This window comes from Anaerobacillus sp. ABA4_114 (assembly GCF_056159065.1).
Genome location: NZ_JBSWUM010000001.1, coordinates 3,678,737 through 3,735,440 on the forward strand (window position 1 = coordinate 3,678,737; position 56,704 = coordinate 3,735,440).

Here is a 56,704-nt window from a genome sequence, read left to right on the forward strand (position 1 = left end):
GGGACGACGATTTTATATCCGCCCCTTAATACTTCTTCATTAGAAAGGTTATATTTCGTTTTCGCCTCATCTAGTGTCATATCTACATAAGTTAAAAACGAGGGATCTTTCGTGACCTCTGCGATGTCTAACGCCACCGTTTTCCCTTGTAAGCGAACAGCTTTTTCAGCGGTTAAATAGTCTTGCTTCTCCATAAGGGATAGAATCAAGTCTCTTCTTTCTTTACTCTTCTCCGGACGATCGATCGGGGAATAGTTAGAAGGCGCCTTAGGAAGCCCTGCCAATAGCGCGCCTTCCTCTATGCTGAGTTCAGTCGTCTTCTTATTGAAATAGAGTTTAGAAGCGGACTGTATTCCATATGCACCGTGTCCAAAATAAATCTGATTCAAATACATCTCTAAGATTTTCTCTTTGCTGTAGTTGCGTTCAAGATTGATCGCAATCACGGCTTCTTTTGTTTTCCTTAACCAAGACTTATCGTTTGTTAAGAAGACGTTTTTTGCAAGCTGTTGCGTGATCGTACTACCGCCTTCAACTTTCTCACCTGCCAAGATATCTCGATATAATGCACGACCGATCGCTTTTATATCAAGTCCATGATGATCATAAAAGCGACTATCTTCCGTCGCAATAAAAGCTTCTTGTACGTGCTTTGGTATATCTTCGATCGATACAGGATCTCTATTTTCAATATATAGCTTTGTAATAAGCTCGTCTTTAGGTGTTACAAGCTTAGTCGCTGAATTCATCACAAGCTTTTTCTCATCGATCGCATAATTACCTGCAAGTAGAATGCCTAGATACCCTAGCAATCCTACTAGAAAAACAGCAATCGTCGCAATTAAGCCTATCCCTAGCTTTTTCATTATGTACGGCACCCTCCTTACAAGTCGAATAAAATTAAGCTTACATCACCGACTATGTTTTTTGTACATCATAATTTGACAGTTCTGTTTAGTTTTCGCCAAAAATGGGTAAAGTATCAGGCGTTTCCTATCTTATTGTAGAAAGGGTGTATAGCATGAAGGTTTATGTTACATACGGTACATACGATTACTTATTAAAAATAAAAGAAGAGAATAACGAAGAGATGTTTTTATTAGTTGATGATGACGGTGCAGCACTCTATCACCAAACCGCATCACAACCCGTTTTTAACAGTGGGAAAGAGTATGACATACTCGACCAAAAAGGGAATGTTACTGAACCTAGATTTGTCGTCTTAAACCATATACCAGTGGAAGAAAGCGAACGCCCAACCTTTGAAGATCGATTTAAAAACAGGGCAGGAAAAGTTGAAAACGAACCCGGCTGTGAAGGCATCAGAATTTTACGCCCCGTTGATCCTAATGACCCCTACATCGTCGCCACCTTCTGGCGTAGTGAGGACGACTTCAAAAACTGGCAATCCTCCGAAGCTTACAACACCGCTCATAAACACCGTAATACAGATAAAGGATTACCGAAAACAGTCTTCAGAGGCAAACCCTATGTTAAAACGTACCATGTCGATTCCCCAAGCGTTTAACTAGAACGACTCAAGGGTATTTTCATTACAGCAGAAATAATTATACAGGAGTGTTAGCACATGCTTGTAAGTGAAAATGAAGTTTATAAATACAATATCGATACAAGCGACGGAGAAAAAGGTGCGCTGAAAGAACTCTATTTTGATGACGAGCATTGGACAGTAAGGTACCTAGTTGTCGACACGCATAAATGGCTGCCTGGAAAAAAGGTGTTAATATCACCATACTCAATCGAAAAGCTTACTCATGATGAAGAAACAGTTTCCGTTTCACTTTCAACGGAGGAGCTGAAAAACAGCCCCTCGATCGATACGGATCAACCGATATCTAGAAAGCATGAAATGTCTATGAACAAGCATTACGGCTGGCCTTACTATTGGGTAGGCACAGGCGCATGGGGGAGCGGAATGCACCCTAACCCTCACATGGACGTTCAAGAACTTGAAGTCTCTTATAAGGAAACTAGCGATGAAGATAACCATCTTCGCAGTACGAAAGAAGTTTCGAATTATCATATACAAGCAATCGATGGCGAAATCGGCCATGTTGATGATTTTATCTTTGACGATGAAACATGGAAGCTTAGATATTTTGTTGTAGATACGAAAAACTTTTTAGGTGGAAAGAAAGTATTGTTATCTACCGAATGGATTGAAGAAATCCATTGGAATGACCGTAGTGTAGTCGTAAATGTAACGAAAGACAAAATAGAAAATGCCCCAGAGTATCTATTGAACGAGCGCCTTACCCGACGATTTGAAGAAGATCTCTATACTCATTACGGGAAAACAGGATACTGGAAATTTTAAATAAAGGGCGAGGTGGATACCATCTCGCTTTTTTCCCTACCCTTACTATTCTTCATGACCCCACAAGCGGTCTTAGTGAATACTAGCCAAAAAAAGTTTTTTTCAATGAACTGCATTTACGTTTGCAGTAATCGATTACGTTAGGAGACTTGTTATGGCAAATGAAGATAAATCGAAACGGCAGGAAGGAAAAGCAGCATATCCTGAAAGACAATTTTATTTTCCTGCTCAAATCGTTGAAACCTTTATCGTTAAGGGCGAGTCTCATAGTGCAAGACCACTCAACAGGCAGTTTATCTTATCGATATTAGCAGGAGCTTTCGTTACCTTTGGTTCGATCTTATCTGTCCTCATCGCTTTAGGGGTGGAAACGAAAGGCATACATAATCTTCTTGCAGGAGCAGGTTTTGTAACAGGCTATGCTATCGTGTTCATCTCAGGAGCGATTTTGTTCACAGAAGTAAACGTCTTGTTACCAAGCTATATACTGCAAAGAAAGTTCTGGATTCCAAAACAGCTCATGAAGTTTTGGGTAGTTTGCTATATTGGTAATTTAATTGGAGCACTTTTAGTTGGAGGTTTAGTGGTACTATCAGGTTCACTATCACCTGAATTCTATACAGAGTTAAACGTTTATATCGAACATAAGATGAAGTTCTTATCTGAAGGAACGAAAGGATGGTTTCAGATTCTGCTATCTGGGGTCATCGCAAACTGGCTGATCGGGATGGCAGCATTCCTTGCAACTGCAGCCAGAGACTTAACAGGAAAAGTACTCGCTACGGCGCTTCCAGTCATCATATTCGTCGCAGGGAATTTCCAACATAGTGTAGCCAACATGGGTTATTTCGGTACGGCTATTTTTAATAAGGCAGAATATACGTGGGTGGAGTTTCTATTCTTCAACCTGGTCCCTGCTAGTATAGGTAACCTTATAGGCGGAGGAGTATTAGTAGCACTTACGTTCACTTATGCTTATAAACAAGAAATCAATGAAGAGCATTTTCCTCGAGAAGAAGCTTAAGTTATTTAGGGAATACTAATCCAAAAACCATATGAAAGGAGAGCTTCCACTTTGGCGCATGCAGCCCTGATTCTAAATCCTAATGCTGGTAATCAAAAAATGATAAAGCAAATCGATACGATTAAAACGAGGCTCGATGACCACTATCAGCAATTTACGTTTTATGAAACAGAATATCCAGGACATGGAGCTGAGATTGTCGACGAGATTAATGAAGAAGTGGATATCATTATCGGAGCCGGTGGAGATGGAACGATCTATGAATTAGCAAATGCACTCTGCAGCAAGCAGACCCGCCCAACCTTTGGAATCATCCCCGGTGGAACGTGTAATGATTTCTCAAGAGCGATAGGAATCAATCAGAATCCGATTCTGGCCGTTGAACAAATTATCCAGAACAACACGAAAACCATCGACGTCGGACGTTCAGATAAAGAGTACTTCCTAAACTTTTGGGGCATCGGGATGATCACACAGGCTTCTGAAAATATCGATCCGAATACAAAAGAACTGTTCGGAAGGCTGTCGTATTATATCAGCTCTGCTCAGACGATCAAGAACCCTTCTCCATTCCATCTTAAAGTGGAGGCAGAAGAGCACCAATTTGAGGGCGAAGCAGTGATGATGCTTGTAGGAAACGGACCATTTACAGGAGGCATACCGGCTTTCTTCCCTGAGAACAATCTTACGGATGGTAAATTCGACGTGTTGATCATTAAAGAATCGTCTCTTCCTACATTTTGGTCATTCTTTCAATCTAAGTTCACAAAGGAACCTGCTTTGCATGAAGATATCATCCATTACCAAACGAGAGAATTGCGTATTTCCGCAGATCCAGAACAGAAAATTGATTGTGACGGAGAGCGCAACTACACGACCCCTTCCACATTAGAACTACTTCCGGAACACTTGACCGTCCTCGCAGGAGAAGTATAGGTGACAGGCACCTGTCGAATCTTCGCATAAAGAAAAGCCGCTGAAAACTCAGCGGCTTTTGTTATCTTCGTTTAATACCATTCTTACAAGAAGATGAGCTAAAGCATGACGGTGCTCTTTTTCACCTACGAGCCATAGTTCTTGAAGAAGCTTTTCTTCTCTGTTCTTAGGCTCTTCTTTGTGAGCTAAGTAATCAGCCACTTTCTCTGCAGCTTGAGCTAACCTTTCTTCACTCAGCCCAAGCTTTTCACCCACTTCTACTTTATCAGCAAGGTACCCTTTGAAATGTTCAAAATTACTTAAAATATCATCGATTCGATCCTCACTAATACGATCCATCGTGTCGTCCACTTTTTTTAGATCTAATTCACTGTTTTTGTTTACAAGGTGATTTTTCTCACTCATACCTATACACTCCTTAGCTGTCCATTATAGACAGTGACTTTTCAATAAATGCAGGGATATCATCTGGGTTTCTACTGCTGACTAATGTTCCACCACAAACGACAACTTCTTCATCGAAAACATTCGCTCCAGCATACTTTAAATCTGTTTGGATCGACTTGAACCCTGTAATGTTACGACCATGTAGCGCTTCTGCAGTAATTAGCAGTTGTGGACCATGGCAAATCACAAGTGTTTTCTTATTCAGATACATCATCTTTTTTGTAAAGTTTACAAAGCGATCGTCGGCTCGTAGTTCATCGGGAGAGAATCCTCCTGGAATGAACAACACATCAAAATCCTCTGCATTTACATCGTCGATTCCTTTGTCTGATGTAACCGTAGCGTCTTGTTGCTTCCCAGTTAACGATTCACCTGCTTTATGACTGATGACAGTAAGTTCATGACCAGCATTGCTGAATTGCTCAGCCGGTTTTGTATACTCCACATCTTCAAACATGTTTGTCATAAGTACCGCTATTTTACTCAAGGTAAGTCCTCCTTCTGTTTAACCATCTAGTTGGACTATTACCCCTTCAACACCGATGCAAACATGAGAGTATGTAGCACCAATTATTCTTTCCATGTTTTATTAAATTCATGAATGGGTAAAAATAAGGTGGAACGAATTTTGTATAGAAAGGGTGTTTTGAATGGAAGACAAGAAACAGGAGCTAATCGAAGGGTTAAATGAAGACCTAGCGAACGAATATGCTGCCAGTATCATGTATACGTACAATGCGGCAGTTGTATCCGGCTTGTACCGTCAAACGTTGAAACCTTTCTTTGAAGGTGAAATAGCTGATGAGCAGGGCCACGCACTGTATCTTGCAGAAAAAATCAAGGTGCTCGGTGGTACACCTACAACGAAACCAGCGGAAGTTAAACAACTAAGTGATGTTAAGGAAATGCTCTTAGAAGCAAGAAGAGCTGAAAAAGATACGATCGACCGCTATGAAAAGCGAAAAGTCCAAGCTGAAGAGCTAGGGTACACGGAGCTTGTTGTAAAGCTGGACGATATGATCTCTGACGAAACGCATCACATGGAAGAGATGGATCGCATCCTTAGCGACGCTCGCTTTGAATAATGTGAAAAGAGCCGGCCATTTTGGCCGGCTCTTTTGCAATTTATGAGGAAGCGAGCATTCTGTAGCGATAGGCATTCATAGCAGTTTCACCTAGCCAATCGATAAAGTGGAAATTAACGAACGCTCCAACGATCGCACCAAAACCTGGAATCATTTGAAGTAGCTTCGGTAGATCAATATAATCCCTGTATTCAAGCTGAAACGACTTCCAGTTGTGCTCCTCGTTAAAGAAATCCTTCTCTTTATAAAGATGGCTCGTCTCTTCCCAACTCCTTAGTCGTTTGAAAATTTCTTTACGGGTTTTATCTGAAGAAAAAGCAAGTTGAAAGATGGTAAGGATGAACACTCTCTCCTCAAATCGCCTTGCATCGTATCCATAAATACTAGCAAGGTCAAACAAAAACTTCATCTTGATAGACAATAGTAATGGAAAATCCGCTAGACCTAACAGTATGCCTCCTGCTCCAGTTCCTGCTCCTTCAACAGCGGCAACTCGTTTGAAAGTAGCCGTTGCTTCCTTCGCCAATCTGTCCCTCTCTTTTAGTGAAAGATTCTGTAATGGCTCTTTCACTGCGTACGTATTGCCAGCAAGAACGCCTTCCACCATCGTTCGAATACTATTCGTGACAACAGTGTGGACACGCTCAGGTATCGCATCGTTCACTTTGTTTTGAAGTTTTTTAGTAGCTCTAGAGTATAACGGAGCTTTACGCGTCATCTTTTTTTCCCAAATAAAAAGTTCATCTCTCAATTCTTCTTCATAGCTGTTCATTGCAATCTTCCTTTACGGATCAGATTGGTGGTGCTTTTTGTTTCTTCGTAGTAGCGAATAGGACGGTTAGAATTCCAACCAAACATATTACAAGAAACGTGATTACGTCTCGTTCTAAAATAAGTGTGATCAACGCAAACAAGGCAGCTTGAATTCCTAGTAAGCGTCTTAACATTTTGTTGAATGCACGATCTTTTTGGTCCTCCGGAAGGGGATAAAGCTTTATCATCACGTGTGCTGAATAGTGAGGATATAATGTGCGCAGCTGTGTAGCCGTCAAATAGATAAATAGCCCTGCCCCAATTACCTTACCTATCGTCCCTGGAACGAAGACCACGACCAACAGACCTATGATCGCCAGGCGCAGATAGATTCCAAGGTATTCATTGCTTCGTACAAACGCTTTTTGATAAAGCTTTTCGTAAACCGTATCATTCGGAAGGAGTTTTTCAGCGATCGAACTGATCATTCTTCTTCCTTTAACAGACTGTTTTAGTTTCGGAACGTCTGTAAATAGATTTGCTGTACGATAAAATTTCATACTTTGCTTCTCATCTAAAGCAAGAAGTTTCTCCCATTTAACCGAATACTTTCGATTAAGGGGATAAAACACAAACCATAAGAGACTAACGAGCGCTATAGCATTCAGAGCAACAACGATCAAAGATGCTTGAACGAGAACGAAGTACGTAAACAGTAACGTAGCCACTGTGCGTAACCCTACGAATCCAGCGACAGATCGATGTGCAGGTAAATGTAATTCCATCCATTTCATGAAGATGTTTAGTGCTTTCAGTAATAACATGATCGCGATCACGAAAACGTAATATGCGGTCCCCGCTGCCATTTCATGCTGATACAACGGGGCAAGGATCACCATCGTAACAATCGTGATGAACGCCTGAAGCATAAAGCTATAGAGTAGTGATCGGTTAAAATAGTCTTTTAGCTTTCTTTCTGCAGGTAATAAGAATACAAGATCAGCTTCTGATAGAAAGAACCTTAGAGGGGACCTTACGATTACAAAAGAAGCGATGATCGTGATAACAGCAATGCCTGGAAACGCTTCGGGCAGTACCTTGAGTAATTCACTATAATAATATGCGCCAAAGATAAGGGTCAGGACGAGCGTAAATAGAAAGCTGCTATTACCGATTAACCGGAAGTAACGAAGCGCAATCTTCCAAAAGGCACCCGCTCTTTCCTTCCACAGGGTCTCGAACTGCATCATTTCCCGCTCCTGGTCGCTTCGATATAGATGTCATCCAATGTAGCGTCCGTACGCCCGATTTGTTTCTGAAGCTCCGCCATTGTTCCTGACATAACAATGACACCATCATGGAGAATGATGAAGCGATCACAGTATCGTTCAGCCGTAGAAAGAATATGAGTAGACATTAAAACACCTGCACCCTTCTCTTTCACTTGGACCATCATATCCAAGAAAGACTGGATGCCGATCGGATCGAGTCCGACAAACGGTTCATCGACAATATAGAGAGAAGGTTGAACAAGGAAAGCACACATGATCATAACCTTCTGCCTCATCCCTTTTGAAAAGTGACCCGGAAACCAGCTTTTCATGTTCGTCATTCGAAACTCTTTCAAAAGACCATCTGCCCTTTGTTCCCAACCCTCTTCCAAATCGTACGCAAGAGCCGTCAATTGTAAATGCTCCCATAGCGTCAATTCATCGTACAATAATGGTGTTTCAGGTATGTAGGAAAATTGTTTTCGGTACTTATCTTTGTTTTCACTGAACGTACTACCTGCAACACGAATGTTTCCTTTCATAGGATCAAGCAGACCAAGAACATGCTTAATAGTGGTACTTTTCCCTGCTCCGTTCAAACCGATCAATCCTACGATTTCATTCGCATTCACATTTAACGAAAGATCATGCAAAACAGGTTTATTTGCCTGGTATCCACCAGTTAAATTGTTCACTTCTAAGATCGAATTCGACATAATGACCCTCTCATTTCTGTATTTGACTCCATTTTAACAAACTTTGATTACCCCAGTGAAACGACTACGCTTCTGGTAGCGGCATCGGAGTGGGTTTGCCATAACCAACCTTATACGTCTCATCGATGAACGCTCGAATGTCTGTAACCGACTTTCCATTTTCTTTCATCTCAATAGCTTTCACAGCGATGTCAAGACAAACGCCGCACTTCGTACCATGGTCATCCCAAGTAGTACGTTCTGCTGTTTTGTCATGTACAAAGCAGTCGTAATTATTCATGTGACCTGCCGTGTCTCCACAACCGCAATAACATGGTATGTGTTGTAATAAATCTTCCTCCGACTCTACTTTTGAATAGATTGCCTGTACCGTATCGTGTTTATCTTCAAGGAATGTAGGGAGTTCGTTAGATGCTGTTGTTTCACGTATATCTCCATTACTTAAATGTTCTTGGTGATGATTTTCATTATTATTGCACCCCGTCATAACAGATACGATAAGGATTCCTACTATTGCTAGAAAACGAAACTTCATTTGTCTCTCCTCCATTTTATAAATCTGTACACATCATATCTTGATTAAACGAAGGAATCCAGATTTTCATAAGAATATTCGAAAAACAGTTGAATAGTTTGTTCTATTTCCGAGCAACCTAGTATGGAGTGTGACGTCTTCCCTGAAACTAGTTACGCTCATGGCTCTGCACCCCCGGCAGAGCCTTATTTGATTTTTCAATAAACATGAAAAATATGGTACGATAAACAAAAATGATGAAAGGAAGATCGTAATGAGTCATTCTCCTGACTGTATTTTTTGTAAAATCATTAATGGCGATATTCCATCAGCTAAAGTTTATGAATCAGAAGATGTTTTAGCTTTTCTAGACCTCACCCAGGTAACCGAGGGGCACACACTAGTCATTCCAAAGAAACATAAGCAAAACATTTATGAGTTAGATTCTGATACAGCATCAAAGCTCTTTGAAGCTGTTCCTGAAATTGCAAATGCATTAAAAGCAAATTTTGCACCTGAAGGTATGAATATCTTAAATAACAATGAAGCGATTGCTGGACAATCTGTGTTTCACTATCACCTTCACCTTATTCCACGCTATGGGAAAGGCGATGGATTCGGCGCTGTCTGGAAAACACACGAAAGTGAATACGATGCCGAGAAGCTACAGAAGCTTGCAGAAGGAATTCGCTCACAATTTAAGTAATACAAAAAAGGAGGCAAACGCCTCCTTTTTTATTTACATGACCTTTTCATTTCCTTCAGCGTGTGAAACCCTGTTGGCTCTACCCAATCTGAATGGTCGAACTTCTCCTCCATGCCAGCCAGGAGTGTAGATACTTTTGACTGAAGGATCGAGTTCCAACGAAGTTCATGTATGAACTCCTCCCTATGCCCCTCATATCCCATCAGTCCTTTCAGTTCATTCAACAAGTCAGCCTGCCACATGGATGGCAAAGGCGATTGCCCCGGGATATCCATAAACCGTACCATTGAACCCTCTCTTAACAATGCATGAGGATAATAGTAAGCATATACCCGTTCAAATCGCTCACCTGTCGTTAGCATAAGCTTTTCGCCTTGGTGCTCCCTAAGAACATAGCTGCCTTCTGTACGGTTCAATAGCTCGAGTTGTTCACGCTCAACAAAGGTAACCCAAACCTCTGTTTTAGCACCTGTAACCGGGGCGATTACTGCCGGAAGTGCTCCATATGGTGCTAGAAACGATCCTGCAACGACATCGGTATCTACGATGTTTGCACGGAAAAACAAGATAAAGTCGTTTAAATCTGGATTAAGGCTGAATTTATATTTTAATTGCGCCAAACAAACGTTAGAACCATATGCCAGTAAAGGAATCCGATCTTCAATGGAAGTAAGCCCTTCACTCTTCAGCAATTCATTAACTGTCAACTTTGTTGGTGAGGAAAAAGATAGTGTTCCCGTTACTTCTTCCCCCATAGAGTATTGAACAACTTGTTCTTCGATTGGGACATTTTGCTGTTCATCAATTCTATGAGCTTTTCCGTTATGATAAACGAACGAAGAAGATGGCCTGGGTCCTGGATAAATATCTGGATGGTCGTATGGTCCGATATGAATTGGTTTATTTTCTCGGTACATGTTATGGTTCACTCCTTTTTCATTCGTTCCTATTAGGATAGCAAAACAATGCAAGTTATCAAAAAGTTAAAGCGAAATCTTTTATAAGATTCAGAAAAAATATAGCGATAAGGTTTCGATAATGATAGGATAATTACAAACAAAATAGGTTATCGCATTACTACATTAAAGGAGTGTCTTCTGTTGAATAGACGTTTTAATTTTAATGCCGGTCCTTCTGCATTACCTCTTGAAGTACTAGACCAAGCGCAATCTGAACTGATCAGCTATCAACAATTTGGTATGTCAGTCATGGAATTCAGTCATCGTAGCAAGGAATACAAAGCGATACATGAAGGAGCAGTTAACCTATTGCGTGAGCTTCTCAATATTCCAGACGATTATGAAGTTCTCTTCCTACAAGGTGGAGCTAGCTTGCAGTTCTCAATGGTCCCTATGAACTTTCTACAAGAAGGACAACAGGGAAATTATTTTCTTACAGGAAGCTGGTCACAAAAAGCCTTGAAAGAAGCACAAAAAGTAGGTGATACGTTCATAGGAGCAAATGGAGAACAAACAAATTTCAGCCGTATCCCCACTCCTGACGAATTAACCTACAGCGATAATGATGCATACGTACACCTAACATCCAACAATACGATACATGGTACTCAGTGGAAAGAATTCCCTAACGAACCAAACAAGACATTTATTGCAGATATGTCTAGTGACATCTTGAGCCGTGCTATTCCGATCGAACAATTTGGATTGATCTATGCTGGCGCACAAAAGAACCTTGGACCCGCTGGCGTTACGGTAGTTATTTTGAAGAAGGATCTACTAAAAAACGCACCTAAGAACTTACCTACAATGCTAGATTACAGAACTCATGTTGAAAAGAGTTCACTCTACAACACACCTCCGTCATTTTCCATTTACATGCTATCACTCGTTTTAAAATGGACAAAGAAATATGGAGGCATTGAAGCGATCGAAAAATGGAATAAAGAAAAAGCAAGTCTTCTCTATAAAACGATCGATGAGAGCAACGGATTTTATAATGGCATCGCAGATAAACAAAGCCGCTCTAGCATGAACGTCACCTTTACATTACGTGAGAAAGAACTAGAAGAATTATTCCTTAAAGAAGCAGAAGACGAAGGTTTTGTAGGACTGAAGGGGCACCGTTCGATCGGAGGGTGTCGCGCTTCCATCTATAATGCAGTTCCACTCGAATCTGTCAAAGCACTATGCGACTTCATGAACACGTTCCATCAAAAGCATAATATTTAATACTTTTCAAGAGACAAATCGTTTGTTACTATTAAACTAGTTCTTTCGCAGGAGGCAACGAGTGCACTTCTGGAGAGAGCCACCGTCTAAGAGACGGAAATGAGATGAGAAGAGGAGAGTTTCTTTATGAAAACAAAAAATTTGGTATTGATGGCTTTACTACTTGGAATTGGGACGATTCTACATGCAGTAATTCCAGGACTTATTTCTGGAATGAAGAACGATATGCTGCTCACGATGATGTTCCTTGGAATCCTGTTATTCCCAGACCGTAGAAGCGTTCTAGTGCTCGGTTTGGCCACTGGCGTAATTTCAGCAGCAACAACGACATTCCCTGGTGGACAACTAGCCAACGTAATTGATAAACCGATCACAGCATTTGTATTCTTCGGACTCTACTTGCTAGTCCGACGATTCAACTCACTCGTTACAGCTGGTGCATTAACTGCAATCGGAACGATGATTAGTGGAGCGATCTTCTTAGGTGCAGCACTTGTCTTCGCTGGACTTCCTGGGGGCGCAGCTTTTACAGGACTATTCCTAACAGTTGTCATCCCAACGGCTGTCGTGAATACGATCGCTATGGTATTCATATACCCAGTCGTACAATCCATTTTAAAACGTACAACATTTGCCTTTTAGATAGATCGAACGGCAGGCTGTCGAGAGCTTTCTCGACAGCCTATTTTTTTTGCCTTTCTAACACACTCCTCCCTTCTATGTGCACCAATTTACTATTAAATTGTTTCTAATTCGGGTAAATAGGCTATGTTAACCATTATACGTTTAAAGAATCAGGTGAAAAAATTGAAGTTCAACTCTCTATATCGCATCGTTGTCATCGTCTTTATGTCCGTTAAATTCTTCATTCAACTCGAGACGTTTCGTAGAAGAAGCAAACATTCCTGGAATCAGGAACGCTGGCAAAAGCTCTTAAAAAAGCAGGCAAAAGAATATAAGAAAAAAGCAATTCGACTCGAGGGATTGCTCGTAAAGCTCGGTCAGTTCCTTTCTACTAGAGCTGATATTTTACCTAAGGTTTTTCTTGAAGAAATTGAAGACCTTGTGGATCGCGTACCTTCTTTTTCATGGAACAAAGCAAAGCGTATTTTAGAAGAAGAGTGGTCTTCTACTTACGAAGATGTCATAAAGGACATATCTGAACGGCCAGTCGCTTCAGCTTCTATCGGACAAGTGTATCGTGCAAACTTAATAAGCGGTGAAGAAGTTGCTATCAAAATCAGAAGACCCAATATACGTAAGATTATTAGAGCGGACTTCAAAGCACTACGAATCGTCTTCTGGATGATCGATACCTTTACGTCATACAGTAAACAGCTCGATCTTCCTAAGCTGTATGATGAGATTCGAAACGTGATCGAAGATGAGCTCGACTTTAACAAGGAATTAAAGAATGGTCTTAATTTTCAGGAGCGATATAAAGAAAGCCTAGATTATCGCATCCCTCACTACATCTCAGAATGGTCAACAAAAAAAGTGCTCGTGATGGAATGGATGGAAGGCGCTCGGGTCACGAACATCTCTTATATAGAAGAGCAAGGCATCGATCGAAAGGAGTTAGCTAGAAAACTTCTAAAGGGATTTCTCGAGCAGTTATTACAAGAAGGTCAGTTTCATGCTGATCCTCACTCCGGTAATATCCTTATTCAGCAGGACGGCACTATCGTATTTATCGATTTTGGTATGGTTGGATTTATTGAATCACACGATGCCCTTAGCATTCGAAAATTGATTACCGGCGTAGTTCTGAGTCAATATGACGACGTAACCGAAGCGCTTGATGAGCTACGCTTTCTCCTTCCTGACTCTGACAAGAAACAAATTGAGAAAGCGATCAAAACCCTCGTGACCTTATTTATTGAACAAGATTTAACGATGATCGATGAGGATACTGCAGAACAAGTCTTACGAGAAGTCCAGACTCTTGTGAACAAGCAGCCCATCCAACTTCCTAGTGAATTTGCTTTCCTTGGTCGCGCCATCTCAACGATCGTTGGCATCCTGTATACACTCGACCCCAAGATCGATCTTATCGAAGAAGGAAAGCCTATCGTTCAAGAGTGGATCAACCGAGAAGAAGCTTCTGATGAACGATACGACCCTTCGAGAATGATTCGAAAGCTATACGGAAAACTAACCTCGATAGAGAATCCTCTCGATCGACTTTCTGAAGAGTTAAATCAGCACCGGACATGGGAAGAATCAGTTAAACGAAGAGAATTTCAATCTAAAAGTATGCTTTGGAACAAGCATTATAGCTTTATCGCTTTGCTCATCTCTTTGATCGCCCTATTAGTAAGTTTTTCACTTGAACTTGATAATCTACAGCTTGCAAGCTCAATCACCGGTGGGATGAGTTTATTTCTTATCATCATAACGAGTACATTAGAGAAACGTGTCTGGTTAATAAAGGAGGGTCCTAAATGAGCGACGTTATGAAAGAAACGACTGAAAAAGTTGGGGATTCAGAAGTAAAAATAGAAGGCCTCTCTAACGGATATCGCATTACTGTTAGAGGGGATGAAGAAAAATTAAAACAGAATAGACGCATAGGTGGCGCGTTCATCAATCTTTTAAGACAATTAGAAAAAGCCGGATACCGCCTCCCCTTCCCATTCTCCTGGATATTGCGTTTTTGGAATCGCTATTCGAGACCATAAGAAAAGAGGGGACGATCCGTCTCCCTCTCCATCTATTCATTAAATTTTCACTCCCGTTTCCCATTCACGAAACTTCTCTAGTTCTTGTCTCAGTTGACTAGCTACAAACCCAATGACTGCTACATCATCTAAAAGGCCTACCCCTGCAAGCAAATCCGGGACAGCGTCGATTGGACTTATGAAATACAATAGCCCACCTACGATCATGACCACGGATTTTCGAGAAATATCTTTATACTCCCCTTTCCTCACTTCTTGTACCAACCTTGAGAAAGTTTTAACATCGACCCACATATCGCTCATGCCCTTTCTTCCTTTATAAAGAGCACCTTTCTTTAGAGATTCGAGGGAAACTTCATTTAAACGATCTTTGTCCTTCACAACACTAACTGCTTTTTTTGTCATCCTCTTAAATACACTTTTCACCATTCTATTCATCATACACACGCTCCTTTGCGTCCTTCTATCTATAGGATACCTCAAATGAGCGTATTTCTAACCTATCCCAATGGGTTTGTCAATCACGTTATATGGGAAAAATAAAGAAGGGCCTACTATAAAACTAAAAATGCCATCGAAACACCTAGTAGGAGAAAAAAGATTGCGAACGTCCCAAACAGAAATGCGTTTCGTTTCTTTTGTATAATTTGTTCCGTATAAAACGAATATTTTCGAACCATCAACAAGCGATTCACAGTTGCCAATAATAGTAGACATCCTACTGTAATAAGAGCAAAGATAAACCCAGCCATACTTATGCCTCCTATCTACCCTTCGTGTCTTACTAAAAGATATATGTACACTTGAATCATTTGATGACCGTGATGAGAGTGATAAAAAAAGAAGGAATTCAAGAGTGTTTGGAGAACTACAGTCATAGAAGCAGAGGATTGTCAGGAAAGGATGAAAGCATCATGGGAAAAACAAAAGCGCTAGCGACAGGATTTTTATTAGGTGGAGTGATTTCCGCCGCTTCAGTTCTATTGACGACCCCGAAGTCAGGGAAGGAAATGATTACTGACGCTAAGAATAAAAGTGATGAGATAAAGGAAAGCTTTACAAGATTGAAGGAAGATTTGAATGAACTAACAACCCAAGTCAAGCAGCTTTCTTCTGAAGGGAAACAAATCATAATGGAAGTTACTTCAGACTTAAAACGCTCGATCTCTTCATTCCAAGAAGATATTGAACCGAACCTTACTCGTCTAAAGGAAGACATTGAAGAAATGCAGCAGTCTATCGAAACAGTTAAAAGTGAAGTTAACAAACCGGCTCCAAAATAGCCGGTTTTTTTACAACGTGAGAACAGTATTCTAATATAGATTTCCCAATAAGGTTGGGAATTGTTAAGGAGGCAAATATGAAAGATAGTCAGGGTATATCTATCCAAGAAGCTATGATTTTCAGCCACCGAATCGGTCAATTAAGCAAGGCGCTTTGGAAATCGGTTGAACGAGATTGGCAGGAATGGTTAAAACCCTTTGATTTAAATATTAATGAGCACCATATCTTATCGATCGCATATCACCTTGATGGCTCTTCAATTTCCGATATCGCCAAGTTCGGTGTCATGCATGTCTCAACAGCTTTTAACTTCTCGAAAAAGCTTGAATCACGTTCCCTTCTTACCTTCTCCAAAAAAGAGAACGACAAACGGAATACATATGTACAGCTAACAGATGAAGGAGAGAGACTCCTGAAACAAACTTGGAAACATTACTCTCCGAACAGAGATAGTGTTCTAAAAGCATCGATGCCACTAAGAGATCTGTATGGTAAGTTTCCCGAATTCAATGAAATGATGAGCGTAATAAAAGGCCTCTATGGTGAGGACTTCTTGGAGATATTCCAGAAATCATTTACGAAGTTAGAAGAAGAATTCTCCGAAGAAGAGAAATTCGTAAATGAAGAAAAGATTTATTGATAGTTTGGAGACGCTGAGAGAAGTTCAGTCATTAAGTTTTCATACTTCTCTTCTTGAGTCTGTATCGCTTTTATCGTAGGGATCGGTTTTAATTTCATATCTAACATTCCGACAAAATGTGTGAGCAACGAAGTTCGGCTAAGAAGCCCCTCTTCCATCTGCTCATGCATTTTTTGTTGGATTTCTTCACAAAGCGAAAAAACGCCTTTCACTTCTTCTTCCGTAAGGCCATGCTCGATTACAAGAGTATAGAAAGGATACTTTCCATCCTCTTCGTACATCCTAGCAAGTAAACGATTATGATACTCTATTTTGTCTAGTCGTGCTTCAATAGATTCCATTCAAAAATAACTCCTCACTCTGCGATCAATTGTACTTATATTTTAACGGACTGGGGTAGGAATGAAAACGTCTTTTCCAATTCAAACCAATGCGAAAAAACGAGTATTTTGTCTAAAATTTTTTGACATATTTCAATTCTAAAAAACGTATTGATTTCTTCAGAAAATCGCTGTACAGTATACGAGTATTCAACATAATTAACATCTTAGACGGAAGCAGGTGATCCTTATGAATTGCTGGAAATCAATCTATTTAAATCGCGAATTCGGAGTACACCGACTTACGATTTTCTCTACTCTATTAACACTACTCTACTTCATTGCTTTTTACCTTACGTTCAGTATGTTCTATCCTAATACAGAACACGCGATTGTGCCGATTCTTCCTTTTCTAGGGTCGTTGGCAATTCTTTTCCCTATTCATAAGCTTCTACACTGGCTTCCTTTAACATTTGCTGGGATGAAGGCGACGATGCGATTAGAAAAGGGGTTAGCAATCGTTCCGAAGATGCATTGCGAAACATGTAATCCGATTTCTCGTAATCTTTATTTGATCGCTTCTTTAAGCCCAGCCGTTATTATCACAGCTGGTGCGACTGCATGTTCGATCGCGATGCCTCAATATGTATCGTTTTTCTCAATACTTGCTGCTATCAATCTCGGTTTTAGCTTTAGCGATTTTCTCTACGCTTCACAAGTAATAAAAGCTCCAAGACATGCTTTTGTAGAAGATCGAAGCGAAGGGTTTCACATTTTGATCAAGAGAGCATCTTGATTCTCATATTAGAAATTAAACAGAGCGCTCTCGTTAAGCGCTCTGTTCTTTTACATCTAGCAAAAAGCCGGCAGTATTGAATTCTTATAAGACTTCCTTCATAATAACAATAGAGCAGAGATCTAGTTAATTGGATAGTAAGCATCAAAGATAATTTGATCATTCGGTAGATCAAATGATTGAGCTCTTAATTTCATACCATTCTTTAACTCTAGATCGCTAACAGCCATATAGATTGTTCCTTCGTCGGCATCAATCGTAATTTCAGGCGGTAACGATGCCTGTTTTTTTATAAACGAAAGTACTTTGTCACTCGGCAGCTCAAGAATTCCAATTTGAAAAGCCTTTTCTTTTAATAAGAGATCGCCATTTGGTTGGACTTGAGGTTCAAATTTAAGAAAGAAATCGACTTTCCGATCAAAAATCGTAAGATAGCCTTGAAAAGTTGCAAGCTCATTTAGGTTCACACTGTACCCAAGATTTTCTTGCTTTTCACTATACTTTTCTAGCTCGTTATTGATGATTTCATTTAGTTGGTCTTTCTTCATCTGAATAGAAAAAGTCGTTTCAAAGGACTCTTCTTCTGAAGTCTGATCTGGGATTCTAGCAAACTCGCTTTCAGGGAAATAATAGTGATAGGACCCAATTAAAACCACTATTACGATCAATACTACAGAAGCAAGTGCAATAAAAGCGGTCCGCCATTTGTTCTTTAACATTCTAACCATCTCCTTGTGGGACGAATCTTTTTCATCATACTACGAATAGACAGCTTAAGGAAATACTGTTATACATTTCTTCGCATTATCGAATTGGACTCTGGGAGGTTTTCAAATGACAATTATAGGGTTGATTTTCATCCTGTTCGCTACAATGATCTTGCTTGCATTTAACTCAATGACAAATGCATTGTGCACGAAGAAGAATATTCCAGAGGAAAAGCAGCCTAACGTCTTTCGAACGATCAATGTTTTGATCACTATTCTGCTTATTTCATCCTATGTTGAAATTCTCTTCACATAATAAAGCAAATTTGATGGGGCTTATGCCCTATCTTTTTTATTATACTGAATGATTTCGCTTTCATTGTAATATGTAAATTCTCTCATATTTCTCACGCAATTTAACTTCATCGTACAATTTGTGCTATAGTATTAATTGTGACACAAAAATGTTAAATTTAACTAACGCTTAGGAGTGTATGCTTGATGAAAAAAACGTTCATTATACTCACTGCTTTCATCACAATGCTTGCTATATCAGCATGCAGCAATGATTCAGGTGATGATTCAGAAGTAGTAGTAGAAACAAATGCCGGTAACATAACGAAAGAAGAATTTTATCAGGCTATGAAAGATCAGGCTGGTGAAACTGTACTTAGCGACCTTGTTCAAACAAAAATCCTTGAAGATAAATATGATGTTTCAGATAAAGAAGTTCAAGCTGAGCTTGATAAGATTAAGGAAAATTTCGAATCCGATGAGCAGTTAGAGCAAGCACTACAAGCTAATGGCTATAAGGATTTAGATCAGTTTAAAGTTGATGTACGTAAACAACTTCTTGCTCAAAAAGCAGCTACTGAAGGCGTAGATGTATCTGATGAGAAGCTTAAAACGTTCTATGAAGAAAATCAAAATCTATTCACAGAGCTAGAAGCAAGTCATATTCTAGTTGACGATGAAGAAACAGCAAAAGAAGTGAAAGAAAAGTTAAATGACGGTGGAGACTTCGCAGAACTTGCGAAAGAGTATTCTAAAGATGGATCTGCCCAAAATGGCGGTGATCTTGGAATCTTTAAGAAGGGTGACATGGTTGCAGAATTCGAAGAAGCTGCATTCGCTCTTAAAGAAGGAGAAGTCAGTGACATCGTTCAATCACAGTTTGGCTATCACATCATCAAGCTAAAAAGCAAAACAGTCAAACCTTTTGAAGAGTCTAAAGATGAAGTTAAAGAGCAATATCTACAGCAGAACGCAAAAGACGTTCCAACTGTAATCGACGAACTGATTAAAGAATCTGATATCAAAGTTAAAGACGATCAGTTTAAAGATCTTTTTAAAGAAAAAGAGCAAGAGCCAGAAGCAAATGAAGAAAGTGCTGAATAGCATAAAAGCCGAGAGGGAACGCTCCCTCTCGGCTTTATTTGTTCATTGTCCGCTCACACGAGCTTTTTTTCTTCTCTCCCTCTCATCTTCCATCCGCTTCACATATACCTTTCCTTCCTCTTCAATGTGGATCTGGTCGACTTTTCGATCTTCGACAGTTAATGTCATTGATTTATACCCGCTGTAGATGATCCCTGCTAAAACGAAATAAACCCACCAAGGTAAACCTGAAGCAAACGCTGTAACCGCAGAAAAGATCTCTGTAAGCTGTAGAATACTAATAATAAATAAGACACCAAGTATGACAAGAATTCCTTTTCTCACCTTTTGCCCCTCCTCTTCATTCACTTCTAAGTACAAGCTCTTCAGATTACTACACTTTATGAATGAATAGAAAGGAATATACCATTGTTTCATCATAGAACGCTTTGATGGACCACTTCTTCCTTTGCCTCTCTTAATCGAAACATCACGTAATACAATAGTGCTGCGATAATAGCTAATAAACCGATGATAGAGAATGTCCACGTAAACCCTACTAGAGCAGTTAATGGGATGGCTAGTGGGGCAATCGTTCTACCGATCGTAAACCGGAGACTAGCTGCTGCAAAGTATTGCCCTCTCATATGTTCTGGCGCTAACCTTGAAACAAACCCTTCCTGAATGCCGACAACCATAAGCTCCGCCATCGTAAACAGGAACATCGCAAAAACAAGCACCCATACGTGGGTGGTAAATCCAAACACAAGCATACTAAACGTATAAATAAAGCAAGAAGCAATGAACACCGTTTTCTCTTTGAAGTGATTCATTCTTGTAGTCATATAGACAGTTAATAGCGCAACTAGTAAGCCGTTTTCAGCAATGAGCCATCCGAAGATTTGCTTCCCATCTGCTTGAATATTGAAGAGTACAGATTGTTCTGGTACAGACTCACTAAGGTAGACCGCGATCAAAAGATCAAGTTGCATAAATGTCTGCGCAACAAAAATTCCAGCGAGAATGAAGAGTAGGAACACTTTATCTTGAGCGATGACCTTATAGTCCTGCAACTGGTCTTTCACAAATCCATACCATTTGATTGATGAATCCTTAACAAGCTTTTTATCCATCTGCTCTGGAGCCGTTTCTCGAATAAATGAAGTGATCAATAAAGCAACCCCGAAGCTCACGATCGCAGCCGTGAGCAATAGTCCGAATCGATACTGGAAGAAGAAAATTCCGCCGAGTATTGGTCCCACTACAACGGATATATTCAATGCAGTATAGAAAACGGCGAACACCGTATTTCGATCCTTTTCATCCACAACGTCAGCTACCATCGCATGACTAGCAGGCCAATAGAGTGCGCCGAAAATGCCAAGTATAGAGAAACTGATGAAAGTTAGCATAGGGGAATCGAGCCAAGGAGAATTTGCATAAGCAAAGAATAGGAACGTTATCCCTTGTCCGTACGCAGCAATTACCATCATTTGTTTACGACCATACTTATCTGCACAATAGCCACCTACGAGATTTGCAAGGACACCAAATACTTGAGAAAGCACAAGAAGAAGTCCTGCCATCCCTTTCCCAAATGAATCAGAAAAATAGATCGCCATAAAGGGGAAGAACATCCAGAACAGAACGTTGATCATCCCTTCACCAAACAGACGAATTTTTAAATTTCGATCCCAATCTCTTAATTTCATCTTCTTTTCCTCCATACATCCATACAAATGATTAGACTTGCTCACAGTAAAATAGAGAAACGCTCCGTAGCGTTTCTCTATCGACCTACAACATTATGATTTGGCTGTTTCCTTTTGGACTGTTGCCGGAGTATTCGGTTTATAGAATGAACGATTATCAAGTGCAAACACACGATCTGTGAATTCGCCTGGCTCGACTTTATCTAACGCACGGTCGAGCATGTTCATCTTTGCATCGATGTTATCGATCATATGAAGCATTTCTGCTTCTCGAATCATAGGAGGCTTCGGACTGCCCCACTCTGCCTTTCCGTGATGGCTAAGAATCATATGTTGAAGAAGCGTCACTTCTTCTCCATCGATTTCTAGTTCTTTTGCGGCTTGTCCGATCTCGTTCACCATGATCGATATATGTCCGAGTAGCTTACCTTCCTTCGTGTAGCTCGCTGCTACAGAACCTGATAGCTCGACGACTTTCCCAAGATCATGCAAGATGATGCCTCCATACAATAGATCCGTATCGAGGGACGGATAGAGAGTCGCAAGTGACTTAGCGAGGTCTAACATCGAAACGACATGGTACGATAACCCTGAAACAAATTCATGATGGTTTTTTGTGGCAGCAGGAAAAGTTAGAAAATCATTTTGGTGTTTTTTTACGAGATGACGCGTTATTCGTTGAATGCGAGGGTTACGCATTTCAAATATATATTGAGTGATTTTTTCCATAATATCATTTACTTCGAGTGGAGCCGATTCAACAAAATCCCCAACTTTTACTTGATCCATTTCAGTGGCTAGACGAATGGTTTTAATTCTAAGCTGGTTTCTACCTCTATAGCTGTTCACATCCCCAGTGACTTTAATGATTTGTTGAGCATCAAAGCTCTCTTCATCTTCTGGAGAAGCGTCCCATAATTTCGCTTCGATATCACCCGTTTTATCTTGGAGAATTAGCGTAAGAAATGGCTTCCCATTACTTGCTACTCCTTTTAATGATGATTTGATCAGCACATACTGATCGACCGGTTCTCCTACTTTATAGTGCCCGATTCCTTTTGATTCCTTCATCTTTCCACCTCCGTGTCAACATCTATTTTCTTAGTATAGCATAGCAACCAACCGGTTCGATTCAATTTAGTTTCAATCGATGTTCACTTTTTTTGGTATGACGATAGAGAAGGTTACACCGTCCTCTTCATTTTCTACTTTTGCATACCCCTGATGACGTTCTGCTACCTTCTTCACGATTGCTAGGCCGATGCCAAACTGTCCTTTGTCACCCTTTTGGAATGGTTCAAACAGTCTTTCTTTTTCTCCCGATTTAAACGAGATCGGTTCACCGTTGTTACTGACGCTGATAACCGTCTTTTTTTCATCTTCTCTCGCTTCGATTTGTATGTCACTCTTTGCATATCGAAGGGCGTTCTGAACAAGATTATCGAGCGCAGTCAGCATCTGCTCTTGAACAGCCGTTAACAGGACGTCTTCACCAGTTATCGAAATCTCTACATCGTCTCGTTGATACATGAAACGTTCCCTAATTTCTTCTGCAAGCCCTCCAAAACGAAACGTTTCATATCTGCCTTCAGGCTCATCGATCGAATCTAGTTTTATATAGGTGAGCATCGATTTCACTCTCTGCTCCATCCGGTCAGATTCGTTCAATATGACGTCCATTGTATTCTCCATCGAATCGGGCATCACGCCGTCTTTAATGGACTGCGCGTAGCTTTTTATAACCATAATCGGCGTCTTTAACTCATGTGACGCATGTTGGATAAACGTCTTTTGAGTTTTGTCATACCGCATCAAGTTTTGTCTCATCGATTCGAATTGATTCGATAGCTTTTGGAACTCTTCATCGCCTTCCCAGACGAAAGGCTCTTTCCAATTTCGGTTTGCAATTTGATCAAATCTTTCTCCTAGTACAGTTAGTGGCCTTCTTAAGTATCGCGCGATCCACATCGCAGGGAGTAAACTTAGAACCATAGCGAACGCCAATATGATGATGAGTCTCCACCATAAACGCTCAATCATCTGATTACGATACGTATCCCACATATAGGAGATGAAATAAGCTTCCTGACTATTAACCTGAACTTTTGAGATCACGTAAAAAAGGGACGCCTGGTTATTGTACGTAAGTTCATATCTCGCTTTTGGCGTCTCTTGTTCAAGAGCGTTTTTACGCATTTCAACGATTACGGCATCAGGAATTGGGTCTCCTTGTAGTGGCCCTCTATATAATCTAGTAATGAGCGTGTGTCCTACAGAGCGAGAGGCATCCCTTCGTTCGATGAAATCTTGATCTGTCTCAGGAGGGAGAGGGGCGTCCCGGTCAGGGAACGTATACCGCTGCTGTTCAGATTCAATAATTTGATACGTTTCTTCAGTAAGTGTTCCTTTGATCGACAAAGGATAAATAACCGCAATGACGACACCTACGAGTAGAACGAGTATCATAAACGACAGCCATATACGTTTCGTTAAATTCACGCGTAGCAAATTCATGTGATCAACCGGTAACCAAGCCCGTAAGAAGTCTCTAAATTCATGCGAGGCATTTTCTTCCGAACACGTCTAATCACATCATCCACCGCTCGATCTGAACCGAAATAATCTTCTCCCCAAACATGAGTTAGAATTTGTTCTCTAGATAACGTTTGATTCACGTGCTCTACTAAATATAAAATTAAATCCATTTCTTTCGTCGTTAGTTCGATCGGTTCTCCTCGATCTGTAACTTTGCGAGTAATTGGATCTACTTGATATTCGGATACTTCGTATTTCTTTTGGGATGCTTGCTGATAGACTCGATTCAATAGCTTTTTTGCTCTGATAATCAACTCTCGTGGCATGAAGGGTTTAGCGATGTAGTCATCGCTTCCAAGCTCAAGCCCTACAATTCGATCGAGATCTTCATCTCTTGCCGAAATAAAGATGACCGGAACATCCTTCTCCGCTTTAATCTTCTTAAGTAACTCATACCCATCTATTCCAGGAAGCATGATATCGAGAATCCAAAGGTGACACGAATCGTGGATGTTGTCCATCGCATCTTCACCACTCAAAAATGTCTTAACTTCAAATCCCTCTTTTTCCATATACGTTTTCAAAATTTGGACAAGGTTTTCTTCATCTTCTACTAGATTGATCTTATAGGTTTCTTCCAAATCCAATCACCTCATTTTAAAATACCTTCCTAATGGAAAACACGCTCGAGCTTTATAACATGATCATCGATGCTATCTAAAGTCGTATGATGGCAAGTTAGCATCAACACTTGCTGTTCTTTTGAGAATTCTTTTATAAAACCTTTCGCCACTTCGGTGCGCTTTTCATCGAAATTCACGAAGATATCATCTAATATTACGGGTAATTTTATCGAAGTGACTGAAACAAGGGCAAGCCGTATACAAAGATAGAGCTGTTCCGCTGTCCCTCTGCTTAATTGCGAAGGAAGATAGACCGTACCATCTCTATGACGAATTTGAAAACCATTCTTGTCTTTAGGAGCATGAATCGCTGTGTACCTTCCATCCGTTATCGCTGAAAAATAGCGCTCAGCGTGGTGTAGCACAGCTGGTAGGCGTTCTTCTTGATACTTCGCTTTCGCTTTTTGTAAAAGCTCTGAGGCGACTTTAAACACTGCCCACTTTCTCCCTAGTGAATGAAGCTCGTCTTCCTTTTGCTGACTTTTTAAAAGAAGATCTTCTAACGTTCCATCTTCTGTAAGTGTACGAAGCTGTTCCTGATGCGTTGCGATATCTTGATAAAGCTTTTGTTGTTCTTTCATCAAGACACCTTCCTCTTTCTCAATCCCAGCCTTTTCCTCTTCAATCTCTTCAACTGAGGAATGGTTTATACCGGCATCTTCAGCTCCGTCCAGTTGTGAATCAACAATTACTTTTTGACTCAACAGTTCCCTCGCTTCTTTTTGCGCATTACCCTTAACGCGAAACGCTTCTTCTGTATTCACTTCTGCATCGACAAATAATTGATCGATCTGCTTGTTATATGAACGAAGCTTTGCATGTTCATTTTTTTCTTTTTGCTTAAGGCTTGATAGCTTATCATGCAGTTTTTCAATGTGCTGCATGGTCTCCCTTTGCTTGTCTGCTACTAACAAGAGTTGCTGAATGGCTGTCTCTACGTCGTGAAATTGGACCTCGACTTCTTCACATTTTTTCTTAATTCCATCTTCAACTACCCGCATCTCATAGTCAAGTTCCTCAATTTGCCTCTCAATAACCTTAGCGTCTTGTTTCATCTGCTTGATGACGGCAACCTTTTCAACTAACTCGCTCATCAGTTCTGGTGATAGTTCAATATGGAAGGAATAGTCTGCTTTCCATTTTTCAAACGCTTCATCCAACTGGAACCTTTCTAGCTCCCATTGATCTACTTTTTCTGCGGCTTTCGTATACGTCCTATTCAACCGCTCGACCTGCTCTTTCACACTCTCTGAACGCCTTCTCAGTTCGCGCTGTTCTGCATGTTCTTCATCACTTTTCTCACCGGTCAACCTCATGACTATGGCCCCAACTATTACAATCACTGCTGCACCGATTGCTAAAAACCAGTTTTCAATAATACCGATTCCGAGGAAAAGTATTAATGAAATGAAGAGCATGACATTTGAAGATCGATATGTTGATTTTTTTGTTGAATGCTCTTTGGGACGGTCACCCTTTCTTCGAGCGAGTAGCCTTTCGTACTCACCTTCCTCCCTTTCAAGTTCTTCACGTGCAGATAATAGTGAGTCGTTCAAATAATCATACTGTTGATCAGACCGCTGATAACGCTGAACGAGTGCTTTTAGCTCTTCTTTCGCACTAAACGACGTGACCATCTTACTTATTTGATGTTCTGATAGCTCTACTTCTTTCAAACTCGAATGAAGCTTATTGTCTCTCTCCCATTTTACCTTTTCTAATCGCTTCTTCTCGTCTTGTTTCGTTCGGTATACGACCAATTGCTCATTCAACTGGCTCACATGATGAAGGAGAACATGACGACCTTGAAGTTCCTGAGTTGTGATCTCTTTCTCAACCTCTGCCTGCTCGGTTTGAACTTGTTCGATCTCACCGGAAGTAATGACGACTCTCTCTTTCCATTTATCTAGTTGTGAAAGCCCATCTTCCGGAAAAGGAGTATATGAAGGAAGAGACTCTAGCTGCCTATGTAACTTTGTTTGTTCTTTTACTAATGGCAAGATTGTCTTTTCATAATCTAACTCTCGGCGTTTCTTTTGATAAGAGGTCAACACTACCTTATTTTCTTCGATTCTTTTCTTTAGTGCTTCGATCTTATCTACCGTCTCGTTATACGTACGATTTCGCTTCTCTAGTTCATAAACACTTTTCTTAGTGTTTTCCCATTCCTCGAGCTTTGCATTGATAAGAGGCTTTCTTCCATTAGGCTTGAACAGTTCACTCTGCCGCTTCTCCAATTCTTTCTCGATCGTAAGTAGAGATGCGCCCCCTGTCATCCCTGCTTCATAAAGAATGCTGTTCCAGCTCTCTTCACTATGATCAGTGTGATCATGTAACGTGTTCAGATTACAAAAGAAAAGCTGTCTAAATGTTTTTCTATCCATCCCTTTCAATAATTGAGCAAGGTCCTCTTCACCACCTATTGTGCCGTCGAAGTAATGAATCGTGACATCTCCAGATGCTTTGCCTCTCGTACGCTCGATCGTTATTGGTCTTCCATCGAGTTCAAAGTACAAACACCCGCCAGTGCGAGAATACTTTTTCACAAAATAGCTCTCTTCTTTTCTACTAGAAAAACCAAATAAAACATTCTCTATAAAAGCGATCAAAGTCGACTTACCAGCTTCATTTTCTCCATATATCGTCTGGAGCTGATCTGATAAGGTGGAAACTTTGTAGTCCTCAAATTTGCCAAATCCATAAATATGCCACCCGATCAGTTTCATGATGACCGCCCCCCTTTATCATCTACTAGATATGAGAGCAGCAATTCTTCAGCCTCTTCCACGACTGTACTTTGATCTTCGATGGGAGGAAACGCTTTTTTTGCCCTTCTGTGATGATAGAGAGGAGCGATGCTTTCTGTTACATCCTCAGTGCTGTACGAGTCTGAAACGTGAAGTAAATCTTGTAAAAATCCGTCCTGCTTTCTAAGCTCATTTCTATCCCAGGATGGCTGAGAATGAAGTGAAAGCTTATAAGGCCATACGAATCCATCAAGCTCTCCTTCTTTTCCAATTTGAAGAGCCTGCAATAAATCATCAAGTACGTCATCTTGTAATAAGTGATGATGAAGAGTGCTGATTCCAATGAATTCATACTCGACTAAGTGGCCACCAGAACTGTACGACTCATCATGAAGACGTTCCTCACAAATCCGAAGAAGATCCTGAATCGTTTCGATCTTTGATAGATCGATGGTTTCCTTCTGCCATGTCACATCAGAAGTAGAGTGAAAGGTTGTCGTAACGTTCCCTTCGTCCATCGATACGATATAACACCCTTTTTCCCCAACTTCTTTTCGATGAGCACCTTGTATATTCCCTGGGTATATGATCGGTGGATTTTCTACTAAAATCGTTCGAACATGAATATGACCGAGCGCCCAATAATCAAAGTTTTTATCGATCAAATCGCTTAAAGTAAAAGGGGCATAAGACGCGTGGTCCGTGTTTCCTTCTACGTTTCCGTGCAGCATTCCGATCTGATAACTTTCATCATCCATTCGTTCAAAATAAGTGGACATATTTTCACTAACATGCCGACGAGGATAACTAAACCCATGAATATCAGCAAGCTTCTCATTTCCTCGATAGAAAGGAACAGACTCTACTTCCGGTCCGAAAAAATAGCTGCTCTTAGGCCAATCGATCGCGTTCCACTCCCCATCGAGAGCGTCATGATTTCCATGAGAAAGAAAGCTACGAATTCCTGCTTTATCTAGACGTTGAAGTTCACAGTACAAAACCATCTGAGAGTGCAGGCTTCGATAACTGCTATCGAAAAGATCTCCTGCAAACAAAACAAAATCAACGCTGTTCTCTAAAGCTACATCAATCAGTTTATGTAACGATCGATGTGCACTATCCTTAACAAAGTTATGTATATCTGGAGGCAAGCTTTGTGCTCCAGAAAAAGGTCTGTCTATGTGGAGATCCGCACAGTGCAGGAATGAAATTTCTTTCATTGCTTACCACCCTTTCTATTGCTATCTACCTTTAATTTTACCACATTAGGTAGAGCGCACGTTCGCATTGTATGTTTCTTCATAAAAAAAAACCCGTTCAAGAAGTACTTGAACGGGCAAACATCAATTATCTTTCTTAGATAATTTAAGTGCTTTTCCAATGTCTTTAATCGATGATGATTTTCCATACATCAGTACGCCACCTCTGTATACTTTTGCCCCGAGGATTGCAAAGAACACTGTCGTGCCTACTAAGAGAACAAGACTAAGTGCAATCTCCCAAAAAGGAACAGAAAGCATACCTATTCGTAAGAACATCACGACAGGCGTAAAGAATGGGATGTACGATGTCACAGTCACAATTGGAGCAGATGGTGTCGATAACCCAAACATTGCAATGAAGAACGCAATGATAATTAAGAATTGCACAGGCAGAATGACTTGTTGAACTTCTTCAGCCCGACTTACGAGAGATCCAACCATGGCAAGGATCGTTGCATAAAGCAAGTAACCTAATACAAAAAAGAGTACGGCATAGATAACAAGTGACGCTGATAGATTGCTAAAGTCGAGAAACGACATAAACCCTCTTGTTGTAAAGTCATCATCCTTGAACTTCAGGAATAAATAACCACACAAAATGATGACAGCATACTGAGTTAATCCTAATAGCGCTACCCCTAGTATTTTTCCAAACATTTGTTTAACAGGAGATACGCTCGAAATAAGAATTTCCATCACTCTAGAAGATTTTTCTGCTGCTACTTCTACCGCAACCATGTTTCCATAAAAGATGACAGAGAAGTAGATCACAAACAAGAGGATGTATACAAATACTCTTGCTTGATTCAGTTCATCTTCGGTTTTGGCTCCCTTTTCAAGTGCTATCTTTTCAAACTTTACTGGTTGATCGATCTTAAGCAGTTGCTCCTGGCTGACCCCCGCTTGTTCTGCTGCGATCGAGCTCTTTATTTGTTGAAGGGCAGACTGCAGAACTTGCGGGGTTTTTTGCTCCGCTACTGTTTCAGCCTTATAAACGCCTTGAGGATTACCGTCCTCAGTACTTTCTAAAACAAGGTAACTATCGATCTCACCTGAATCTATTGCTTCTTGTGCTTCTTCCTCACTTCCTTCGTAGGGCACAATCTCGATATTAGATTCCATCAAAGAGAGCTGTTGGTCTAAAAGAGAATAATAAGACTCTGAGCTCATCACGCCTACACGGTCAGCTTCATCATTATCGAACGAATCCATAATGCTTGGAAGATTTGTGATTAAGAAAATAAAGAGTATCGTTACTAATGTCGTAATAATGAACGGTTTGGATTTTAATCGGTTGAAGTAGGTTTGAAACAACACGATGAATAGCTTATTCATACGAAGCACCTACTTTCTCAATAAAGATATCATTCAGAGAAGGTTCTTCTAACGCAAAATGTCTAACAAAACCGTTCTTCATCAATTCAGTCAGTACTTCTTGTGAAACAGCTTCATTTTCAATCTGTATGATCGATTGATTGACCCCACTCTTTATCCGAAGGACGCCTGGTATATTTTTAAGAAAAGCGAGATCAAAATCAACGTTCACAATAAGGTTTTTCTTACCATACGATTGCTTGATCTCTTTTAAGTTACCATTCACCACAGGCTTCCCTTTATGTAAAATACACAAGTGCTCACATAATTCTTCAACATGCTCCATTCGATGACTTGAGAACAGAATCGTCGTTCCCTTCTCCTTTAGGTCGAGAACAGCGTCTTTTAGTAACTCTACATTAACAGGATCAAGACCACTGAAAGGCTCATCAAGAATAAGCAATTCTGGTTTATGGATCACTGCCGCTATGAACTGTATTTTCTGCTGATTCCCCTTTGATAAGTCCTCGACTTTTTTATTCGCATTTTCTGGCACACCAAAACGTTCGAGCCAATTTTTCATTTCGATCTCAATCTCTTCTTTCTTCATCCCCCTAAGCTTCCCAAGGTAAATCAATTGCTCTCTAACCTTCATCTTTGGATAAAGTCCTCTTTCCTCAGGTAGATATCCGATAAGATGACTTTTATTATATGATATGTCATTATTCTTCCATGAAATCGTTCCATCCGTTTGATCGATCAAACGCAGCAACATACGAAACGTTGTCGTTTTACCCGCTCCGTTTCCCCCGAGCAACCCGAACACTTCATTTTCTGGAATCGATAAGTTCAACCCATCGACAGCTGTAAACGAACCAAACTTCTTCGTTACATTCTCTAAACGAAGCATCTACTTCCCCCCTATTTCTAAAATTAATTATCCACTCATACTACTATAACGTTTCTCACTCTTAAAAGATTCGTTTTTTCTGAAAAAAGTGACAATACCAAATCGAATCGGTAGAATAATAACTATAACTAGTAGGAGGGACAGCACATGGAAAAGTACATTATCACAGCATTTGAAAAAGACGGAACCACCATCCTAGACGACAGCTTCGAAGCCCAAAACGACAAAGACGCAAAAAAAATAGGCCAAGAAATCCTAAACGAAAAAGGCTTCGAATCCAAACCCGCAAGAGTCGTTTCCTCAACCGGAAAATTGATTGTATTGCAACGCTGAAAAGCGGAAGTGGGCGCGTTTTAAATCCGTAGGATGTTGGAGCCCGTGAGGATGAGACGATTTTGGTCTCAACCGAGGGGGCGAAACAGCCGGAGGATTTAGCCCACTGGAGCTAGACAATTAAAAGTGAAGGCGAGCGCTTAGAAACGGAGAGATTGGAACTCTTACGCATGAACACGTTTTTTGTGTTCCTGCGTAAGAGTGAAATCTCGTAGTTTCTGCGAGCCGCAGCTGGACTAATGAAAGGCGGAAGTGGGCGCTTAGGCCCGACAAGCGCTGGAACCTTTTCGAATGAACACGCTCTTTGTGTTCAATCGAAAAGGTGAAGCGATCGAGGGCCTGCCCACTGCAGCTAGACAATGAAATGCGGAGGTAGCCGTTTAGGTCCGACAAGCGCTGGAGCCCTTTCGTAGGAACACGCTTTTTGTGTTCCTACGAAAGGGTGAAGCGATCGAGGACCTGGCTACCGCAGCTGGACAAACGAAAAGCGGAAGTGGGCGTTTAGGCCCGACAAGCGCTCCAACCTTCCCAAAACGCAAAACGAAAACAATCAACAAAAACGCTAGTCCAATTCGGACTAGCGTTTTTGTTATTAAACTTATTTAAGGTTGATCCACACGCTCTTAACTTCAGTATAGTTATCCAACGCGTAAGAGCCCATTTCTCTTCCGATACCAGACTGCTTGTATCCTCCGAATGGAGAAGCTGCATCGAATGCATTGTAGCAGTTCACCCATACTGTTCCTGCTTTAATGCGATTCGCTACATAGTGAGCAGACTTTAAGTTCTCAGTCCATAGTCCAGCTGCAAGACCATAGTTAGAGTTGTTTGCACGCTCCACAACTTCATCTAAGTCCTCAAACGGCATAGCTGCTACAACTGGCCCAAAGATTTCTTCTTTTGCGATCGTCATCTTATCATCAACATCTGAGAAGATCGTCGGCTGAACATAATAGCCGTTTTCATAAGGAACTTGTCCACCAGTAAGAAGCTCAGCACCTTCATCTTGACCTTTTGAGATATACTCAAGAACTTTTTTATGCTGCTCATCTGAAACGAGAGGTCCCATTTCAGTAGACGGATCAAGACCTGAACCTTGCTTAATCTTCTGGCTGTGGCTAACGAGGTCGGCCATCACATTGTCATAAGCTTTCTTTTGAATAAAGAGCCTAGAACCTGCAGAGCAAACCTGTCCCTGGTTAAACATTATACCGCCTAGCGCTCCAGGAATCGCCTTTTTCATATCTGCGTCTGGCAGAATGATATTTGGTGACTTACCACCAAGCTCAAGAGTCACTCTCTTAAGGTCGTTTGACGCCTGGTTCATAATATATTTTCCTACTTCAGTTGAACCAGTGAATGCGATCTTATCAACTTCAGGATGCTTTACAAGTGCATCTCCTGCTGTTTCTCCGTATCCTGGAACAATGTTGATAACTCCTTCTGGGAAGCCTGCTTCTTCCATTAGTTCTGCAAGATATAGAACAGAAAGAGGTGTTTGCTCTGCTGGCTTAAGAACAACTGTACAACCTGTTGCAAGAGCAGCACCAAGTTTCCACGCAGCCATTAGTAACGGGAAGTTCCAAGGGATGATCTGTCCTACAACTCCGAGCGCTTCATGACGCGTGTAGTTGAAGAAAGGACCGTTTACTGGAATCGTTTGCCCCATAATTTTTGTTGCCCATCCAGCGTAGTAGCGGAAATGCTCGATCGCTAGAGGCACGTCTGCATTTTTCGTTTCACGTATTGGTTTACCATTATCAAGCGTATCAATCATCGCTAGCTCTTCTTTGTTCTCTTCCATAAGATCAGCTAGCTTATAAATTATTCTGCTTCTCTGTGAAGCTGACATTTTAGACCACGGGCCGCTATCGAATGCCTTTCTAGCCGCCATTACCGCTTCATCAATATCTTCTTTTACTCCTTCACTTACTGTTGCAAGCACTTCACCTGTTGAGGGGTTGAGCGTGTCGAAAGTTCTGCCTGATAACGAATCCTTAAACTGACCATTGATATAAAGTTGTTTCTTGCCTTTCAAGAATTCAGCTACCTTAGGATTCATGTCGAGAATTTTTTCCATTAATAACCCTCCATAATTTCAAAATTATCAAACATTATACTTATTAGATATTTTTCTTTGAAAGCCTTTTCATTTTGCGAAAATGCGTCAAAAGTCTCATAAAAAAAGCGCTTATCTCCTCGAAATTGAGGAAACAGCGCTTAATTTTGCCAATAAGTGTTGAAAAACTACCTTTTAAGTTGAAGGCGCATTTGCTTTCTAAACACTTCTTTCACCATGTAAGAAACCCCTTGCTGGTCGTTCGATCGTGTGACCCAGTCCGCTAATCTCCTTATTTCTTTAGGAGCATTCCCCATCGCGACACCGAGCCCAGCTTGATAAATCATCTCTTTGTCGCAATCTGAGTCACCTATCACTACCATACTATCAACAGAGATTCCGAGATGATCTCCTAAAAGACGAAGGCTCTTCGCTTTAGAGACACCTTTAGGAATGATTCCGAAATTACATTTCGTAGAGCGAACAATTGAAATAGTAGGGATGAGGTCTTCCAAAATTCTTTTGGCTTCCTCGCGTTCATCTTCGTTAAAAAAGTGCGCATCGATCTTAGGTGGTGACAGCTCTTTCTTCTCTAAATACTCACTAAGCGTCTCAACAAAATTCACAGGATAGAAAAGCGGATCTCCGATTCCGAGCGTCATCTTCGCTGACAGGTAATGGTTCTGATTCACCCGGTTTCCAACCGCTAACCGTTCATGAATGATACGAATATGGCAATCAAACTTTTCGAGTATATGAATGATGTCGCGAACATCATCTTTACTGATTCTTTCTTGATAGATCGGCTCTTGTACGTTTTGAGCGATAAATGATCCGCTATGAGTTACTATGATCGAGTCATCTAACTTAACGGATTTTGCGATCTTTTTAGCAGAGGCGAAATTTCGACTCGTTATCAGCGTGACATAAACCCCTTTATCTTTCACATACTCAATGGCTTCCTTCGTTTCCTTGTCGATTTTATGATTAGACCTAAGCAGCGTACCATCAATATCTAAAGCCAATAGTTTATATACCATGTCGTCCCCCCTTTTCACCTGAAAGTCGTCCCTATGTCATTTATTTTTATGAAGGGTGTAATTTGTCCTATCACAAAATTTTCTCTAGGAAAATCTCTTTAGAAAAAAGCGTTTAAGTTTTTCTTCTCGTGGGAACTTCTACTATAAATCCACATATATTACAAAATTATTACAATAAAACTACCATGAAAGGGGTATTTGAAATGACAGAAGGCAAAGAGAGAATCAGATTTGATTGTGTAGGTACGATTACTCAACCACATATATACAAATGTACGACGTGTGATCATGAATTCAGAGGAAAAGTTCAGATTGAAAAACACGAGCTTCAGTGTCCTGAATGTGAGTTGGAAGAACGAATCATCACTCAACCGAAGCAGTTTGAAGTAGTCGGAGTAATTGAAAACGTTGCGTCATAAACATAGCTAGAGTCATGATAGTTTGCTCATTTCATGAGAGTGACGTGAGTAAACCTTCACTCAAATAAGCAAGCTATCATGATCGAATAAAAAGAACTCCCGCAATGATTTGCGAGAGTTCTTTTTGTCTTATTGTTGAACGTTGTCTTCGTCAGCTTTACCGTAAAGGTCTTCAAGCGGCTTCGTAACGATCTTGTTGATGTCTTGAATCACTTGGCTCATGCGCTGCTCTTGCTGCATAAGCTGGGAAATCACTTCGTGCTGTTGAACAAGTTCTACTTGCTGTTGAGCAGTTTGCGCTTCCTCTTCAGTGATTTGCTGACCAGTCATTTGCTTCTGTTGAAGCTCCATCTGCATGTTACGGAAGTTATCGAATAACTTCTTCGCAACTTCATCCTGGTTTACTTGATCGTAAAGTTCCTTAAGTTTTGTGTAGTCCTCATGCTCGCGCATAGCACTTTCTAGCTCATAAGCTACATCGTAAAGATTTTTTTCAGCCATGATATATACCTCCTTAGATTATAAGGATTATTTTCGCTCTCATAACCCCGTACCTACCCACTATAACAAAGACAGACCAAATCATCCAATAATCGTAATAATGATTCCCTGAACAACTCCGATCAATCCTCCAAGAACAGCCCCAAGGTACGTGATCATCTTAAATTCTCTTCTAGAAATTGACAGAACCATTTCTTCGATTCGTCCAACCGAGAAGCCTTCCACCTGACTCTTTACGATTTCAGCAAGCTGTAGTTGTTCCATCAACGGCTGTAATTGGTGACTTAAATAATTTCCAGCTGCATCTACGATTCTTGGAACAAAGTCTTCAATGATTCGATCCTTAAACGGTTCGATTGCTTTCGACAGCGGGAGTTCCATGATCTGGTCGATCGGAAGCTCCTTTACAATCGCTTCAGAAAGATCGTGTACGACATCGTTCAGATTCACCTTATCTTCAAACGTCTCAACTTTACTTTCCTTTATCGAACTCCACTCTTTTTCAAGCATGGTGACGATGACTTGTTGAATATCTTTTTGTTTTAGCAAACGAAGAAGTTCAGGCTGGACCTTATCAACGATCCTCGTATTGGTAAAGAACATATTGATCATGCTTCCTAGTGTTCCTCGTTCTGCTAGATAAAGATCGATCATCACCGATAATTTTTCTTTACCTTCTGGCGAAGCGATATAATCGCTTACTTTCGTTAGGATCAAATCAGAAAACGGTTCGATGCCACTATCGACTTTCGAAACAAGTCTATCAGGCAGCACTTCTCCTACTTCCTGCGCCTTCAATTCGTTTACCTTCGCTTCAAGCTTTCCTTTTATATACGCTCTCGCTTTTTCCTTCGTCACAGTAGATGGTGATTCCATATGGAGACCTTTTGAAATCAGCTCTTCGATCGTATCTTCTTTCTCAAGATACTTCATGACTTCTTTTTGGGCATATTCGACCATCGTTAGCTTAAAAACAGGATCATGCATTTTCTTCTGAATGCCTTCTGGTGTTAATAAATGTTCTACAACCATTCTACCGAGTTGTACAGCCAATTCATCTCGACGCTTAGGGATAAGACCAGGAGTAAACGGAACTTTCCACTTCCCAATATATAGTGGTTTATATGGTCTGAATAGCATTTTTATCGCTAATGAATTCGTAAACCCACCTATGATCGCTCCGATAACGACCATAAATAGAATCGTAATAATAATGGACGACATAAACAATCAACCTTTCTATCTCACGTTTTCACAAAGAAAACTCCATCTTCATAGTATACGTTATCCGCAATTGCCTATCCAGTTTAAGGAAGGCAATCTATTGAAAAAAATCGTTGAACGAGGGTTTCTATGAAACATACACATAAAGTGATCTTACATCCTTTACTCGAAGAAACGGGTAAAAACCGACTAATTATTCCTGAGTACCTAGCTACTAGATGGCACATAGAGAATACAGACGTATTTTTTAAATGCGGATCTCTTCAATATCCAGTTCACCTTGAGAGCTATGAAACAAACTCTGACCAAGCAGTGTATTGTTCAGAAGAGATCTTGTCACGCCTTTTCATCCCTAAAAACGAACTACGTGTTCTATTATCCTTTTGTAAAGAAACTAGCGTGATTACGTTAGGACCGATATTCTGCCTGACTACGAATGCGCAAGGAAAGGAAGACACTCCCTTTTCTGCTTATACTGATTTTTGTTTAGAAATTGCAAAGTACTGCGAAGAACACCATATCTTCTTTTTTGTTAACACTTTAAAAAGATGGGACAACAACTCAGTAATCGGGAAGAGATGGCAAACTGACCAATGGATTGAAGCCCCACTCCCATTACCTTCCATCATCTATAATCGCATTCACTCAAGACGGTTAGAGAATTCAAGTGAAATAGAGAGCTTGAAGGAATTATGGCGAGAGCTCAACATACCTTATTTTAATGAAGCATTCATAGATAAATGGGATGTTCACGAAAAACTACTCTTATATGAGGAGCTCGCTCCCTACCTCCCTGAATCAGACATACTCGATACGATCGATAAAGTTGAACAAATGATGAATAAGTACAACACCATCTACCTTAAGCCGATTAACGGTAGTCAAGGAAGGCACATTTATCGGATCAGTAAGAGTCAAGATTGTTATTTGCTGGGCTATTCGAGTTTTAGCGGAAACAAGGCACTAACCTCCCCTACATTATCAGGCCTCTATCCTGCTATACGAGCGAGAAGCAAAAAGGTGCCATATTTGATACAACAGGGCATCCCCCTCTTTGAGGTAGGAGATTGTCCAGTTGACTTTCGCATTCTATGTTTAAAGGGACCTGGTGATAAATGGAGGGTTGTTTCAACAGTTGCGCGAGTATCTCAGTCGAAAGATCAATTCGTTTCGAACATTGCTCGAGGTGGACTCATCAAGTCAGTAGATGACGTTCTCTCACAATTTGATAAAGTATCCCGAAAACAAATCAAACGAATTCTTCCAGAGCTCGCTCTAGAAGTCTCTAAGGTAATCGATGGTGAAACGGACGGGATGTATGGAGAGCTCGGTATCGATTTAAGCATAGATAAAGAAGGGCATCCATGGATAATCGAGGTAAACACAAAGCCTTCAAAAACCCCTGATCACCCTTCGAGCACCAACTGCCGTCCTTCTGTAAAAGCATTGATTCAATTTGTTTATTGGTTCACTTCTAACTAAGAGAGGTGAAGAAATGGCTACTCTCGGAATCATGCAAACCTCATTTCGGCATGAGAAGCGGTATATGCGTGAACTCGCAAGAGCTGGTACGACCTGTGGTTTTATGGTGTTTCGATTTCAACCAAGCGGGGATTTCCGATCGACCCTTCAAGGATTACACTACGATCATGGTGATGATCGATGGAGGAAAGCGACATTTGAAGTCCCAAGTTTTATCTATGACCGATGCTTCCATACAGCTCCAAAAAAGCAATCCCTTACGTTCATTAAAGAACTCAAACAATACTCGAACACCGTTTTCCTTGGATATGGCTTGCCAGGGAAGTGGGCTGTTCATAGCGTTCTAAAAAACGACAGTGATTTGAACGAACACCTTCCTCTAACGTTTCAGCTCAACCATCGAACGGCTATGAAAGTCATTCGAAGCTTATTAGATGAGAGAGCGGAACTGTTATTAAAGCCCATTAATGGATCTCAAGGGAATGGCCTGGTCCATATCACACAGCGTGATGACGTTTTTCATTTGATAATCAATCATAAAGGAGACATTCACCGTCATAATTATGATACAACCAGGTCTTTTCATACTTTCATTGAGAACTTACTTTCAAAAAAGGAGTATATGGCACAGGAGATGCTTCATCTCCGAGATCAAAATGGTCGTCCATTCGACCGAAGAGTGGTGATGAAAAAACAAGCGGATTTATGGAAGGAGCTTGGTCGAGGAACGCGGGTTGGATTGCCTCATTCGTTCGTTTCAAACCTTCATAGTGGCGGAGTGATTAAACCATACGCTGACCTTGGCTTAAGTAAAGACCTTCTAGCAAGAGCAGATGAAAAGATTTCTGAGCTTTCCTTAAGAGCAGCTAGACTGTTAGAGCTGCATTTTCCACCTAAATTTGAGCTTGGACTCGACTTTGGTATTGATCAAACAGGACATGTTTGGCTTCTAGAAGCCAATTCAAAACCAGGACACTCGATACTTCAAAACAAACAAGATCTCCACCTCCTTCCTTTTCAATACTGTCGATACCTCCAATCTCAAAAGAAAGGGGTAAACAAATGATGACAGATCCATGTCCTTTAACAAAAGACACCACATCTTCTGGGTGTTTGTATGTTCCCCCCTCAACGTTTAAGTCGTATGTTGAAAGGGTCTCCTTTCCTAACAAGCTTTGTTTTGGCACGAGGACATCTTTTTGCGCTGTGTCTCCACACCCAGACAACAAGGAAGAATATATGATGTCTGAAGATTTGTGGAAGATACTCGGTATCCCTGAGAAAACTTCTGTTCACCTATTTCAACATGGAGACTCTCTTCATATTGGTCCTCTTATCGGAGTATTCACAGCTGGCTTTACAAAAGATAGTATGCGTCCGATCGGTGAACGAAGCATGTACTTTGCGAAGCTAATGACTGCAGCGAGGAAATGCGGTGCTTTTGCCTTTGTCTTTGGTGCGCATCAAGTGGACTTTAAGGATCAGTCGATCAAAGGACTCATGTATAACAAAAAGGGTTGGAAACAAGTGAAAGTCCCGCTTCCTGACGTGGTGTATGATCGGCTGCCGAATCGAAGCTCAGAATCCCTAGAACAAGTGGCATCTACAAGGCACAAGCTACAATCTCAGTATTTGATCCCGTGGTTCAACCCTAGCTTTTTTGATAAATGGAAGGTGTTTGAGAAATTACAGGAAGATGATGCCGTTCGTCACTATTTACCAGGAACGATACTCAATCCAAAACAAGAAACCCTCGCAAAGATGCTAGAAGAGTATGAACAGATTTATATTAAGCCTGCTAACGGTAGTCTTGGTTTAGGGATCCAGCAAATCCTTAAGCCGGCTAACGAAAATTATTACTATTGTCGCTTCAGAACCGGCAAAGAAAACAGACTAAGGAGCTATAGCTCACTATCGAGATTAATTAAACAACAGTATCCTTCAGGGAAATTAGATGGATTCATTGTTCAACAAGGAATCGACCTTCATAAAATTAATCAGAGGCCAATGGATTACCGTGTTCATACAAATAAGAACAAGGATGGGAAATGGGAAGTTAGTGCGATCGCTGCAAAAATTGCTGGAGAAGGCAGTTTAACGACTCACACGTCATCTGAAGGCACAGTAAAAACCTTAAATGAACTCGTTACAGATTACGGTTTTAGTAAAGATTATGAAAAATCATTGAGTGAAGCAGCATTAAAACTTAGTCATTCACTCGATGATAAAATACCTGGTTTCATCGGAGAGTTTGGTTTCGACCTCGGTATTACCAAAAACGGTGAGATCTATCTGTTTGAGGCAAATTCAAAGCCAGGAAGAAGTATATTTGGTCATAAAAGATTGAAGGCAGAAGAATTGAGTACACGCGTTCTTCCGATGGAATACGCAATACACCTTGCTAAATCTGCAATAGAAAAAGCATTGGTTCACCATAGATGATCACGCTATATTATGATGATGAAACGAAAAGATGGTCTCAAAGAAGTACGTATCAAACATTATATTGGGGGAATGAGCAACGTCCGCTCTTCCCCCCTTCAACTAAACTTGCTAAATCGATCATCAAGATCTACTCAAGTAAAAACGGCATTCGCCCTTTGGTTGGTATTCTTGCTGGAGATAATGCAAACCACCACTTTAGTGGAAATGCAGCGATCTTCCATTCGATTCAAAAAGAGATCACCAAACAAGGTGGTTTATCATTCGTTTTCACTCCTAGCAGTTTTTATAAGAACGATATCCTAGGTTATATCTTTGATGAAATAACACAAAAATGGACAGGTTATCGGTTCCCTTATCCGAACATCGTCTATAACAGAATTCCGAATCGAGATGAAGAACGGTCTATGTCAGTAACCAACATACTGAATTATTTAGATAAAAAGAAGATTCCATACTTCAACAAGCGTTTTTTAAATAAAGCGGATCTATACGAGCTTCTAAAAACCCATGAAGAATTGAAACCACATTTGCCACCTACAGAAATTCTGACAAAAGACACACTAGAACCTTTCCTACAACAGCACCCAATCGCATACTGCAAACCTTCTGATGGATGTAAAGGTCACGGCATCTTTAAGCTCGAGAAAATCACGAATGCATACAAATATAGTGACCATGAAAAGACACATTTGTTTGAATCGGTTAACGACCTCAATACCTATTTGAAACCACTCCTTAAAGAAGTGTATTTAATCCAAAAAGCTGTCTCACTTTGCACGCATGGCAGCTATCGATATGATTTCAGAGTTTTGCTCCAAAGACCTTTTAACGACTGGTCCGTGACTGGAATTGGAATACGCGCAAATCACAAAAGCCGTTTAACAACCCACGTTCCAAGAGGGGGACGCATCCTATCTTTCACAAAACTTGCGAAACCTATGGATGAAGAAAAGATCAACCAGTTAGCTATTTCTACTGCATCACTTCTTAAGAAAGAAGGGTTTTTCGCTGAGCTTTCAATGGATATTGGAAAGGATGATAATGGACAGTTATGGATTTTTGAAGTTAATGCCAAACCTATGCGTTTTGACGAACCGACCATCCACCGAGCTTCGATGTCTTCCCTTATTTCTACGTTCCGCACGTTTTCAGCGTATTAGCTTGATGTGGTATGATAGAAAAAAGCGTTTTCAAATAGGGGGAGTTTAGATGTTATCGCATTTTCAATATAAACAAATAGGACCAAAAGTTCGTAAGACGAAATGGGAAATCTCCTTCTTTTATCAAGGGACTTATTATCGTTCACTCTATCTTCACAACGGAGAATTCGACTGGTTTGAACCATCACCTAAAGAAGAAGATAAAAAGAAACTACAATCTCAAATTCATGAACTGATGCTCTTTCACGTTTATGAAAACTCAACTAATAAATAGCTTCTTTTCAACGCATACTAGCCCTATAAAACCTTTATAGGGAGTTGAAAAAGCGATGCCGAAAAAGCAAACTGAAGGATCACAGTACGAGGGTCGAGACAAGTTCGACATGGATATTGACCGGATGGTGAATGAAGGAATGGCTGGTGGAGCTGTTCATCAAAGCTATAGACAAGCCCAAATCGAAGAAGCGATCCCAGTCATGGAACAAGAACCACCACATCGATGTGACGGATAGTATCTTGATGGTATAATAATGAGAACCTCTGCTATGTACAGGGGTTCTTTCTTATTGAAGGCCTTAAGGAGGTTCAGAAAATGAACAATTTATCAGAACTATATGGTGAAGATTATGCAGTTACATCTGAACAACCTGAACGATACTATTGGTACAAAACAGCTGGTGGAGAGCGCTTCGGAGTTCGAAAAGCACGCCTCTCAGATGAAGAACATATGCTTCTTTGCACCCTTTTTTATCACGAGGTTGACAGCGACATGGAAGATCCTGTTCAACAAAAGTGGGTATCTGTCCTTTTCGATGAGAATCTTGACGTTTCCACAGTAACCGAGAAACCAGTAAGATACATTCATTTTCATTTAAAAGAAGTTCCCTCCGACTTTACTGAATTTAAAGAAGCGATGATAGGTTTATTCTCAACTGAAGTCATTTTTCTTTTTAAAAATGAAAAAGAGGGTCTTATGGTTCAAGAAAATACTGAAGGCGAACAGCTCGTTGAAGAATTAGAGCAAATGGCAGCAGCGTTAACCACCGACTTCTTTATCGAGATGTCTCTTTTCGTTGGGCAGGTTATTGAAGACACTACCCCCTCGAACTTACTGAATACGTATCAAACTGAGAAGAGATGGTTCACTTCTGGCATAAAACTTATACCATCTCAATTGGTGTTCACTCAACCTGCTATTGTACCGGCAATCTTATTTAGTGAAGCAAGTAAGGAAACAATTCACTATATAAAAACCTTGATTGAACCTGTGAGTGAAGACGCTGAATTACTAAAAAGCATTCGTGCTTATTTAGAAGCGAACTTAAACATCACCATGGCTTCTAAACAGCTTTACGTACATAGAAACAGCTTGCAATACCGAGTAGATAAATTCATAGAACGAACCGGGATCGACGTTAAATCCTTCAAAGGAGCCGTTATGGTTTACTTGGCTCTTCTTACTTACGAACTGCGTTAAGCGACGCAGTTTTTTTGTGCCATTCGTTCATTTTGCACAAAACAGCTATCAATTTTTGTGCAGCCTCCCAATTTACGACAGCGTTTTCATAACGTACACTTAGAACTATCAAAAGCACTTCACTTACTAGGAGGCATAACATTGGCTGAAATTAAGTTGAATCACATTTATAAAAGATATGATAACAAATTCGAAGCTGTAAAAGATTTTAACCTTGATATTCAAGACAAAGAGTTCATCGTATTCGTTGGTCCATCAGGTTGTGGTAAATCAACAACACTACGTATGATCGCAGGACTTGAAGATATCTCTGATGGAGACCTCGTTATCGGTGATAGACGCGTGAACGACGTTGCTCCAAAAGATCGAGATATCGCAATGGTTTTCCAGAACTATGCTCTTTACCCGCATATGAACGTATATGACAATATGGCATTTGGTCTAAAACTTCGTAAGTTCGATAAAAAAGAAATCGAGCGTCGCGTAATGGATGCTGCTCGTATTCTTGGGCTTGAGAACCTACTCGATCGTAAACCAAAAGCACTTTCCGGTGGACAGCGTCAGCGTGTTGCACTAGGACGAGCAATTGTACGTGATCCGCAAGTATTCTTGATGGATGAGCCTCTTTCTAACCTTGATGCAAAGTTACGAGTTCAGATGCGTGCTGAAATTTCTAAACTACACCAGCGCCTTCAAACGACTACAATTTATGTAACGCACGACCAAACGGAAGCGATGACGATGGCAACTCGAATCGTCATTATGAAAGACGGCGTTATTCAACAAGTTGGTTCACCTAAAGAAGTATATGATGCTCCTGATAACGTCTTTGTAGGCGGATTCATCGGGTCTCCTGCAATGAACTTCCTTCGTGGCCAATTAGAAGACGGCTACTTCACGATGAACGATGTTCGAGTGAAAGTACCTGAAGGAAAAATGAAGACGTTACGTGACAACGGCTATACGAACAAGGAAGTCCTTCTCGGTATCCGTCCAGAAGATATTCATGACGAGCCTGTTTTCATCGAATCTTCTCAAGATACAAAGATCAAAGCAGCAATCGATGTTGCAGAATTAATGGGTGCCGAAACTTACCTCTACTCAAAAGTAGCTGACCAAGATTTCATCGCACGTGTCGATTCTCGTTCTGATATTCATAGTGGTCAACACATCGACCTTGCCCTAAACATGAATAAATGTCATTTCTTCGATACAGAAACAGAACAGCGTATTTATTAATTTGAAATCGAAAGCACCCCTCTGAGGGTGCTTTTTTGTTTTCCATAAATTGCATGAACTTAAGGTTAAAAGTTAATAATGGTTCATGATTGACTTTAGAGCAAATGCTCACTAAAATAAAACCTGTAATTCATATCAATTTTGTAGGGATTTAAGGAGGAATTAAGTTTGAAAAAGACATGGTTAGGAATTGTTTTGGTATTAACTCTAGGCGTACTTGCTGCATGCGGTGCAAATAGTGAGAATAAAGAAACGTCAGAAGAGAGTGGTGAAAAGGAAACACTATTGATCGGTACTGAAGCGACTTACCCACCTTTCAGCTACCGTGATGAAAACAATGAGATCACTGGATATGATGTAGAAGTAGCTCGTGAAGTTGCTAAGCGTATCGACATGGAAGCTGAATTTAAAGCGATCGAGTGGAAAGGGCTTCTTTCTTCTCTAGAAACAGAACGAATCGATATGGTCGCTAACCAAGTCACGATTACCGAAGAACGTCAAGAGAAATTTGACTTTACGACACCGTATACCATTTCAGGTGGACAGGTCATCGTTCATAACGATAACGAAGACATCAAGAGCATCGACGACTTAGAAGGAAAGACGGTTGGAACGACCCAGGGTAGTAACTATGAAAAAGCAGCAATTGATGCTGGAGCAGAAACAAAGATTTACAAAGGTGCGAACCAAGCTTTAACTGATTTAAGCAACCAACGTGGAATCGATGCAGCTATGAATGATCGTCTGTTCATCCTTACAGAGCTTCCAAAAACCGAATTTAATGTAAAAGGTGTAGGCGAGACGTTTAATCAAACAGAAATGGCCTTTGCATTACCTAAAGGAAAAGAAGACTTGGCTGAAAAAATTAATGGTGCACTTGAAGAAATGAAAGAAGATGGAACACTTGCAGACATATCCGCTAAGTATTTTGATGGAGAGAACGTAAGTGAGTGAACTAGCTAACGTATTATGGGACGCTTTGCCCTTTCTATTAGATGGGGCAAAGAATACCCTTTTGCTGAGCTTCTTCTCGATTTTCGGTGCACTCATCGTCGGGTTAATCATCGCACTACTTAGAATCTCAAAAATAAAGATCGCAATCGGATTTGCTAAACTATATGTATCGTTCTTTAGAGGCACACCATTGCTAATCCAACTATTTATTTTGTACTTCGGACTCGTATCCGTAGACATTCAATTAACTGCATGGCAAGCAGCGTATACTGGACTCATTTTACACTTCGGTGCTTATATATCGGAATCATTGCGTGCAGCTATTCTATCGCTATCAAAAGGACAATGGGAAGCAGCGATGTCACTTGGAATGAATAAGTCATTGATCTATAGAGAAATCATCATTCCTCAAGCTTGGAGAAGAGCCATCCCTCCCGTGTGGAACTCTTTGATCGACATCGTGAAGGCATCTTCTCTTGCCTCAGTTATTACAATATCTGAACTTACCTATAACTCTGACCAGATCGCAGCATCTAGTTATGAAGTATTACCGATCATGCTTACGGCGGCATGCATCTACTGGTTCTTTACAACGGTGCTCAATCTCATACAAGGCTTTCTTGAGAAACGCCTATACATCCCATCCTCTTAAAAGGAGCTGTCATCACGACAGCTCCTTTTTTAAATCATCCATTCTTCAATTAGATAAACGACAGAAGTTCTACATTCTGGACATGATAAAACATGGGGACACTCATGGTCCTTTTCATCTAATCCATACCCGTCCGTCATCTTCACTGATTCAAACGATTCATACGGACTATAGTCATCATAATAATCCGCTTCCCTTCCCTTATCTAAAAGCGCACTACCGCAAGTTGAACAAGCAAGCTGGATAGATGTATAACTATTACAAAGAGGACACTCGAACGCCATTTGATCACTCCTCATTCTATATGTAGCAATCAAAAGAAGGGATGGACTCGTCCACCCCTTCACAGCCATGGTATACAATTATTTTTGGTATCCACCAAGTTGTTGTTCAGCCATCTGAACTAGACGCTTAGTGATTTCTCCACCAACAGATCCGTTAGCGCGAGCAGTAGAATCTGGACCAAGTTGCACTCCAAATTCAGAAGCGATTTCATACTTCATCTGGTCGATAGCTTGAGCTACACCAGGTACTACAAGTTGATTTGAGCTTTGTTGTTGTTGAGCCATGTCAATCACCTCCTTTGTACAACTAGTTTGTGATTTCTCGTTTTTTATATACTATATTTTTTTGGTAAATGTTTCTTGAAAAGCGGAGGTGGGCGTTTAGACCCGACAAGCGCTGGAGCGCTTTCCCATGAACACGCTTTTTGTGTTCTTGGGAAAGAGCGAAGCGATCGAGGGTCTGCCCACCGCAGCTAGACATACAAAAGCGAAGGTGGGCGTTTAGAAACGGAGATATTGGAACTTTTGAACTTGAACACGCTTTTTGTGTTCAGGTGAAAGAGTGAAATATCGCAGTTTCTGCCCACTGCAGCTAGACATCTTGAAAAGCGAAGGTAGCCGTTTAGGACCGACAAGCGCTGGAGCCTTTAGGAAAGAACACGATCTTTGTGTTCATTCCTAAAGGTGAAGCGATCGAGGTCCTGGCTACCGCAGCTGGACATACGAAAAGCTAAGTGGGCCCGTTTAAATCCGCAGGATGTTGGAACCCCTGAGTATGAGACGCTTTTTGTCTCATCCTCAGGGGTGAAACAGCCGGAGGATTTGGCCCACGCAGCTGGACATACAAAAAGCGGAGACGGGCGTTTAGAAACGCAGATATTGGAACTCTTGAGGAGCTCTTGAGGAACTCTCAAAGAACTATTGAACCTCTCAACCCAATATCCTCCCCAAACAAAAAAAGCACGAGGGTCTCCCCTCATGCTTCCTAACCAATGATCACTCGTTCAGTTGGATAATGATATCTTTCTCGTAATACAGTCCCTCTGATCAAGAATAAGAAGGATAATATCCCGATCCGTCCGATAAACATCAAACAGATCGTAACGATCTTTCCGAAGGTACTGAGCCCCGGTGTGATTCCCATCGAAAGGCCTGTAGTTCCGAATGCAGATGAAACCTCAAAGACAATAGCCACGAGAGGATAAGGTTCAGAGAATGAAAGCATGATTATTCCCGTGCTCCAAACCATAACAGCAACGGCAAATACGACAAAGGCCTTATGAACATCTTCTGGGTGAAGCTCTCTACCGAATACTTTAATCGAGCTTCCACCCTTTGCGAAAGAATAAATAGCGATAAGCACGATAGCAAAGGTGGTCGTACGCACACCGCCCCCAACACTACTTGGTGATGCACCAATAAACATTAGTGCAGACATCAATAATTGAGTAGGTTCTTGAAACTCGTTAACATCCATTGTCGATAGTCCACCGCTTCGAGTCGTGACAGATTGAAACATCGCATAGAAGAACGACTCATGCCATGACTTATCAGCAAAAAATGTTGTGGCTTCAAACGCCCAGATCAATATGGCTCCTAGCACCACTAGAACAAAAAATGTCATCGTTGTAAGCTTCGTAAATAAAGAGAATTTATAACGATACGTATTCTGCCGAGAAAATAAGAAATTTTTAACTTCGATTAAAACAGGAAACCCAATCGCTCCTGTAATGATCAAAAGGATATGAATAAATTGAACAAAATAATCTTGAGCAAAGGGCTGTAGTGATTTACCCGTGATATCGAAACCTCCGTTAGTCGTTGCACTAACTGAGGCAAAGAACCCTTGTAGATATGCCTCTTGCCAAGTTTCAAAGAAACGAAGATAATACGTTCCTAGCACGACGGCTCCAACTAATTCAATAATAAAAATCAGTGCTAATATTTGTTTCATCAATTGTACTAGTCCAGATAATGTCGATTGGTTTTGATCCGTCATGATGAGCTGTCTTTCTTTTAACCCAATCTTTTTACCCATTACTAGCCATACGAACGTCCCAAGCGTCATGATACCGATCCCACCGATTTGTAGCACAAATGCAATGATGATGATACCTGTGACACTAAACGTATCAGCAGTCGTGACCACCGTAAGACCGGTTACGCTAACAGCACTTACGGCTGTGAACAGCGCATCAATGAATGAAAGTTCTTTCCCTGGCTGATGAGCGACGGGCAAACTTATTAATATTGTGGATATAGTCACTGCTAGTAAATAAAACAAAACGATTAATTGTACGGATGTTAATCGTATGCGTCTAAAACGAGATCTTAACAAAGCACCCACAGCCTTTTCATATAATTACATTCCCTATCATAAACCAAATGAATGATCTGTCAACGTTTGGCACAATCATCCTCATTATTGAGAATCTTCATTCGTTCTCTTTCTTATACCCATTTTGTCATAGTGGATGTTCATTTTACACACAACAAAAAAGAACCGTAGTGATACGGTCCCGTCCAGTATGCTATTAAAATGCTCTTTGTTTCCCTTTGTTGATCAACGTTTTCATCTCAAATTGACACACTTTTGCTTCCTTATGACTGATCGCATCACCCACTCTTGACTGTAGATCCATCAACCTCTGCATTTCATCTTTCGTTAAATAAACGGGTAGTGGACCATTGGTCGTCATGACTCCCTTAACTGCTGTATCTCCAGTATTTTTACCTTCCTCATCGTAGTACTGTAGGTTCTCAGTTTGTAAAAGCGCTGTGCTTTGTTCTTGAATAGCATTGATTTTTGAGTCGATGTAACGTTTTAAAAACGCACTGCTTCCGAAGCCAGTCAAAATCGATATATACAATAGATTTTCTACGTTTTTATATGTCTCAAAAAACATGAGCGTCATTAATAACGCTCCAATTCCTCCTATTAGTGGTTCTTTTAAAGAACCGATACTATAATAAACGCCTTGGCCTTCGCTTTTTACTTTACGCCACAGTCTGAATTCACCGGAGAGGAGAATATTGCCTAAACCACCTAATACTCCAGCAGAAACCACAAACAGAACATAAGTCCAGAAGCCCGGGAATGGCGTTCCTAACGCAACGCCACTCATCACAGATACCTGCGGTGCATCTTCTTTCCATCGTAAGAGAATACGACTTCCTTTTCTTCTACCATCGTTTCCATATGAACAGGGCGGCCCCATACTTGATGAATGTAAGGCAGAACGCGCTCTAAATATTGAAGATCGAGCTCAGTATCTTCGTAAGAGTGTTTGATGTACATCTCTCCAGCTCTCATGTAGTCCCCATCAACTACTGTTAAATATGGAAAGCCTCCGTTTACTCGCATTGTTACGAGCTGATCACGGATCATTTCCCACTCTTTATCAACAATTTTATAATCTCTACCTTTTTTCTGGAATAAGTACAAATCTTCTCTATGAACAAGATCTTTCGTTAAATAATTTCGAATGAACGAGATATCAGCCTCTACCTCTCGAACTTCAAACATCTTCTCTCTCCCACTACCAGGCTTTACTCCTCTCATTAACATCTCTTCCGTAGGGTTATCATGGACTTCTTCAATGTTTTCAAAAATCTTCAGTCCTAAGTAGTATGGGTTTATTCTTGTTCTTGAAGGCTGAACAACATTCGCATTTAAGGAAGCAAACTCGATTGATTCTTCAGTTGTTAAATCCATTTCCCGTAAGATTCTCTGATGCCAATAACTCGCCCATCCTTCATTCATGATCTTTGTCTCAAGCTGTGGCCAGAAATAGAGCATCTCTTCTCTCATCATCGTCATGATGTCACGCTGCCAATCTTCGAGCTCTTTACTGTATTCCTGTATAAACAATAAGAGGTCCTTCTCAGGTTGAGGAGGGAATTTTTTTCTTTGTTTCGGACGCTGCTCGTCCTTCGTGTCGTCACCATCTAACGACCATAGATCGTTATAAGGTGAATCGTCTTTTACCACCCTCACCTCTTCATCATCTTCACTAAGGTCATAAGCTAACTTCGCACGCATGATGGAAGGGTCGATGTGCTCTTGTATCGAAAGCACTGCATCTAGGAAATTCTCAACTTCTTCTTTTCCATACTGATGCTCATAATTCGCAATTCGTTCTGCAGTCGCAGTCATGCTTTCCACCATATCGCGACGGGTGTTTGAAAATCGGACGTTGTTTTTAAAGAAATCACAGTGTGCAAGGACGTGCGCAATAATCAACTTATTCTGAATTAACGTATTTGTATCTAACAAAAATGCATAACATGGATCTGAATTAATAACGAGTTCATAAATTTTGCTTAATCCTAAATCATACTGTAGCTTCATTTTGTGAAATTGTTTCCCGAAACTCCAGTGCGAAAACCTTGTTGGCATACCATATGCCCCGAACGTATAAATAATATCTGCCGGGCAGATTTCATAACGCATTGGATAGAAATCAAGGCCGAACCCCTTGGCTATTTCTGTAATCTCTTCGATAGCGTAAAAAATCTCTTTCTCAGCACTCATTTCCTTCCCTCCTAAAGTATTGCTTATTAATATGTATGTGAGGACAAACCACTTCATGATTAAGGCAAGGAAATACAGGATTTAGAGAACAAAACAAAAAAACTGCCGGAAATCCAGCAGCTTTTCATCTTCCACATTCAATTGTACAGTTGAGTGATTCCCGATGTAAGTAGATAGCCCACTAGTAAGCCTAAAACGATCGATGTAACGATATAAGACCTAGTCGAGCTAAATTCAATCGCTGGTCCATGTGTAGGTTCATAGAACCAGCTGTACTGAACGAACCCTAACATGATAAAAAATATGATTCCATAAAGAAAACTCGTCAATCGATCCCCTCCTTTTTCATTCCAAGTACCAGACCATTCAATAAAACGAACGACCCAGCGAACGAAACCCCTAATAATTAGCTGGTACCTATTGCACTGAAGATACCAGCTCTTCCATTTTGTCTTTACTCATTGGTCCAACTAATCTCTGTTTAATTATACCATTTCTGTCAATGATATAGGTGGTTGGAATCGTAATTGTTGCAAATTTTTCTGCTTGTTCTCCTTCAACATCTAAAAGAACGGGAAACGTTACATCATATTCTTTTACGAATTCTTCAACTGAATGAACGGAATCATTTGAAGTGAGGTTGACCGCTACAATTTCTACTTCCTCAGAATTTTCTTCATAGAAATCTTGCATATGAGGCATTTCAGCTTTACATGGAGGACACCAGGTAGCCCAGAAATTCAAGAATACGACTTTACCTCTATAATCAGATAGATTTGTTTTTTCACCTGAAAGGGTCTCTAATGAAAAGTCAGGTGCAAGGTTCCCATTTTGGATACCTTCCTCAACTTGAGCTAACGCCTGTTGACCAGCATCCCTTTGTGGAGACGTTCCGGAACCATCCGTAAAAGAGGATACTGCCGCATAAATGACTAAACTAACTACGACGATGATGCCGGGGATCAAACGCTTCATCTAGCTTTCCTCCTAAACACATCATATTGTGCCCAAACAGTATAAACGGCCACGAAAAGATACAACCATTGCTGCTTTGATAGTTGAAACATCACATCTTGCCTTATCATACCCACGATGAAGATAAGAATACTGCCCCACAACATTACATCGAGGAAGCGCCATTCGTACGGTTTCCAATAAAGCATCAATAACATCATCGATAGTAATAGCACGACGAGGAGCAACGAGCTCTTAGTAGGAAAGTGAAAAGCTTCATAGCCTATCGTTCCAATCAGTAACCCGAATCCAAGTAGGTATAGATTATTTTTGCGGTTATCGCCCTTTAGCTTCCAATGAAGGTAGACCATACTAATAAAAAGCCCAATAATATAGCCCGTCTCACCACCCGTAAAATATAAGAGCGATAGAGGAGACTCAACAACCAGCAGCGGACTCACTATGATTAGACTCGCCTTCCAAGCGATAATAAAGGTAACGACCGTTTCGAAAGCTAGATCGGTAGCATTGGATGATAAGTTTAGGATTTTACGAATAATAGCGATACTAAAAAGTGCGAGAGCTATGCTTGCCCCCATCAAAACGAGATGTTCTGGTACTGATACGTTTCCTATTTGCACAACTTAACTCCTTAGCGTACTTTGAATAGTGTAATGACGGGACTTAACGACTCTTAACAAGGAGATTCACTGCTTCTTTTACAACTTCTTCAGTCGACTCCCCTTTATCAAGCTGCATTCGAATGCACTCCTCTAGGTTAGACCCTACGATTAACCCGATTGTACGATCGATCGCTGTTCTGCTGGCGGATAGCTGGGTAATGACATCTTTACAATCTTTTTCTTCCTCCAACATGCGCAAAACGCCGCGTATTTGTCCTTCTACTCGTTTAAGCCGGTTCTTCATCTCATTTGTATATTCCATACTCCGAGCTCCTTTCCATTAGGCTAAATCTATTTTAAAAGCATATACTTTTTTATAAAAGATTAAACACTTGCGCCTTCTCTTCATATATTGTAAAATAAATCTTAATTTAAGGATAGGAAAAAGGGTTATTTCATTTAAAGGAGGCAGGACCTTTTGGAGTTATCCGAAGATGATAAACGATTATCTAAGATTTACAGAAAAATTGTAACTTCAAATGAATACAAAGCAGGAAAGATTCTGGAAAAATTGGATAATGAGACGAAAGATAAAGTATTTAAGCTCATTCGAATGAACAAAGCTGAATACGAGGCACAATTAAACAAACAACATTTACATCAATAATAGAAAACCGGCTTTTAAGCCGGTTTTCTTTTGTTTTTCATGAAATAACCAGGACGAATATCGTCCTGGTTATTTTCTTTTATAGTCGTTCGTTAACTTTTGACATAACGGAAGATCTCAGCGCGTCTAGTTTTCTTTCGCTGTCTTCAAGGCTTGTACTGTTTACTCCAAAATAGAACTTAACTTTTGGTTCAGTGCCTGATGGTCGTAAACAAAACCATGAGCCATCTTCAAGCTTGTATTTCAATACGTTTGATTTAGGTAGATCGATTGTTTCACTACGGTTATCCTTCATATACGTACGTGTACTCGTTTGGTAGTCTTCTACAATCGCAACGTTTAATTCTGCAGCTTCTGATGGTGGCTCTTCACGGAATTGAGTGAGGAGTGAATTGATTTTCTCCGCACCTTCCTTCCCTTTAAGCGTTAGGGATTCTAGGCCTTCTTGATAATAACCATATTGCTCGAAAACTTCTAGTAATCCTTCATACAACGTCATCCCTTTTGATTTGTAGTAAGCCGCTACTTCTGCCGCTACTAAACATGCTTGAACCGCATCCTTATCTCGAACAAAGTCTCCGATCAAGTAGCCATAGCTTTCTTCATAGCCAAATAGGAAGGTGTGTTCACCAGAAGTTTCATATTCTTTAATTCTTTCCCCGATAAACTTAAAACCTGTAAGAGTATCATACGATGTAAGTCCGTTATCTTCTGCGATTACTCTACCGATTTCAGAAGTTACGATCGTTTTCAGCACAGCACCGTTTTCAGGAAGTTCACCTTTTTCCTTCTTTTGAGTAATGATGTAATCCAATAATAGTGCACCTGTCTGATTGCCTGTAAGCACAACATATTGACCTTCTTTATTCTTAACCGCAACACCTACACGGTCTGCATCCGGATCAGTTGCAAGTAAAACATCAGCATCTTCTTTCTCGCCATATTGAATGGCAAGTTCAAATGCAGCATGTTCTTCAGGGTTTGGTGATGATACTGTGGAGAAGTTCGGGTCTGGTAATTCTTGTTCTTCAACGACAGTGACATGCTTGAACCCATATGCTTTAAGTCCATCACGAACAGGATGGTTAGCAGTTCCATGCAATGGCGTGAAAACGATTTTAAGCTGATCTCCCATCTCTTCTAAGAGAGATTCATTCACGCGTAGCGTCTTTAACTGTTCAATGTATTGATCATCAATTTCAGAACCGATCATTTTGATGAGGCCCTGACTTTTTAAATCAGCTTCTGAAGAAACGTTCACCGCTAATTCGTTTTCTACACTGTTAACATATGAGATGACTTCCTCTGCTACTTTAGGAGGCAGTTGTCCACCATCTTCACCATACACTTTGTAGCCGTTATACTCAGGAGGGTTATGACTAGCTGTGATAACGATTCCCGCGAAAGCATTCAGCTTCCTTACAGCGAACGAAAGCTCCGGTGTTGGCCTTAGTTCTTCAAATACGTATGTTTGGATACCATGACTAGCCAATGCTTTTGCAGATTCCATCGCAAACTCTGGTGATTTATGACGAGAATCATAGGCGATCGCTACTCCTCGTTTCTTAGCACTTTCGCCATTCTTCAATATGTATTGAGCCAGACCTTCTGAAGCTTTTCTTACCGTGTACGTGTTCATTCTGTTAATACCAGGACCAATTTCTCCACGCATGCCACCTGTACCAAACTCAAGGTTCTTATAAAATGCATCTTCTAGTGATTTCTCATCACCCTCAAGCATCGTAAGGTCGCGTTTTAACTCCTCATCAAGGTCAGTTGCTGTATTCCATCGTTTGTATTCGTTTTTCCAGTTCATCTCTGCCTCCTGTGTTGTGTCTAGCTTCTTTTAGCATATATTTGTCTTCTATGTAATGAACAAAATTCCTTCTCTCTAAAGAAGAAAACCCTGCTCTTAGAGTTTATAATAATATGGATTCCAACGAATTCCAATAAAAAAGTGAAAGGTAATAAAAAAAGAAGCAAGCCGTGGAAGGCTTACTTCTTGTAATGAATCTCATATAAGTCTTTTCTTCTGTCTCTTAATTGACGAACAGTACCAGATTGGCGCTGTCTTCTTAATATTTCGAGGTCGACATCACCTACAACGACCGTTTCGATGTTAGGGTGACACTCTCCAACAATACCATCTCTTGAAAACGCAAAATCAGATGGCGTAAAGATGCCAGATTGCGCATACTGTACGTCCATATTCTCTACCTGTGAAAGGTTTCCGATCGTTCCTGCTATAACGGTATAGATTTGGTTCTCAACCGCACGTGCTTGAGCACAATAGCGTACTCTTAAATACCCTTGTCGATCATCCGTACAGAACGGTGTGAAGATAATGTTTGCGCCCTTGTCTGTCGCAATACGACCAAGTTCAGGGAATTCGATGTCATAACAGATTTGGATCGCGATTTTACCGCAATCTGTATCGAACACTTCGATTCCATCTGAACCGTGTATCCCCCACCAACGTCTTTCGTTTGGGGTCACATGTATTTTATATTGCTTCTCAATCGTACCGTCTCTTCTGAAAAGATACGCGATATTATAGATCTTCTCATCTTCTAAAACGAAGTGAGAGCCTCCGATAATGTTCACATTGTATTTGACGGCAAGGTCTGTAAATAGTTCGATGTATGGTTCAGTATAGTCCGTTAAACGTCTCACAGCTTTACTAGGAATGTCTTCATCCATAAACGACATGAGCTGTGTCGTGAAGATTTCAGGGAACACTGCGAAATCCGATCCGAAATCAGCTGCAACATCCACATAATATTCAACTTGATTAGCAAATTCATCAAATGAGGAAATTTTCTTCATCGCGTATTGAATCGCACAAATTCGAACTGGGAATGAAGATCTGAAATGACGTCTTGTCTTCGCTTTGTATTCAACGTTATTCCATTCCATAAGCGTGGCATAACGTCTTGAAGCTTTATCATCTGGTAAGTAGTTAGGATTGATCCGCATCACATTAAATCCATTCATAAGCTGGAATGTGAGGACAGGATCATAAATATTTTGGAATTTAACTTCCTCAACATATTCAGATGGTTTCATCTGATCGGCATACTTATGATAGTTCGGAATACGTCCACCGATGATGATACTCTTTACATTTAATTCTCTTGCTAAATCTTTTCTAGCATCATAAAGACGTTTACCAATTTTCATTCGTCTATACTCAGGGTGAACCATTACCTCGATTCCATATAAGTTATATCCATCTGGGTTATGGTTTGTAATATAGCCTTCGTCCGTGATGTCATCCCACGTATGTTGATCGTCATACTCATCGAAATTCACCATCAAGCTCGAGCAGGTACCGATGATTTTCCCTTCATATTCAACACAAAATTGACCTTCGGGGAAAACAGCTAGATGACTTTCTAAGTGCTCTCGCTTCCATGGATCCATACCTGGAAAACACTCATTTTGTAAAGCGAGTATTTCGTCGATATCTTCTTTTCTGATTCCTCTTAGTTCCATCTTTTTTTCGAATTTAGAAACATCTAATTCAGACATCTTATCAACCTCCACGTAACTGCCTATCTTACTATGTACCCGACTTTATCTTCATTTTATCATAGAGGTAACAATTTTCAGAATAAGAAGAGGCTGACATCAGCCAGCCTCCACATCGTTATGCTCGAGTTGTACCGTTTTGAGAAATGCTGGATAAAGCTGGACCAGCTTCCTGTTGA

General features: G+C 40.6%; 65 protein-coding genes (2 of these 65 cut by a window edge). 28 read left to right on the plus strand and 37 right to left on the minus strand.

What is annotated here, in order from left to right; genetic code table 11:
• A protein-coding gene (locus ACXAEY_RS18940; RefSeq protein ID WP_474814211.1) for a transglycosylase domain-containing protein crosses the window boundary here: on the minus strand, positions 1–866 show its start. It extends 1,297 nt beyond the left edge of the window; only the first 866 of its 2,163 coding nucleotides appear in the window; it begins with the start codon at positions 864–866; the stop codon falls past the left edge of the window.
• Between the two features lie 155 nt (positions 867–1,021).
• Here ACXAEY_RS18940 and ACXAEY_RS18945 point away from each other — a divergent pair, with 155 nt between their 5' ends.
• The 4 genes from ACXAEY_RS18945 to ACXAEY_RS18960 all read left to right on the plus strand — a co-directional run bounded on the left by ACXAEY_RS18945 (position 1,022) and on the right by ACXAEY_RS18960 (position 4,298).
• Positions 1,022–1,528, plus strand: a complete 507-nt coding sequence (locus ACXAEY_RS18945) for an antibiotic biosynthesis monooxygenase family protein (protein ID WP_474814213.1) — start codon at positions 1,022–1,024, stop codon at positions 1,526–1,528.
• A 60-nt stretch (positions 1,529–1,588) separates the two neighbouring features.
• Complete coding sequence (locus tag ACXAEY_RS18950) at positions 1,589–2,338, plus strand: PRC-barrel domain-containing protein (protein ID WP_474814214.1); 750 nt, start codon at positions 1,589–1,591, stop codon at positions 2,336–2,338.
• 154 nt (positions 2,339–2,492) lie between these two features.
• Positions 2,493–3,362, plus strand: a complete 870-nt coding sequence (locus ACXAEY_RS18955) for a formate/nitrite transporter family protein (RefSeq protein WP_474814216.1) — start codon at positions 2,493–2,495, stop codon at positions 3,360–3,362.
• Between the two features lie 51 nt (positions 3,363–3,413).
• Entirely contained in the window at positions 3,414–4,298 is an 885-nt protein-coding gene (locus ACXAEY_RS18960; RefSeq protein WP_474814218.1) for a diacylglycerol/lipid kinase family protein, read from the plus strand.
• Positions 4,299–4,346: 48 nt separating this feature from the next.
• On the opposite strand, the gene ACXAEY_RS18965 is transcribed toward ACXAEY_RS18960, so the two are convergent.
• On the minus strand, positions 4,347–4,703 hold the full coding sequence (locus ACXAEY_RS18965) for a DUF3243 domain-containing protein (protein WP_270182452.1): 357 nt from the start codon (positions 4,701–4,703) through the stop codon (positions 4,347–4,349).
• 13 nt (positions 4,704–4,716) lie between these two features.
• Positions 4,717–5,232 (minus strand): type 1 glutamine amidotransferase domain-containing protein, encoded by a 516-nt coding sequence (locus ACXAEY_RS18970; RefSeq protein ID WP_474814221.1) that lies wholly within the window; start codon positions 5,230–5,232, stop codon positions 4,717–4,719.
• Positions 5,233–5,395: 163 nt separating this feature from the next.
• Here ACXAEY_RS18970 and ACXAEY_RS18975 point away from each other — a divergent pair, with 163 nt between their 5' ends.
• A complete protein-coding gene (locus tag ACXAEY_RS18975) occupies positions 5,396–5,830 on the plus strand; it encodes a ferritin-like domain-containing protein (RefSeq protein ID WP_270182450.1) in 435 nt (144 codons plus the stop codon).
• A 40-nt stretch (positions 5,831–5,870) separates the two neighbouring features.
• Here the strand turns inward: ACXAEY_RS18975 and ACXAEY_RS18980 are convergent, their stop codons facing one another.
• The 4 genes from ACXAEY_RS18980 to ACXAEY_RS18995 form a co-directional block, all read right to left on the minus strand.
• A complete protein-coding gene (locus tag ACXAEY_RS18980) occupies positions 5,871–6,602 on the minus strand; it encodes an EcsC family protein (RefSeq protein ID WP_474814222.1) in 732 nt (243 codons plus the stop codon).
• Positions 6,603–6,621: 19 nt separating this feature from the next.
• Complete coding sequence (locus ACXAEY_RS18985; protein WP_474814224.1) at positions 6,622–7,833, minus strand: ABC transporter permease; 1,212 nt, start codon at positions 7,831–7,833, stop codon at positions 6,622–6,624.
• Complete coding sequence (locus tag ACXAEY_RS18990; protein WP_474814226.1) at positions 7,830–8,570, minus strand: ABC transporter ATP-binding protein; 741 nt, start codon at positions 8,568–8,570, stop codon at positions 7,830–7,832. The genes ACXAEY_RS18985 and ACXAEY_RS18990 overlap by 4 nt, the downstream gene beginning before the upstream one ends.
• A gap of 64 nt (positions 8,571–8,634) precedes the next feature.
• Positions 8,635–9,105 (minus strand): PCYCGC motif-containing (lipo)protein, encoded by a 471-nt coding sequence (locus tag ACXAEY_RS18995; RefSeq protein WP_474814228.1) that lies wholly within the window; start codon positions 9,103–9,105, stop codon positions 8,635–8,637.
• A 253-nt stretch (positions 9,106–9,358) separates the two neighbouring features.
• Here ACXAEY_RS18995 and ACXAEY_RS19000 point away from each other — a divergent pair, with 253 nt between their 5' ends.
• On the plus strand, positions 9,359–9,790 hold the full coding sequence (locus ACXAEY_RS19000) for an HIT family protein (protein WP_270182445.1): 432 nt from the start codon (positions 9,359–9,361) through the stop codon (positions 9,788–9,790).
• 29 nt (positions 9,791–9,819) lie between these two features.
• On the opposite strand, the gene ACXAEY_RS19005 is transcribed toward ACXAEY_RS19000, so the two are convergent.
• On the minus strand, positions 9,820–10,707 hold the full coding sequence (locus ACXAEY_RS19005) for a hypothetical protein (RefSeq protein WP_270182444.1): 888 nt from the start codon (positions 10,705–10,707) through the stop codon (positions 9,820–9,822).
• A 183-nt stretch (positions 10,708–10,890) separates the two neighbouring features.
• On the opposite strand from ACXAEY_RS19005, the gene serC reads away from it, so the two are divergent.
• The 4 genes from serC to ACXAEY_RS19025 all read left to right on the plus strand — a co-directional run bounded on the left by serC (position 10,891) and on the right by ACXAEY_RS19025 (position 14,660).
• Positions 10,891–11,979 (plus strand): 3-phosphoserine/phosphohydroxythreonine transaminase, encoded by a 1,089-nt coding sequence (gene serC / locus ACXAEY_RS19010; protein ID WP_474814231.1) that lies wholly within the window; start codon positions 10,891–10,893, stop codon positions 11,977–11,979.
• 126 nt (positions 11,980–12,105) lie between these two features.
• Positions 12,106–12,621 (plus strand): tryptophan transporter, encoded by a 516-nt coding sequence (locus ACXAEY_RS19015; RefSeq protein ID WP_270182442.1) that lies wholly within the window; start codon positions 12,106–12,108, stop codon positions 12,619–12,621.
• 165 nt (positions 12,622–12,786) lie between these two features.
• Positions 12,787–14,427 carry an ABC1 kinase family protein gene (locus tag ACXAEY_RS19020; RefSeq protein ID WP_474814233.1) on the plus strand — a complete coding sequence of 547 codons (1,641 nt, stop codon included), beginning with the start codon at positions 12,787–12,789 and terminating at the stop codon, positions 14,425–14,427.
• Positions 14,424–14,660, plus strand: coding sequence for a hypothetical protein (locus tag ACXAEY_RS19025; RefSeq protein WP_270182440.1), 237 nt, complete (start codon positions 14,424–14,426; stop codon positions 14,658–14,660). The genes ACXAEY_RS19020 and ACXAEY_RS19025 overlap by 4 nt, the downstream gene beginning before the upstream one ends.
• A gap of 39 nt (positions 14,661–14,699) precedes the next feature.
• On the opposite strand, the gene ACXAEY_RS19030 is transcribed toward ACXAEY_RS19025, so the two are convergent.
• Positions 14,700–15,101, minus strand: coding sequence for a YkvA family protein (locus ACXAEY_RS19030; protein ID WP_270182439.1), 402 nt, complete (start codon positions 15,099–15,101; stop codon positions 14,700–14,702).
• Positions 15,102–15,214: 113 nt separating this feature from the next.
• Positions 15,215–15,412 (minus strand): hypothetical protein, encoded by a 198-nt coding sequence (locus tag ACXAEY_RS19035; protein ID WP_270182438.1) that lies wholly within the window; start codon positions 15,410–15,412, stop codon positions 15,215–15,217.
• A gap of 162 nt (positions 15,413–15,574) precedes the next feature.
• Here ACXAEY_RS19035 and ACXAEY_RS19040 point away from each other — a divergent pair, with 162 nt between their 5' ends.
• Together ACXAEY_RS19040 and ACXAEY_RS19045 are read left to right on the plus strand one after the other, a co-directional pair.
• A complete protein-coding gene (locus ACXAEY_RS19040) occupies positions 15,575–15,943 on the plus strand; it encodes a YtxH domain-containing protein (RefSeq protein WP_474814236.1) in 369 nt (122 codons plus the stop codon).
• 77 nt (positions 15,944–16,020) lie between these two features.
• Positions 16,021–16,584 carry an HTH-type transcriptional regulator Hpr gene (locus ACXAEY_RS19045; RefSeq protein WP_474814238.1) on the plus strand — a complete coding sequence of 188 codons (564 nt, stop codon included), beginning with the start codon at positions 16,021–16,023 and terminating at the stop codon, positions 16,582–16,584.
• Here the strand turns inward: ACXAEY_RS19045 and ACXAEY_RS19050 are convergent.
• Entirely contained in the window at positions 16,578–16,925 is a 348-nt protein-coding gene (locus ACXAEY_RS19050) for a DUF1878 family protein (protein WP_474814240.1), read from the minus strand. The two genes, ACXAEY_RS19045 and ACXAEY_RS19050, sit on opposite strands and share 7 nt — an antisense overlap.
• 229 nt (positions 16,926–17,154) lie before the next feature.
• On the opposite strand from ACXAEY_RS19050, the gene ACXAEY_RS19055 reads away from it, so the two are divergent.
• Positions 17,155–17,700, plus strand: a complete 546-nt coding sequence (locus ACXAEY_RS19055; protein WP_270182434.1) for a DUF3267 domain-containing protein — start codon at positions 17,155–17,157, stop codon at positions 17,698–17,700.
• A 122-nt stretch (positions 17,701–17,822) separates the two neighbouring features.
• Here the strand turns inward: ACXAEY_RS19055 and ACXAEY_RS19060 are convergent, their stop codons facing one another.
• Positions 17,823–18,419: a YpmS family protein gene (locus ACXAEY_RS19060; RefSeq protein WP_270182433.1), complete on the minus strand. Its 597-nt coding sequence runs from the start codon at positions 18,417–18,419 to the stop codon at positions 17,823–17,825.
• 124 nt (positions 18,420–18,543) lie between these two features.
• Between ACXAEY_RS19060 and ACXAEY_RS19065 the strand changes: the two genes are divergently transcribed.
• Together ACXAEY_RS19065 and ACXAEY_RS19070 are read left to right on the plus strand one after the other, a co-directional pair.
• A complete protein-coding gene (locus tag ACXAEY_RS19065; protein ID WP_224884855.1) occupies positions 18,544–18,723 on the plus strand; it encodes a hypothetical protein in 180 nt (59 codons plus the stop codon).
• Between the two features lie 185 nt (positions 18,724–18,908).
• Positions 18,909–19,805, plus strand: a complete 897-nt coding sequence (locus ACXAEY_RS19070; RefSeq protein ID WP_270182432.1) for a peptidylprolyl isomerase — start codon at positions 18,909–18,911, stop codon at positions 19,803–19,805.
• Between the two features lie 42 nt (positions 19,806–19,847).
• Here ACXAEY_RS19070 and ACXAEY_RS19075 read toward each other — a convergent pair whose 3' ends face one another.
• The 9 genes from ACXAEY_RS19075 to ACXAEY_RS19115 all read right to left on the minus strand — a co-directional run bounded on the left by ACXAEY_RS19075 (position 19,848) and on the right by ACXAEY_RS19115 (position 30,947).
• On the minus strand, positions 19,848–20,129 hold the full coding sequence (locus tag ACXAEY_RS19075; protein WP_270182431.1) for a sporulation YhaL family protein: 282 nt from the start codon (positions 20,127–20,129) through the stop codon (positions 19,848–19,850).
• Between the two features lie 92 nt (positions 20,130–20,221).
• Positions 20,222–21,496, minus strand: a complete 1,275-nt coding sequence (locus ACXAEY_RS19080; RefSeq protein WP_474814244.1) for an MDR family MFS transporter — start codon at positions 21,494–21,496, stop codon at positions 20,222–20,224.
• A gap of 93 nt (positions 21,497–21,589) precedes the next feature.
• Positions 21,590–22,567 carry a 3'-5' exoribonuclease YhaM gene (gene yhaM / locus ACXAEY_RS19085; protein ID WP_270182429.1) on the minus strand — a complete coding sequence of 326 codons (978 nt, stop codon included), beginning with the start codon at positions 22,565–22,567 and terminating at the stop codon, positions 21,590–21,592.
• A gap of 72 nt (positions 22,568–22,639) precedes the next feature.
• Positions 22,640–24,010 (minus strand): sensor histidine kinase, encoded by a 1,371-nt coding sequence (locus ACXAEY_RS19090; protein WP_333489748.1) that lies wholly within the window; start codon positions 24,008–24,010, stop codon positions 22,640–22,642.
• On the minus strand, positions 24,007–24,672 hold the full coding sequence (locus tag ACXAEY_RS19095) for a response regulator transcription factor (protein WP_270182428.1): 666 nt from the start codon (positions 24,670–24,672) through the stop codon (positions 24,007–24,009). Before ACXAEY_RS19095 ends, ACXAEY_RS19090 begins: the two co-directional genes overlap by 4 nt.
• 29 nt (positions 24,673–24,701) lie before the next feature.
• Positions 24,702–27,440, minus strand: coding sequence for an ATP-binding protein (locus tag ACXAEY_RS19100; protein WP_474814246.1), 2,739 nt, complete (start codon positions 27,438–27,440; stop codon positions 24,702–24,704).
• Positions 27,437–28,681 carry a metallophosphoesterase family protein gene (locus tag ACXAEY_RS19105; protein ID WP_474814248.1) on the minus strand — a complete coding sequence of 415 codons (1,245 nt, stop codon included), beginning with the start codon at positions 28,679–28,681 and terminating at the stop codon, positions 27,437–27,439. The genes ACXAEY_RS19100 and ACXAEY_RS19105 overlap by 4 nt, the downstream gene beginning before the upstream one ends.
• Positions 28,682–28,804: 123 nt before the next feature.
• Complete coding sequence (locus tag ACXAEY_RS19110; RefSeq protein ID WP_474814250.1) at positions 28,805–30,058, minus strand: ABC transporter permease; 1,254 nt, start codon at positions 30,056–30,058, stop codon at positions 28,805–28,807.
• Positions 30,051–30,947, minus strand: a complete 897-nt coding sequence (locus ACXAEY_RS19115; RefSeq protein WP_474814252.1) for an ABC transporter ATP-binding protein — start codon at positions 30,945–30,947, stop codon at positions 30,051–30,053. The genes ACXAEY_RS19110 and ACXAEY_RS19115 overlap by 8 nt, the downstream gene beginning before the upstream one ends.
• Before the next feature lie 147 nt (positions 30,948–31,094).
• On the opposite strand from ACXAEY_RS19115, the gene ACXAEY_RS19120 reads away from it, so the two are divergent.
• Entirely contained in the window at positions 31,095–31,280 is a 186-nt protein-coding gene (locus ACXAEY_RS19120) for a YhzD family protein (RefSeq protein WP_270182423.1), read from the plus strand.
• A gap of 598 nt (positions 31,281–31,878) precedes the next feature.
• Here ACXAEY_RS19120 and ACXAEY_RS19125 read toward each other — a convergent pair.
• Complete coding sequence (locus tag ACXAEY_RS19125) at positions 31,879–33,360, minus strand: aldehyde dehydrogenase family protein (protein ID WP_474814254.1); 1,482 nt, start codon at positions 33,358–33,360, stop codon at positions 31,879–31,881.
• Positions 33,361–33,527: 167 nt separating this feature from the next.
• Positions 33,528–34,379 carry a Cof-type HAD-IIB family hydrolase gene (locus ACXAEY_RS19130; RefSeq protein ID WP_270182421.1) on the minus strand — a complete coding sequence of 284 codons (852 nt, stop codon included), beginning with the start codon at positions 34,377–34,379 and terminating at the stop codon, positions 33,528–33,530.
• A 203-nt stretch (positions 34,380–34,582) separates the two neighbouring features.
• Between ACXAEY_RS19130 and ACXAEY_RS19135 the strand changes: the two genes are divergently transcribed.
• Positions 34,583–34,798: an FmdB family zinc ribbon protein gene (locus tag ACXAEY_RS19135; RefSeq protein ID WP_270182420.1), complete on the plus strand. Its 216-nt coding sequence runs from the start codon at positions 34,583–34,585 to the stop codon at positions 34,796–34,798.
• Between the two features lie 129 nt (positions 34,799–34,927).
• Here the strand turns inward: ACXAEY_RS19135 and ACXAEY_RS19140 are convergent, their stop codons facing one another.
• Together ACXAEY_RS19140 and ACXAEY_RS19145 are read right to left on the minus strand one after the other, a co-directional pair.
• Positions 34,928–35,299, minus strand: a complete 372-nt coding sequence (locus ACXAEY_RS19140; protein WP_270182419.1) for a YlbF/YmcA family competence regulator — start codon at positions 35,297–35,299, stop codon at positions 34,928–34,930.
• Positions 35,300–35,380: 81 nt separating this feature from the next.
• On the minus strand, positions 35,381–36,523 hold the full coding sequence (locus ACXAEY_RS19145) for a DUF445 domain-containing protein (protein WP_474814257.1): 1,143 nt from the start codon (positions 36,521–36,523) through the stop codon (positions 35,381–35,383).
• A gap of 129 nt (positions 36,524–36,652) precedes the next feature.
• Between ACXAEY_RS19145 and ACXAEY_RS19150 the strand changes: the two genes are divergently transcribed.
• The 10 genes from ACXAEY_RS19150 (at position 36,653) to ACXAEY_RS19195 (ending at position 45,932) form a co-directional block, all read left to right on the plus strand.
• The gene (locus tag ACXAEY_RS19150) at positions 36,653–38,005 is read left to right on the plus strand and encodes a YheC/YheD family endospore coat-associated protein (protein ID WP_474814259.1); all 1,353 of its coding nucleotides are present in this window, start codon (positions 36,653–36,655) and stop codon (positions 38,003–38,005) included.
• A gap of 13 nt (positions 38,006–38,018) precedes the next feature.
• Complete coding sequence (locus tag ACXAEY_RS19155) at positions 38,019–39,071, plus strand: YheC/YheD family endospore coat-associated protein (RefSeq protein WP_474814261.1); 1,053 nt, start codon at positions 38,019–38,021, stop codon at positions 39,069–39,071.
• Positions 39,072–39,247: 176 nt separating this feature from the next.
• Positions 39,248–40,447, plus strand: a complete 1,200-nt coding sequence (locus ACXAEY_RS19160; RefSeq protein WP_474814263.1) for a YheC/YheD family endospore coat-associated protein — start codon at positions 39,248–39,250, stop codon at positions 40,445–40,447.
• Positions 40,444–41,610, plus strand: coding sequence for a YheC/YheD family endospore coat-associated protein (locus tag ACXAEY_RS19165; RefSeq protein WP_474814265.1), 1,167 nt, complete (start codon positions 40,444–40,446; stop codon positions 41,608–41,610). The genes ACXAEY_RS19160 and ACXAEY_RS19165 overlap by 4 nt, the downstream gene beginning before the upstream one ends.
• Before the next feature lie 49 nt (positions 41,611–41,659).
• Positions 41,660–41,884: a DUF5342 family protein gene (locus ACXAEY_RS19170; RefSeq protein ID WP_270182413.1), complete on the plus strand. Its 225-nt coding sequence runs from the start codon at positions 41,660–41,662 to the stop codon at positions 41,882–41,884.
• A gap of 55 nt (positions 41,885–41,939) precedes the next feature.
• Positions 41,940–42,122, plus strand: coding sequence for a hypothetical protein (locus tag ACXAEY_RS19175; protein WP_270182412.1), 183 nt, complete (start codon positions 41,940–41,942; stop codon positions 42,120–42,122).
• A gap of 80 nt (positions 42,123–42,202) precedes the next feature.
• Positions 42,203–43,087, plus strand: coding sequence for a PucR family transcriptional regulator (locus tag ACXAEY_RS19180; RefSeq protein ID WP_474814267.1), 885 nt, complete (start codon positions 42,203–42,205; stop codon positions 43,085–43,087).
• Between the two features lie 141 nt (positions 43,088–43,228).
• Entirely contained in the window at positions 43,229–44,326 is a 1,098-nt protein-coding gene (locus ACXAEY_RS19185; RefSeq protein WP_270182410.1) for an ABC transporter ATP-binding protein, read from the plus strand.
• A 168-nt stretch (positions 44,327–44,494) separates the two neighbouring features.
• A complete protein-coding gene (locus ACXAEY_RS19190; protein WP_474814269.1) occupies positions 44,495–45,280 on the plus strand; it encodes a transporter substrate-binding domain-containing protein in 786 nt (261 codons plus the stop codon).
• Entirely contained in the window at positions 45,273–45,932 is a 660-nt protein-coding gene (locus ACXAEY_RS19195) for an amino acid ABC transporter permease (RefSeq protein WP_270182408.1), read from the plus strand. The genes ACXAEY_RS19190 and ACXAEY_RS19195 overlap by 8 nt, the downstream gene beginning before the upstream one ends.
• 29 nt (positions 45,933–45,961) lie before the next feature.
• Here the strand turns inward: ACXAEY_RS19195 and ACXAEY_RS19200 are convergent, their stop codons facing one another.
• The 9 genes from ACXAEY_RS19200 to ACXAEY_RS19240 all read right to left on the minus strand — a co-directional run bounded on the left by ACXAEY_RS19200 (position 45,962) and on the right by ACXAEY_RS19240 (position 52,649).
• A complete protein-coding gene (locus ACXAEY_RS19200) occupies positions 45,962–46,216 on the minus strand; it encodes a hypothetical protein (protein WP_270182407.1) in 255 nt (84 codons plus the stop codon).
• Between the two features lie 78 nt (positions 46,217–46,294).
• Complete coding sequence (locus ACXAEY_RS19205; RefSeq protein WP_270182406.1) at positions 46,295–46,501, minus strand: alpha/beta-type small acid-soluble spore protein; 207 nt, start codon at positions 46,499–46,501, stop codon at positions 46,295–46,297.
• A 700-nt stretch (positions 46,502–47,201) separates the two neighbouring features.
• Entirely contained in the window at positions 47,202–48,554 is a 1,353-nt protein-coding gene (locus tag ACXAEY_RS19210; protein ID WP_442865211.1) for a TrkH family potassium uptake protein, read from the minus strand.
• 196 nt (positions 48,555–48,750) lie between these two features.
• Positions 48,751–49,341: a hypothetical protein gene (locus tag ACXAEY_RS19215; protein WP_474814272.1), complete on the minus strand. Its 591-nt coding sequence runs from the start codon at positions 49,339–49,341 to the stop codon at positions 48,751–48,753.
• Positions 49,341–50,750, minus strand: coding sequence for a SpoVR family protein (locus ACXAEY_RS19220; protein WP_474814274.1), 1,410 nt, complete (start codon positions 50,748–50,750; stop codon positions 49,341–49,343). Before ACXAEY_RS19220 ends, ACXAEY_RS19215 begins: the two co-directional genes overlap by 1 nt.
• A 137-nt stretch (positions 50,751–50,887) precedes the next feature.
• Entirely contained in the window at positions 50,888–51,079 is a 192-nt protein-coding gene (locus tag ACXAEY_RS19225; RefSeq protein WP_474814276.1) for a hypothetical protein, read from the minus strand.
• A gap of 88 nt (positions 51,080–51,167) precedes the next feature.
• Entirely contained in the window at positions 51,168–51,725 is a 558-nt protein-coding gene (locus tag ACXAEY_RS19230; RefSeq protein WP_474814278.1) for a redoxin domain-containing protein, read from the minus strand.
• Positions 51,722–52,345: a hypothetical protein gene (locus ACXAEY_RS19235; protein WP_474814280.1), complete on the minus strand. Its 624-nt coding sequence runs from the start codon at positions 52,343–52,345 to the stop codon at positions 51,722–51,724. The genes ACXAEY_RS19230 and ACXAEY_RS19235 overlap by 4 nt, the downstream gene beginning before the upstream one ends.
• Positions 52,346–52,388: 43 nt before the next feature.
• Positions 52,389–52,649, minus strand: a complete 261-nt coding sequence (locus ACXAEY_RS19240) for a metal-sensitive transcriptional regulator (protein ID WP_270182399.1) — start codon at positions 52,647–52,649, stop codon at positions 52,389–52,391.
• Positions 52,650–52,805: 156 nt separating this feature from the next.
• Between ACXAEY_RS19240 and ACXAEY_RS19245 the strand changes: the two genes are divergently transcribed.
• Entirely contained in the window at positions 52,806–52,994 is a 189-nt protein-coding gene (locus ACXAEY_RS19245) for a hypothetical protein (RefSeq protein WP_270182398.1), read from the plus strand.
• Positions 52,995–53,073: 79 nt separating this feature from the next.
• On the opposite strand, the gene ACXAEY_RS19250 is transcribed toward ACXAEY_RS19245, so the two are convergent.
• From ACXAEY_RS19250 to ACXAEY_RS19260, 3 genes are all read right to left on the minus strand, one after another.
• The gene (locus ACXAEY_RS19250; protein WP_474814281.1) at positions 53,074–54,810 is read right to left on the minus strand and encodes a phospho-sugar mutase; all 1,737 of its coding nucleotides are present in this window, start codon (positions 54,808–54,810) and stop codon (positions 53,074–53,076) included.
• Between the two features lie 179 nt (positions 54,811–54,989).
• Positions 54,990–56,525 carry a GNAT family N-acetyltransferase gene (locus ACXAEY_RS19255; RefSeq protein ID WP_270182396.1) on the minus strand — a complete coding sequence of 512 codons (1,536 nt, stop codon included), beginning with the start codon at positions 56,523–56,525 and terminating at the stop codon, positions 54,990–54,992.
• A gap of 118 nt (positions 56,526–56,643) precedes the next feature.
• Positions 56,644–56,704: the end of a CBS domain-containing protein gene (locus ACXAEY_RS19260; protein ID WP_270182395.1), read on the minus strand. The gene runs 377 nt beyond the window's last position; only the last 61 of its 438 coding nucleotides appear in the window; its start codon lies off the right edge, out of view; it ends in the stop codon at positions 56,644–56,646.

Excerpts from the sequence above, each read along its gene's own strand:
- ACXAEY_RS19115 (WP_474814252.1), bottom strand. The coding sequence starts at position 30,947 with ATGCTTCGTTTAGAGAATGTAACGAAGAAGTTTGGTTCGTTTACAGCT.
- ACXAEY_RS19035 (WP_270182438.1), bottom strand. The coding sequence starts at position 15,412 with ATGGCTGGGTTTATCTTTGCTCTTATTACAGTAGGATGTCTACTATTA.
- ACXAEY_RS18985 (WP_474814224.1), bottom strand. The coding sequence starts at position 7,833 with ATGATGCAGTTCGAGACCCTGTGGAAGGAAAGAGCGGGTGCCTTTTGG.
- ACXAEY_RS19015 (WP_270182442.1), top strand. The coding sequence starts at position 12,106 with ATGAAAACAAAAAATTTGGTATTGATGGCTTTACTACTTGGAATTGGG.
- ACXAEY_RS19140 (WP_270182419.1), bottom strand. The coding sequence starts at position 35,299 with ATGGCTGAAAAAAATCTTTACGATGTAGCTTATGAGCTAGAAAGTGCT.
- ACXAEY_RS19150 (WP_474814259.1), top strand. The coding sequence starts at position 36,653 with ATGAAACATACACATAAAGTGATCTTACATCCTTTACTCGAAGAAACG.
- ACXAEY_RS19100 (WP_474814246.1), bottom strand. The coding sequence starts at position 27,440 with ATGAAACTGATCGGGTGGCATATTTATGGATTTGGCAAATTTGAGGAC.
- ACXAEY_RS19105 (WP_474814248.1), bottom strand. The coding sequence starts at position 28,681 with ATGAAAGAAATTTCATTCCTGCACTGTGCGGATCTCCACATAGACAGA.
- ACXAEY_RS18965 (WP_270182452.1), bottom strand. The coding sequence starts at position 4,703 with ATGAGTGAGAAAAATCACCTTGTAAACAAAAACAGTGAATTAGATCTA.
- ACXAEY_RS19070 (WP_270182432.1), top strand. The coding sequence starts at position 18,909 with ATGAAAAAAACGTTCATTATACTCACTGCTTTCATCACAATGCTTGCT.
- ACXAEY_RS19135 (WP_270182420.1), top strand. The coding sequence starts at position 34,583 with ATGACAGAAGGCAAAGAGAGAATCAGATTTGATTGTGTAGGTACGATT.
- ACXAEY_RS19000 (WP_270182445.1), top strand. The coding sequence starts at position 9,359 with ATGAGTCATTCTCCTGACTGTATTTTTTGTAAAATCATTAATGGCGAT.
- ACXAEY_RS19165 (WP_474814265.1), top strand. The coding sequence starts at position 40,444 with ATGATCACGCTATATTATGATGATGAAACGAAAAGATGGTCTCAAAGA.
- ACXAEY_RS19230 (WP_474814278.1), bottom strand. The coding sequence starts at position 51,725 with ATGAAGCGTTTGATCCCCGGCATCATCGTCGTAGTTAGTTTAGTCATT.
- ACXAEY_RS19060 (WP_270182433.1), bottom strand. The coding sequence starts at position 18,419 with ATGTTAAAGAACAAATGGCGGACCGCTTTTATTGCACTTGCTTCTGTA.
- ACXAEY_RS19255 (WP_270182396.1), bottom strand. The coding sequence starts at position 56,525 with ATGTCTGAATTAGATGTTTCTAAATTCGAAAAAAAGATGGAACTAAGA.
- ACXAEY_RS19250 (WP_474814281.1), bottom strand. The coding sequence starts at position 54,810 with ATGAACTGGAAAAACGAATACAAACGATGGAATACAGCAACTGACCTT.
- ACXAEY_RS19170 (WP_270182413.1), top strand. The coding sequence starts at position 41,660 with ATGTTATCGCATTTTCAATATAAACAAATAGGACCAAAAGTTCGTAAG.
- ACXAEY_RS19200 (WP_270182407.1), bottom strand. The coding sequence starts at position 46,216 with ATGGCGTTCGAGTGTCCTCTTTGTAATAGTTATACATCTATCCAGCTT.
- ACXAEY_RS18980 (WP_474814222.1), bottom strand. The coding sequence starts at position 6,602 with ATGAACAGCTATGAAGAAGAATTGAGAGATGAACTTTTTATTTGGGAA.
- ACXAEY_RS19175 (WP_270182412.1), top strand. The coding sequence starts at position 41,940 with ATGCCGAAAAAGCAAACTGAAGGATCACAGTACGAGGGTCGAGACAAG.
- ACXAEY_RS19220 (WP_474814274.1), bottom strand. The coding sequence starts at position 50,750 with ATGAGTGCTGAGAAAGAGATTTTTTACGCTATCGAAGAGATTACAGAA.
- ACXAEY_RS19030 (WP_270182439.1), bottom strand. The coding sequence starts at position 15,101 with ATGATGAATAGAATGGTGAAAAGTGTATTTAAGAGGATGACAAAAAAA.
- ACXAEY_RS19240 (WP_270182399.1), bottom strand. The coding sequence starts at position 52,649 with ATGGAATATACAAATGAGATGAAGAACCGGCTTAAACGAGTAGAAGGA.
- ACXAEY_RS19205 (WP_270182406.1), bottom strand. The coding sequence starts at position 46,501 with ATGGCTCAACAACAACAAAGCTCAAATCAACTTGTAGTACCTGGTGTA.
- ACXAEY_RS18945 (WP_474814213.1), top strand. The coding sequence starts at position 1,022 with ATGAAGGTTTATGTTACATACGGTACATACGATTACTTATTAAAAATA.
- ACXAEY_RS19025 (WP_270182440.1), top strand. The coding sequence starts at position 14,424 with ATGAGCGACGTTATGAAAGAAACGACTGAAAAAGTTGGGGATTCAGAA.
- ACXAEY_RS18995 (WP_474814228.1), bottom strand. The coding sequence starts at position 9,105 with ATGAAGTTTCGTTTTCTAGCAATAGTAGGAATCCTTATCGTATCTGTT.
- ACXAEY_RS18950 (WP_474814214.1), top strand. The coding sequence starts at position 1,589 with ATGCTTGTAAGTGAAAATGAAGTTTATAAATACAATATCGATACAAGC.
- ACXAEY_RS19110 (WP_474814250.1), bottom strand. The coding sequence starts at position 30,058 with ATGAATAAGCTATTCATCGTGTTGTTTCAAACCTACTTCAACCGATTA.
- ACXAEY_RS19130 (WP_270182421.1), bottom strand. The coding sequence starts at position 34,379 with ATGGTATATAAACTATTGGCTTTAGATATTGATGGTACGCTGCTTAGG.
- ACXAEY_RS19160 (WP_474814263.1), top strand. The coding sequence starts at position 39,248 with ATGTCTGAAGATTTGTGGAAGATACTCGGTATCCCTGAGAAAACTTCT.
- ACXAEY_RS19040 (WP_474814236.1), top strand. The coding sequence starts at position 15,575 with ATGGGAAAAACAAAAGCGCTAGCGACAGGATTTTTATTAGGTGGAGTG.
- ACXAEY_RS19005 (WP_270182444.1), bottom strand. The coding sequence starts at position 10,707 with ATGTACCGAGAAAATAAACCAATTCATATCGGACCATACGACCATCCA.
- ACXAEY_RS19045 (WP_474814238.1), top strand. The coding sequence starts at position 16,021 with ATGAAAGATAGTCAGGGTATATCTATCCAAGAAGCTATGATTTTCAGC.
- ACXAEY_RS19125 (WP_474814254.1), bottom strand. The coding sequence starts at position 33,360 with ATGGAAAAAATTCTCGACATGAATCCTAAGGTAGCTGAATTCTTGAAA.
- ACXAEY_RS19090 (WP_333489748.1), bottom strand. The coding sequence starts at position 24,010 with ATGAATTTGCTACGCGTGAATTTAACGAAACGTATATGGCTGTCGTTT.
- ACXAEY_RS19080 (WP_474814244.1), bottom strand. The coding sequence starts at position 21,496 with ATGAAATTAAGAGATTGGGATCGAAATTTAAAAATTCGTCTGTTTGGT.
- ACXAEY_RS18990 (WP_474814226.1), bottom strand. The coding sequence starts at position 8,570 with ATGTCGAATTCGATCTTAGAAGTGAACAATTTAACTGGTGGATACCAG.
- ACXAEY_RS19180 (WP_474814267.1), top strand. The coding sequence starts at position 42,203 with ATGAACAATTTATCAGAACTATATGGTGAAGATTATGCAGTTACATCT.
- ACXAEY_RS19145 (WP_474814257.1), bottom strand. The coding sequence starts at position 36,523 with ATGTCGTCCATTATTATTACGATTCTATTTATGGTCGTTATCGGAGCG.
- ACXAEY_RS19050 (WP_474814240.1), bottom strand. The coding sequence starts at position 16,925 with ATGGAATCTATTGAAGCACGACTAGACAAAATAGAGTATCATAATCGT.
- ACXAEY_RS19155 (WP_474814261.1), top strand. The coding sequence starts at position 38,019 with ATGGCTACTCTCGGAATCATGCAAACCTCATTTCGGCATGAGAAGCGG.
- ACXAEY_RS18955 (WP_474814216.1), top strand. The coding sequence starts at position 2,493 with ATGGCAAATGAAGATAAATCGAAACGGCAGGAAGGAAAAGCAGCATAT.
- ACXAEY_RS19215 (WP_474814272.1), bottom strand. The coding sequence starts at position 49,341 with ATGAGTGGCGTTGCGTTAGGAACGCCATTCCCGGGCTTCTGGACTTAT.
- yhaM (WP_270182429.1), bottom strand. The coding sequence starts at position 22,567 with ATGAAGGAATCAAAAGGAATCGGGCACTATAAAGTAGGAGAACCGGTC.
- ACXAEY_RS18975 (WP_270182450.1), top strand. The coding sequence starts at position 5,396 with ATGGAAGACAAGAAACAGGAGCTAATCGAAGGGTTAAATGAAGACCTA.
- ACXAEY_RS19120 (WP_270182423.1), top strand. The coding sequence starts at position 31,095 with ATGGAAAAGTACATTATCACAGCATTTGAAAAAGACGGAACCACCATC.
- ACXAEY_RS19055 (WP_270182434.1), top strand. The coding sequence starts at position 17,155 with ATGAATTGCTGGAAATCAATCTATTTAAATCGCGAATTCGGAGTACAC.